Annotated in this window: 51 protein-coding genes and 1 pseudogene (2 of these 52 only partly in view); 30 read left to right on the forward strand and 22 right to left on the reverse strand. The window is 59.5% G+C overall.

Annotated elements, in window-relative coordinates; translation table 11 throughout:
* Positions 1–786: the 3' portion of an acyclic terpene utilization AtuA family protein gene (locus HKK55_RS05240; RefSeq protein ID WP_169353660.1), read on the forward strand. 546 nt of this gene lie to the left of the window's left edge; only the last 786 of its 1,332 coding nucleotides appear in the window; its start codon lies beyond the left edge, outside the window; its stop codon occupies positions 784–786.
* Positions 783–1,112, forward strand: a complete 330-nt coding sequence (locus HKK55_RS05245; RefSeq protein ID WP_169353661.1) for a hypothetical protein — start codon at positions 783–785, stop codon at positions 1,110–1,112. Before HKK55_RS05240 ends, HKK55_RS05245 begins: the two co-directional genes overlap by 4 nt.
* A gap of 85 nt (positions 1,113–1,197) precedes the next feature.
* Here the strand turns inward: HKK55_RS05245 and HKK55_RS05250 are convergent, their stop codons facing one another.
* The 5 genes from HKK55_RS05250 to HKK55_RS05270 all read right to left on the reverse strand — a co-directional run bounded on the left by HKK55_RS05250 (position 1,198) and on the right by HKK55_RS05270 (position 3,969).
* Positions 1,198–1,569: a glutathione S-transferase N-terminal domain-containing protein gene (locus HKK55_RS05250; RefSeq protein ID WP_169353662.1), complete on the reverse strand. Its 372-nt coding sequence runs from the start codon at positions 1,567–1,569 to the stop codon at positions 1,198–1,200.
* Positions 1,570–1,671: 102 nt separating this feature from the next.
* Positions 1,672–2,217: a GTP cyclohydrolase I FolE gene (gene folE / locus HKK55_RS05255; RefSeq protein WP_024076633.1), complete on the reverse strand. Its 546-nt coding sequence runs from the start codon at positions 2,215–2,217 to the stop codon at positions 1,672–1,674.
* Positions 2,218–2,284: 67 nt separating this feature from the next.
* On the reverse strand, positions 2,285–2,842 hold the full coding sequence (locus tag HKK55_RS05260) for a Smr/MutS family protein (protein ID WP_155585727.1): 558 nt from the start codon (positions 2,840–2,842) through the stop codon (positions 2,285–2,287).
* 76 nt (positions 2,843–2,918) lie between these two features.
* Positions 2,919–3,239: a hypothetical protein gene (locus HKK55_RS05265; RefSeq protein ID WP_169353663.1), complete on the reverse strand. Its 321-nt coding sequence runs from the start codon at positions 3,237–3,239 to the stop codon at positions 2,919–2,921.
* 139 nt (positions 3,240–3,378) lie between these two features.
* Positions 3,379–3,969, reverse strand: a complete 591-nt coding sequence (locus HKK55_RS05270) for a cysteine hydrolase family protein (protein WP_155585729.1) — start codon at positions 3,967–3,969, stop codon at positions 3,379–3,381.
* Positions 3,970–4,208: 239 nt separating this feature from the next.
* On the opposite strand from HKK55_RS05270, the gene prmB reads away from it, so the two are divergent.
* Positions 4,209–5,117: a 50S ribosomal protein L3 N(5)-glutamine methyltransferase gene (prmB, locus tag HKK55_RS05275; protein ID WP_169353664.1), complete on the forward strand. Its 909-nt coding sequence runs from the start codon at positions 4,209–4,211 to the stop codon at positions 5,115–5,117.
* A 124-nt stretch (positions 5,118–5,241) separates the two neighbouring features.
* Here the strand turns inward: prmB and HKK55_RS05280 are convergent, their stop codons facing one another.
* Both HKK55_RS05280 and HKK55_RS05285 read right to left on the reverse strand, forming a co-directional pair.
* Entirely contained in the window at positions 5,242–6,048 is an 807-nt protein-coding gene (locus HKK55_RS05280; RefSeq protein ID WP_169353665.1) for a hypothetical protein, read from the reverse strand.
* Between the two features lie 100 nt (positions 6,049–6,148).
* Positions 6,149–7,111 carry an alpha/beta hydrolase gene (locus tag HKK55_RS05285; RefSeq protein ID WP_169353666.1) on the reverse strand — a complete coding sequence of 321 codons (963 nt, stop codon included), beginning with the start codon at positions 7,109–7,111 and terminating at the stop codon, positions 6,149–6,151.
* A gap of 154 nt (positions 7,112–7,265) precedes the next feature.
* Between HKK55_RS05285 and aroC the strand changes: the two genes are divergently transcribed.
* The 4 genes from aroC (at position 7,266) to HKK55_RS05305 (ending at position 10,747) form a co-directional block, all read left to right on the forward strand.
* On the forward strand, positions 7,266–8,357 hold the full coding sequence (aroC, locus tag HKK55_RS05290; RefSeq protein WP_169353667.1) for a chorismate synthase: 1,092 nt from the start codon (positions 7,266–7,268) through the stop codon (positions 8,355–8,357).
* Positions 8,358–8,520: 163 nt separating this feature from the next.
* On the forward strand, positions 8,521–9,666 hold the full coding sequence (locus HKK55_RS05295; RefSeq protein ID WP_178128869.1) for an MFS transporter: 1,146 nt from the start codon (positions 8,521–8,523) through the stop codon (positions 9,664–9,666).
* Between the two features lie 4 nt (positions 9,667–9,670).
* The gene (locus HKK55_RS05300; protein WP_169353669.1) at positions 9,671–10,216 is read left to right on the forward strand and encodes an acireductone dioxygenase; all 546 of its coding nucleotides are present in this window, start codon (positions 9,671–9,673) and stop codon (positions 10,214–10,216) included.
* A 240-nt stretch (positions 10,217–10,456) separates the two neighbouring features.
* A complete protein-coding gene (locus tag HKK55_RS05305) occupies positions 10,457–10,747 on the forward strand; it encodes a response regulator transcription factor (protein WP_169353670.1) in 291 nt (96 codons plus the stop codon).
* Positions 10,748–10,809: 62 nt separating this feature from the next.
* Here HKK55_RS05305 and HKK55_RS05310 read toward each other — a convergent pair whose 3' ends face one another.
* Positions 10,810–11,088, reverse strand: a complete 279-nt coding sequence (locus tag HKK55_RS05310) for a DUF3509 domain-containing protein (protein WP_169353671.1) — start codon at positions 11,086–11,088, stop codon at positions 10,810–10,812.
* 409 nt (positions 11,089–11,497) lie between these two features.
* Here HKK55_RS05310 and HKK55_RS05315 point away from each other — a divergent pair, with 409 nt between their 5' ends.
* From HKK55_RS05315 to HKK55_RS05330, 4 genes are all read left to right on the forward strand, one after another.
* Positions 11,498–13,324 carry a long-chain-acyl-CoA synthetase gene (locus tag HKK55_RS05315; protein ID WP_169353672.1) on the forward strand — a complete coding sequence of 609 codons (1,827 nt, stop codon included), beginning with the start codon at positions 11,498–11,500 and terminating at the stop codon, positions 13,322–13,324.
* Positions 13,325–13,421: 97 nt separating this feature from the next.
* Positions 13,422–13,937, forward strand: coding sequence for an ankyrin repeat domain-containing protein (locus tag HKK55_RS05320; RefSeq protein ID WP_169353673.1), 516 nt, complete (start codon positions 13,422–13,424; stop codon positions 13,935–13,937).
* Between the two features lie 40 nt (positions 13,938–13,977).
* Positions 13,978–14,508, forward strand: coding sequence for a hypothetical protein (locus tag HKK55_RS05325; RefSeq protein WP_169353674.1), 531 nt, complete (start codon positions 13,978–13,980; stop codon positions 14,506–14,508).
* 67 nt (positions 14,509–14,575) lie between these two features.
* A complete protein-coding gene (locus HKK55_RS05330) occupies positions 14,576–14,767 on the forward strand; it encodes a PLDc N-terminal domain-containing protein (RefSeq protein ID WP_010176042.1) in 192 nt (63 codons plus the stop codon).
* Between the two features lie 40 nt (positions 14,768–14,807).
* On the opposite strand, the gene HKK55_RS05335 is transcribed toward HKK55_RS05330, so the two are convergent.
* Positions 14,808–15,278: a methylated-DNA--[protein]-cysteine S-methyltransferase gene (locus HKK55_RS05335; RefSeq protein ID WP_169353675.1), complete on the reverse strand. Its 471-nt coding sequence runs from the start codon at positions 15,276–15,278 to the stop codon at positions 14,808–14,810.
* A 329-nt stretch (positions 15,279–15,607) separates the two neighbouring features.
* Between HKK55_RS05335 and HKK55_RS05340 the strand changes: the two genes are divergently transcribed.
* Entirely contained in the window at positions 15,608–17,695 is a 2,088-nt protein-coding gene (locus HKK55_RS05340; protein ID WP_169353676.1) for an LTA synthase family protein, read from the forward strand.
* A gap of 68 nt (positions 17,696–17,763) precedes the next feature.
* Here the strand turns inward: HKK55_RS05340 and HKK55_RS05345 are convergent, their stop codons facing one another.
* Entirely contained in the window at positions 17,764–17,916 is a 153-nt protein-coding gene (locus HKK55_RS05345; RefSeq protein WP_169353677.1) for a DUF3309 family protein, read from the reverse strand.
* Positions 17,917–18,238: 322 nt separating this feature from the next.
* Between HKK55_RS05345 and HKK55_RS05350 the strand changes: the two genes are divergently transcribed.
* The gene (locus tag HKK55_RS05350) at positions 18,239–19,054 is read left to right on the forward strand and encodes an SDR family oxidoreductase (protein ID WP_169353678.1); all 816 of its coding nucleotides are present in this window, start codon (positions 18,239–18,241) and stop codon (positions 19,052–19,054) included.
* Positions 19,055–19,371: 317 nt separating this feature from the next.
* A complete protein-coding gene (csrA, locus tag HKK55_RS05355; protein WP_169353679.1) occupies positions 19,372–19,581 on the forward strand; it encodes a carbon storage regulator CsrA in 210 nt (69 codons plus the stop codon).
* On the opposite strand, the gene HKK55_RS05360 is transcribed toward csrA, so the two are convergent.
* The 5 genes from HKK55_RS05360 to mnmC form a co-directional block, all read right to left on the reverse strand.
* Positions 19,578–19,805, reverse strand: coding sequence for a YheU family protein (locus HKK55_RS05360; protein ID WP_064453367.1), 228 nt, complete (start codon positions 19,803–19,805; stop codon positions 19,578–19,580). The genes csrA and HKK55_RS05360 overlap by 4 nt on opposite strands.
* A 59-nt stretch (positions 19,806–19,864) precedes the next feature.
* Positions 19,865–21,049, reverse strand: coding sequence for an osmoprotectant NAGGN system M42 family peptidase (locus tag HKK55_RS05365; RefSeq protein WP_169353680.1), 1,185 nt, complete (start codon positions 21,047–21,049; stop codon positions 19,865–19,867).
* A 67-nt stretch (positions 21,050–21,116) separates the two neighbouring features.
* Positions 21,117–22,862 (reverse strand): N-acetylglutaminylglutamine synthetase, encoded by a 1,746-nt coding sequence (gene ngg, locus HKK55_RS05370; protein WP_169353681.1) that lies wholly within the window; start codon positions 22,860–22,862, stop codon positions 21,117–21,119.
* Between the two features lie 3 nt (positions 22,863–22,865).
* A complete protein-coding gene (locus HKK55_RS05375; protein WP_169353682.1) occupies positions 22,866–24,638 on the reverse strand; it encodes an N-acetylglutaminylglutamine amidotransferase in 1,773 nt (590 codons plus the stop codon).
* Between the two features lie 192 nt (positions 24,639–24,830).
* Positions 24,831–26,828, reverse strand: a complete 1,998-nt coding sequence (mnmC, locus tag HKK55_RS05380) for a bifunctional tRNA (5-methylaminomethyl-2-thiouridine)(34)-methyltransferase MnmD/FAD-dependent 5-carboxymethylaminomethyl-2-thiouridine(34) oxidoreductase MnmC (protein ID WP_169353683.1) — start codon at positions 26,826–26,828, stop codon at positions 24,831–24,833.
* Positions 26,829–27,081: 253 nt separating this feature from the next.
* Here mnmC and HKK55_RS05385 point away from each other — a divergent pair, with 253 nt between their 5' ends.
* From HKK55_RS05385 to HKK55_RS05400, 4 genes are all read left to right on the forward strand, one after another.
* On the forward strand, positions 27,082–31,926 hold the full coding sequence (locus tag HKK55_RS05385) for an NEL-type E3 ubiquitin ligase domain-containing protein (protein ID WP_169353684.1): 4,845 nt from the start codon (positions 27,082–27,084) through the stop codon (positions 31,924–31,926).
* Between the two features lie 113 nt (positions 31,927–32,039).
* Positions 32,040–33,560 carry a polyphosphate:AMP phosphotransferase gene (gene pap, locus HKK55_RS05390; protein WP_169353685.1) on the forward strand — a complete coding sequence of 507 codons (1,521 nt, stop codon included), beginning with the start codon at positions 32,040–32,042 and terminating at the stop codon, positions 33,558–33,560.
* Positions 33,561–33,700: 140 nt separating this feature from the next.
* Positions 33,701–34,885 (forward strand): thiolase family protein, encoded by a 1,185-nt coding sequence (locus tag HKK55_RS05395; protein ID WP_169353686.1) that lies wholly within the window; start codon positions 33,701–33,703, stop codon positions 34,883–34,885.
* A gap of 150 nt (positions 34,886–35,035) precedes the next feature.
* Positions 35,036–35,989, forward strand: a complete 954-nt coding sequence (locus HKK55_RS05400; RefSeq protein WP_169353687.1) for a DMT family transporter — start codon at positions 35,036–35,038, stop codon at positions 35,987–35,989.
* 111 nt (positions 35,990–36,100) lie between these two features.
* Here the strand turns inward: HKK55_RS05400 and HKK55_RS05405 are convergent, their stop codons facing one another.
* Complete coding sequence (locus HKK55_RS05405; protein WP_169353688.1) at positions 36,101–37,477, reverse strand: class II fumarate hydratase; 1,377 nt, start codon at positions 37,475–37,477, stop codon at positions 36,101–36,103.
* Between the two features lie 194 nt (positions 37,478–37,671).
* On the opposite strand from HKK55_RS05405, the gene HKK55_RS05410 reads away from it, so the two are divergent.
* The 7 genes from HKK55_RS05410 to HKK55_RS05440 all read left to right on the forward strand — a co-directional run bounded on the left by HKK55_RS05410 (position 37,672) and on the right by HKK55_RS05440 (position 45,494).
* Positions 37,672–38,190 (forward strand): DUF2059 domain-containing protein, encoded by a 519-nt coding sequence (locus tag HKK55_RS05410; RefSeq protein ID WP_169353689.1) that lies wholly within the window; start codon positions 37,672–37,674, stop codon positions 38,188–38,190.
* Positions 38,191–38,196: 6 nt separating this feature from the next.
* Positions 38,197–38,493, forward strand: coding sequence for a BolA family transcriptional regulator (locus tag HKK55_RS05415; protein WP_169353690.1), 297 nt, complete (start codon positions 38,197–38,199; stop codon positions 38,491–38,493).
* Between the two features lie 117 nt (positions 38,494–38,610).
* On the forward strand, positions 38,611–39,552 hold the full coding sequence (locus HKK55_RS05420) for a rhodanese-related sulfurtransferase (protein WP_169353691.1): 942 nt from the start codon (positions 38,611–38,613) through the stop codon (positions 39,550–39,552).
* A gap of 36 nt (positions 39,553–39,588) precedes the next feature.
* On the forward strand, positions 39,589–40,191 hold the full coding sequence (locus HKK55_RS05425) for a DsbA family protein (RefSeq protein ID WP_178128870.1): 603 nt from the start codon (positions 39,589–39,591) through the stop codon (positions 40,189–40,191).
* 16 nt (positions 40,192–40,207) lie between these two features.
* On the forward strand, positions 40,208–42,004 hold the full coding sequence (locus tag HKK55_RS05430) for an ABC transporter ATP-binding protein (protein ID WP_169357788.1): 1,797 nt from the start codon (positions 40,208–40,210) through the stop codon (positions 42,002–42,004).
* 190 nt (positions 42,005–42,194) lie between these two features.
* A complete protein-coding gene (locus HKK55_RS05435) occupies positions 42,195–44,657 on the forward strand; it encodes an EAL domain-containing protein (protein ID WP_169353693.1) in 2,463 nt (820 codons plus the stop codon).
* A 45-nt stretch (positions 44,658–44,702) separates the two neighbouring features.
* Positions 44,703–45,494 carry a TenA family transcriptional regulator gene (locus HKK55_RS05440; protein ID WP_169353694.1) on the forward strand — a complete coding sequence of 264 codons (792 nt, stop codon included), beginning with the start codon at positions 44,703–44,705 and terminating at the stop codon, positions 45,492–45,494.
* Positions 45,495–45,515: 21 nt separating this feature from the next.
* On the opposite strand, the gene HKK55_RS05445 is transcribed toward HKK55_RS05440, so the two are convergent.
* The 6 genes and pseudogenes from HKK55_RS05445 to HKK55_RS05465 form a co-directional block, all read right to left on the reverse strand.
* Positions 45,516–46,442, reverse strand: coding sequence for a GGDEF domain-containing protein (locus HKK55_RS05445; RefSeq protein ID WP_169353695.1), 927 nt, complete (start codon positions 46,440–46,442; stop codon positions 45,516–45,518).
* 371 nt (positions 46,443–46,813) lie between these two features.
* Positions 46,814–47,554, reverse strand: coding sequence for a YciK family oxidoreductase (locus tag HKK55_RS05450; protein WP_169353696.1), 741 nt, complete (start codon positions 47,552–47,554; stop codon positions 46,814–46,816).
* A gap of 11 nt (positions 47,555–47,565) precedes the next feature.
* Positions 47,566–47,664 (reverse strand): annotated as a pseudogene (locus HKK55_RS29220) (outer membrane lipoprotein carrier protein LolA); the annotation flags it as partial.
* Positions 47,665–47,689: 25 nt separating this feature from the next.
* The gene (gene mupP, locus HKK55_RS05455) at positions 47,690–48,361 is read right to left on the reverse strand and encodes an N-acetylmuramic acid 6-phosphate phosphatase MupP (RefSeq protein ID WP_169353697.1); all 672 of its coding nucleotides are present in this window, start codon (positions 48,359–48,361) and stop codon (positions 47,690–47,692) included.
* A 4-nt stretch (positions 48,362–48,365) separates the two neighbouring features.
* Entirely contained in the window at positions 48,366–49,064 is a 699-nt protein-coding gene (gene ubiG / locus HKK55_RS05460) for a bifunctional 2-polyprenyl-6-hydroxyphenol methylase/3-demethylubiquinol 3-O-methyltransferase UbiG (protein ID WP_169353698.1), read from the reverse strand.
* 62 nt (positions 49,065–49,126) lie between these two features.
* Entirely contained in the window at positions 49,127–50,458 is a 1,332-nt protein-coding gene (locus tag HKK55_RS05465) for a TRZ/ATZ family hydrolase (RefSeq protein WP_169353699.1), read from the reverse strand.
* A 109-nt stretch (positions 50,459–50,567) separates the two neighbouring features.
* Between HKK55_RS05465 and mtnA the strand changes: the two genes are divergently transcribed.
* From mtnA to hisC, 5 genes are all read left to right on the forward strand, one after another.
* Positions 50,568–51,644, forward strand: a complete 1,077-nt coding sequence (gene mtnA / locus HKK55_RS05470; RefSeq protein ID WP_169353700.1) for an S-methyl-5-thioribose-1-phosphate isomerase — start codon at positions 50,568–50,570, stop codon at positions 51,642–51,644.
* A 303-nt stretch (positions 51,645–51,947) separates the two neighbouring features.
* Positions 51,948–54,611 (forward strand): DNA gyrase subunit A, encoded by a 2,664-nt coding sequence (gene gyrA, locus HKK55_RS05475; RefSeq protein ID WP_169353701.1) that lies wholly within the window; start codon positions 51,948–51,950, stop codon positions 54,609–54,611.
* 243 nt (positions 54,612–54,854) lie between these two features.
* The gene (gene serC, locus HKK55_RS05480) at positions 54,855–55,940 is read left to right on the forward strand and encodes a 3-phosphoserine/phosphohydroxythreonine transaminase (RefSeq protein WP_169353702.1); all 1,086 of its coding nucleotides are present in this window, start codon (positions 54,855–54,857) and stop codon (positions 55,938–55,940) included.
* Complete coding sequence (gene pheA / locus HKK55_RS05485; RefSeq protein ID WP_029298704.1) at positions 55,940–57,034, forward strand: prephenate dehydratase; 1,095 nt, start codon at positions 55,940–55,942, stop codon at positions 57,032–57,034. Before serC ends, pheA begins: the two co-directional genes overlap by 1 nt.
* 9 nt (positions 57,035–57,043) lie before the next feature.
* A protein-coding gene (hisC, locus tag HKK55_RS05490; RefSeq protein ID WP_169353703.1) for a histidinol-phosphate transaminase crosses the window boundary here: on the forward strand, positions 57,044–57,199 show its 5' end (the start). It continues 957 nt past the right edge of the window; only the first 156 of its 1,113 coding nucleotides appear in the window; its start codon is at positions 57,044–57,046; the stop codon falls past the right edge of the window.

Below are 57,199 nucleotides of genomic sequence, written 5' to 3' on the forward strand. Positions count from 1 at the left end.
CAGATGTTCGAATTTAATTGGGCTACCGATGATTGGCCGCGCCTGGGACGGGGCACGCTGGTGGGGCATTTGCTGGAATGTGCGGGGCAGGTCAGTGGCGGTTATTTCGCCGATCCAGGCTTCAAGGATGTCGAGGATCTGGCGCGGCTGGGTTTTCCGTTGGCCGAGATAGATGCCGACGGCGAAGCTCTGATCACCAAGGTCAAGGGTTCTGGTGGGCGAGTCAGCCGTGCCACCTGTATCGAACAACTGATTTATGAAGTCCACGACCCGGCTGCGTATTTGACGCCGGACGTGTGTGCGGACTTTTCCCAAGTGGCCTTCGTTGAGGAAGCGGTAGACCGGGTACGTGCCCACGGCGCGTCGGGTCGACCACGGCCTGAGCAGTTGAAGGTCAGCGTCGGTTATCTGGACGGTTGGATCGGCGAGGGACAAATGTCCTATGGCGGTCCGGGGGCGGTGGCGCGGGCGCAACTGGCTCGGGACGTGGTGCTCAAACGCCTGGAACTGACGGGCGTGCCCATGCAGGAGGTACGCGCGGAACTGATCGGCATCGACTCACTGCACGGTCACCGCAGCACTGTTGAACCCTGGGAAGTACGCCTGCGGGTGAGCGCCCGCTGTGAGGCGCGCAGCGACGCGGTGCGGGTCGGCAATGAAGTGGAAACCCTCTACACCAACGGCCCTTCGGGCGGTGGCGGTGCCAGCAAGGGCTTGCGTCAGGTCGTGGCGGTGGCGTCGTTGCTGCTGGCGCGCAATGCGGTCAACCCGAGGATCGAGTCATGAGCGTCGTCAAACTGCACACCTTGGCCCATTCACGCACGGGCGATAAGGGTGATACCTCGAATATCTCGATCATTGCGTATCGGGCCGAGGACTATCCGTTGTTGTGCGAGCAACTGACGGCTGAGACAGTTGCGGCGTTCTTTGCGCCATTGCTGGAGGCAAGCGCGGCACCGGTGCGGCGTTATGAATTGCCCAATGTGCAGGCGTTGAACTTCGTGTTGCCGGGGATCTTACGGGGCGGGGTGACGCGGTCGCTGGCGCTGGATGCCCATGGCAAGTGCCTGGGCTCTGCATTGCTGGACCTGGAATTGGCAATGCCGAGCTAATGTGGGAGCTGGCTTGCCTGCGATGCAGACACCACGGTGCATCCGGCAGCCCCCACACGGGTTCTTCAGTGTTCAATGAACGGTGTCAGGCCGCCGCAAACCGCTTGTCCAAGTAATCGATGATCACCTTGGAGTCATACATCCAGGTGGTCTGGCCGTTTTCTTCAATACGCAGGCATGGCACCTTGATCTTGCCGCCTTGCTCCAGCAGGGTCTGGCGATCCTGCTCATTGTTTTTGGCGTCTTTCAATGCCACTGGCACGTTCAGGCGGCGCAGGGTGCGACGGGTCTTCACGCAGAATGGGCAGGCGTGGAACTGATACAGGGTCAGGGCCTTGGCCGCTTCGTTCACCTGTGCCTGTTGCTCGGCGGGGCGCTGCAGTTTGCGCGGGCGGGTGATGAAGTCGCCTGCGATGATGAGCTGGCCGAGGCCCACTCGAAGTGCTTTGACGAACATGGCTGAAACCTCTTGCCCATGGCTGAAGGGTCGGCAGCTTACCTGATTTCCACGGACGAAAAAAAACCGGCGATGAACGCCGGTTTTTTCCTACGCAGCCTGTTACTTGATCAGGCTGAGAAACTCGCTGCGGGTCGCCGCATTCTCACGGAACTCACCGAGCATCACCGACGTGATCATCGACGAGTTCTGCTTTTCCACACCGCGCATCATCATGCACATGTGCTTGGCTTCGATGACCACGGCAACACCCAGGGCACCGGTGACCTGCTGGACCGCATCGGCGATCTGGCGGCTAAGGTTTTCCTGGATCTGCAGGCGGCGGGCGTACATGTCGACAATCCGCGCGACTTTCGACAGGCCCAGCACTTTGCCGCTCGGGATATACGCGACGTGGGCCTTGCCGATGAAAGGCAGCAAGTGGTGTTCGCACAGCGAGTACAACTCGATGTCCTTGACCAGCACCATTTCGCTGTTGTCGGAGCTGAACAGGGCACCGTTGGTGACTTCTTCGAGCGTCTGTTCATAACCGCGGCAAAGGTATTGCATGGCCTTGGCGGCACGTTTTGGCGTGTCGAGCAGGCCCTCGCGGGAGACGTCCTCGCCGAGCTGGCCGAGGATCTCTGTGTAATTCTGTTCCAGGGACATGAAACTACCTGTGGGATTTTCGCAAAGGACAAGGGTACGGTGGCCGACAGATCGCTGCAAGCGTGTGTTACTCGTCGCGGCCTTCCATCATCGTCCGCTTGAGCATCACGTAGACCGCCCCAGCACCGCCGTGACGCGGCTGGCAGGAGGTAAAACCCAGCACCTGGGCGTGTTGGCGCAGCCAGGTATTGACGTGGCTTTTGATCATCGGTCGCTTGCCGTCCAGGCGCACGGCCTTGCCGTGGGTGACGCGCACGCAGCGGATTTCGAATTTGGTAGCTTCGGCGAGGAAGGCCCAGAGGGTTTCCCGGGCTTTTTCCACGTTCATGCCGTGGAGGTCGAGGCTGCCCTCGAACGGGATCTGGCCGACCTTGAGCTTGCGCATCTGGCTTTCCTGCACGCCATCGCGGGCCCACATCAGCTCATCTTCGGGGCCGACGTCGATGACGAACTGGTCGGACAGGCCATCCACCGTGGTGGCGTCGGTACGCACCGTAGCCGCCTGGCGCAGCTTGGCGATCTGCGCGCGGTCGGCCTTGGGTTTGCCGGTGTCAGCGCGATCGTGCTTGATCGGCTTGACGCCACGAAGCTCATTTTTGAACAGGGAAAAATCATCGTCTTGCATGTCAGCCTCCGCGAAGGGCGGGCAGTTTACCTAAATCGCGGCGGCTGGATGCGCAAGAAACGCTATCTATGCGCCATCAGTCGTGCTTTTTCATCAGGTGTGAGGCGATGTTCAGTGACAGTGGCTGACGCATGCGTCGCCGGCAACGGCGCCACAACCAGACGCCAAACCACAGCACCAACAGCCCGACCACCAGCAGTACTGCCGCACCGCCAGGGCTGGCATTCAGTTCACCGAGGGCCGGTGAGTGTCCCAACAGACTGGCGGCCCCGGCGATTGCCAGCAGCACGCCCAACATGGCCAACAGCGCGGCAAAACACGCGCCCAGGCGCAGACGCCAGTTTCTCGGGCCTTTAGGGCGCAAGCGACGAGCGTCAAAACCATCGGATATCTTCATTCCGACCTTTCCTCCAGGGTATCGGCCCTTCGACCGGAAGATGGACAGGTTGTTCCGGGAGCAGAGGCAATTGCAGCAAATGAGAGGCTTTTGCGGATGAGCGGGGCCTCAATGGCTGCGCCGCTCATCGAAAGGTCGATCAGATCAGATCTTTGGTCAAGGCAAGAGTGGCGAAATTGTCAGCCATGATGGCCATTTCAGTCTGCTGCACGTGTTCGGCGCTGAGGATCCCGCCTTTGTAGGGCAGGTCGCGGGTGGCACAGGCATCTTCCACCAAGGTGCACCGGAAGCCCAGGTTCTTGGCGGCACGCACGGTGGTGCTGACGCTGGAGTGGCTCATGAAACCGCAGACGATCAGGTCCAGGGAACCGAGGTCTTGCAGGTGTTTTTCCAGCCCGGTGCCGTGGAAGGCACTGGGCAGCAATTTGCCGATGATGGTCTCGTCACCCGCAGGCTCCAGGCCCGGTATGAACTCGCCACGCTCGCCTTGGGGATCGAACAGCCCGCCGACGGTGCCCAAGTGACGCACATGGACAATCGGGCGACTGGCGGTACGCGCCGCTGCGGTCAGTTGCTTGATGTTTTCGACAGCTGCCTCCATGCCCGACAAGGCAAGGGGACCGCTCAGGTATTCCTTCTGGGCGTCGATGATCACAAGGGTCGCGTGGTTCAGGTTGGCTGCTGCGTAACCGCGACCGCTGAGTTGAAACATCGTCTTTGGAACGGACATTCTGGGGCTCCTGTGAGTGGGGCTTTTGCGACATTGTCCTCTGGCTGAGCGCTTCTGTGAATCGCTACTATCGTAAGGTACGCCGTTGCTGGCGTGCAGCGATGTCAAGAGGGCACTACGTTTAGGTGGAAAACTGCAAACCGGATGAAATCCGACGTGTGGTGAAGGTTTTTCGTACATCGTCGGTACAGCTCAAGGCTGTTAGAATCGCCAGTCGTTTTTTCCAGGAGCTTGCCCCCGTGATCACTTCCCGCCTGCGCACGTTGCGCGACCACATTCGTTGGGCTGTCAGCCGTTTCCATGGGGAAGACCTGTTTTTCGGCCATGGTGCCGACAACGCCTGGGACGAAGCCCGGCAATTGGTGCTCGGTGCGTTGCACCTGCCTTGGCAGATTGCCGACAGCTACCTGGATTGCAACCTGGAAGAGGATGAGCTGGTCAATTTGCAGCGCCTGCTCAAGCGTCGTATTGAGGAGCGTATTCCAACCGCCTACCTGTTGGGCGAAGCCTGGTTCTGCGGTATGGCGTTCATTGTCGATGAGCGCGTGTTGATCCCGCGTTCACCGATTGGCGAACTGATCGAAAACCGCTTTGAACCGTGGCTCGGTGCACCGCCGGCACGAATTCTCGATTTGTGCACAGGTTCCGGTTGCATCGGCATTGCCTGCGCCTACGAATTCCAGGACGCGGAAGTGGTGCTGGCGGACTTGTCTTTTGAAGCGCTGGAAGTGGCCAACCAGAACATCGAGCGCCATGGCGTCGATGAGCGGGTCTACACCGTCCAGGGTGATGGCTTCGATGGCCTGCCGGGCCAGCGTTTTGACCTGATCGTTTCCAACCCGCCATATGTCGATGCCGAAGATTTTGCCGACATGCCGGATGAGTACCAGCACGAACCGGAATTGGGCCTGGCCTGTGGTGATGATGGTTTGAACCTGGTGCGGCGGATGTTGGCCGAGGCGGCGGATCACTTGACCGAGAAGGGCTTGCTGATTGTCGAGGTGGGCAACAGCCAGGTGCATGTTGAAGCGCTGTACCCGGAAGTCGACTTTGCCTGGCTGGACTTCCAGCGCGGTGGGCATGGTGTGTTCATGTTGACGGCCGAGCAGTGCCGGGCACACCAGGCGGTGTTTGCCTCGCGGGTTTAACCTCTCTTCATAGAGATAACCCTTGTAGCCGCTGCCGAGGTACGAGGCTGCGATGCGGGCCGCTACGTTGGAATGCCGCACCAAGCCCATCGCAGCCTCATTCTTCGGCAGCGGCTACACGCCGTTAACGGTGTGTAGCAATCCAGATCAGCAAGCCCGCCTGGAACACGGTAAACGCCACCAGGCAGGTAATGGTAAAGCGCAGGCCGCTGTCTTCGCGCTTGAACTTGATGACCTTCTCTTCTTCCTTGCGCAGTTTCACTTCCTGCTCGGCCAGGTTCTGCTCTGCCTGTTGCAGCATTTGCGCCGCTTCAAGGATTTCCACGAACTGCAGCTTTTCAGTGTTCCAGCTGTCCAGCACCTCGCTGACTTTTCCCGGCTGCACGTTGCCTTTCAAATGCTGGACATCGGCATAGGCCACATCAAATCCCTGGATCCGCAGGAAGTGATCCCGGCGCAGGCGCGTGGCTTCGTTCAACGCGTCCTTGTTCGCCAGGTCCACGCCATCGACGCGGTAGTGTGACCACTTCTTTTTCGCCCAAGCGGCACCCTGAGCGACCAGGAAGCGGCCAATGCCACGGTTCGCGGGCTCGATTTCCAGGCTATTACCCGGGCCGAAATGCACTCGATGGGTAGCGTGATCCACCCAGATATCCAGGTGATTCTGTTCCCTGCGCACCCGTTGGCCCGGCAGATGAATGACCATGCGCAACAGGCTGTGGTCCTTGTTATTGCGTTCGGCATAGCCAAATTGCACAAAACGCAATGGCCGGGCACCGGTGGCGCGATCAGTGGCCAAGGGGGCGAGGCGCAGCATCTTGAAGTGTTCAGCCTGGACGTCCGCCCACGGTAGGGCAGCCGTCTCGGTGGCCGCAGTTTCGGCGGTACTCTCGGCGGTTGTTTCGGGTGGTGTTGTTTCGGTGTTTGTCATGCGGCGCGATCCTGTCCAAGCCCTGCGGGTCGACAGGCTTTTTGCTGTCGACCCTTGGCTTATCGGCCGGTTTATTCAGGACTGGAGGACGAATGATCGCTTAACTGGCGCGAAGTCCGTCGATAAAGCGAACCAGGCGAGCACCCAGTTCGGCTGCCAGGGGCAATTGCGGGTCGTTGTAGGAGGCCAATTGCTGTTTCACCTCATTGGGGACGATGCGCATCACGTGGTTCATGCCCTCGATCACCGTCAACTGGGCGTCTGGCTTGGCGGCCTTGAGCATCTGTGCATCGCCTACGCCCACTTGCAGGTCATTGGTGCCTTGGATGATCAGCGCCGGCATCTTCAACCTGGCAAAGGCGGCTGAAGGATCGGCACGGAACAGGCTGATCAGATAAGGCTGCACGCTGGGTCGGAAGATTTCCTCAAGTGGGCCCGGCACATCGGCATCCACCTGGCCGGCCTTGAGGTGATCGAGAATCTGATTACTGCGCAGCAACAAGGCTGGCGGCAGGTGATTGGCGAGTTGCTGGCGGATGACCTGATCCACCGGGCGGGCGCTGCCGGACAGCGAAATGATCCCGGCCGGGTTTAGTTGCGGCGCGGCGAGGACAGCGACCAGCGCGCCTTCGCTGTGGCCCAGCACAATCAATGGCCCCATGCGTGGGTCGGCCTTGAGCAGCTTGCCCCAGGCCACCGCATCGGCGACGTAGGCGTCCAGTGTCAGGTTACGCTCGTCCGGGGTGGCCGCGAGGCTGGCGGCCACGCCGCGCTTGTCGTAGCGCACGCTGGCGATGTTGTGTTTGGCGAGTACCCAGGCCAGGCGCTTGAGGCTGTCATTGCGCGCGCCGTCGGCACTGTTGCCGTTGCGGTCGGTAGGCCCGGAGCCGGCAATGATCAGCACCACCGGCACCGGGCTGTCGGATTTGGGCAATAACAGCGAGCCAAACAGCTCGCCGCTGCCAGTGTCCAGGCTGATGGGTCGTTGCAGCACGACAGGGGAGGCGGCAAAGGCCACGCTGGTGAACAGGGTAAGGGTCAAGAGCAAAACTCGAAGCATCATCGCGCCATCATGGGGAAGGTGCCGGTTGGACCAATGTCTACCGGTAAGGTTTCGAGGATGAACTACTCGGTTAGCCTGCGTATACTGGCGCCCTTGGTTATTACAGTTGTTATTACGGTTGAGTTATTTCAACTGATTTCACGGAGCGTCCCGCATGTCCGGCAATACCTACGGCAAGCTGTTCACTGTCACCACTGCGGGCGAAAGCCATGGCCCGGCGTTGGTCGCCATTGTCGACGGCTGCCCGCCCGGCCTTGAGCTGTCCCTGGAAGACTTGCAGCACGAGTTGGATCGCCGTAAACCCGGCACCAGCCGCCACACCACCCAGCGCCAGGAGCCCGACGAAGTCGAAATCCTCTCCGGCGTGTTCGAAGGCCGCACCACCGGTTGTTCCATTGGCCTGCTGATCCGCAATACCGACCAGAAGTCCAAGGACTACTCGGCGATCAAGGACCTGTTCCGCCCGGCCCACGCCGACTACACCTATCACCACAAATACGGTGAGCGTGACTACCGTGGCGGCGGCCGCAGTTCTGCCCGGGAAACTGCCATGCGCGTGGCAGCCGGGGCGATTGCCAAGAAATACCTGGCCACCCAAGGCATCGTCATTCGTGGCTACATGAGCCAGTTGGGCCCGATCGAAATCCCGTTCAAGACCTGGGACAGCGTCGAAGAGAACGCCTTCTTCAGTCCTGACCCGGACAAGGTTCCAGAACTGGAAGCCTACATGGACCAGTTGCGCCGTGATCAGGACTCCGTGGGTGCCAAAATCACCGTGGTCGCTGAAGGTGTGATGCCTGGCCTGGGCGAGCCGATCTTTGACCGACTGGATGCCGAACTGGCCCACGCCCTGATGAGCATCAACGCGGTCAAAGGTGTGGAAATCGGCGCCGGTTTTGCCTGTATCGCCCAGCGTGGCACCGAGCACCGTGATGAAATGACGCCGCAAGGTTTCCTCAGCAACAATGCGGGTGGCATTCTCGGCGGCATCTCCTCCGGCCAGCCAATCGTTGCGCACCTGGCCCTCAAGCCAACGTCGAGTATCACCACGCCAGGGCGTTCCATTGATGTGCATGGCAACCCGGTGGACGTGATCACCAAGGGCCGTCATGACCCATGCGTCGGCATCCGTGCCACGCCGATTGCCGAGGCGATGATGGCTATCGTGCTGATGGATCACCTGCTGCGCCACCGTGGGCAAAATGCTGATGTGAAAGTGAGTACCCCGGTGTTGGGTCAGTTGTGATCGAACGCGGTCTTTGTAGCCGCTGCCGAGCCTGCGAGGCTGCGAACGAGCGCGAAGCGATCGTAATCCGGCAAGCGAGGTTTCCTTATAGGGCTGCGTCGTCAGGTTTTGCGGCTGCTGCGCAACCGATCGCAGCCTCGCAGGCTCGGCAGCGGCTACGGGTCTGACCGTGACAGCGCTCCCGTACTGGCGACTCTCCAGCTTCTACCTGTTCTATTTCGCCCTGCTGGGGGCGACGGCGCCGTTCCTGGCGCTGTACTTCAATCACCTGGGGTTTTCCAGCGCGCGCATTGGCGAGCTGGTGGCCATCCCCATGCTGATGCGCTGCGTTGCTCCCAATATCTGGGGCTGGCTGGGGGATTACACCGGCCGGCGCCTGGCTATCGTGCGGGTTGGTGCGGTGTGTACGCTGGTAAGTTTTTCGTTGATTTTTTTCAGCAAGACCTACGCTTGGCTGGCCCTGGTGATGGCGTTGCATGCGTTCTTCTGGCACGCGGTGCTGCCGCAGTTTGAAGTCATTACCCTGGCACACCTGAAGGGCCAGACCTCACGCTACAGCCAGATCCGTCTGTGGGGTTCAATTGGTTTCATCCTTACCGTGGTCGCCATGGGCCGCCTGTTTGAATGGTTGAGCCTGGATATCTACCCGGTGGCCGTGGTGGTGATCATGGCGGGGATCATTGTCGCCAGCCTCTGGGTCCCCAATGCCCAGCCGGAAAACCAGGGCAATCGCCTGGTGGGTGACGGCTTCTTGCTGCAATTGCGCAGGCCGGGTGTCCTGGCGTTTTATGCTTGTGTGGCGCTGATGCAAATGAGCCACGGCCCGTATTACACCTTCCTGACATTGCACTTGGAGCATCTGGGCTACAGCCGCGTTGTGATCGGCATGCTCTGGGCCCTGGGGGTCGTGGCGGAAGTCTTGATGTTCCTGGCCATGAGCCGAATCCTGGCGCGTTTTTCGGTACAGCGAGTGTTGATGGTCAGTTTTCTACTGGCGGCATTGCGCTGGTTGCTGCTGGGTTCGTTCGCTGAGTTCTTCTGGGTGCTGTTGTTCGCGCAAGTGCTGCATGCCGCGACCTTTGGCAGTTTTCACGCCGCCGCCATTCACTTCGTGCAACGCAGTTTCGGTGCTCGCCAGCAAGGCCAGGGGCAGGCGCTCTATGCCGCGCTCGCGGGAACCGGCGGCGCGCTGGGTGCCCTTTACTCAGGCTACAGCTGGAACCTGCTGGGGCCGACCCTGACGTTCAGCATCGCCAGCCTCGCGGCCCTGGCCGCAGCCGTTATCATTGGTATTCGATCCGAGGAATAGTTTCATGAGCAGTCTTTGTGTGTACCACCTCTCGACCCCGGATACGCCGAACAAGGTCCTGACCCACGCTGACGATATTGCGTCGACTCTGGCCGAGCAGGGCATCCATTTCGAGCGTTGGCAGGCCACCACCCGAATCGACGCGGGGGCCACCCAAGCCGAGGTGGTTGCGGCCTATCAGGAGCAGATCGACACGCGGATGACCGAAGGTGGCTACCTCGCCCTCGATGTCCTCAGCGTCAACCATGACCATCCGCAAAAAACCGACATTCGTGCCAGGTACTTCGAGGAGCACCATCAGGCTGGGGACCAAGTGCACCTTTTCGTCGCTGGTCGTGGCTTGCTTGCATTACACATCGACGACTACGTCTATGCCGTACTTTGCGAGAAAAATGATCTGATTTTGATACCTGCCGGTACCCCGCACTGGTTTGACATAGGTGAAAACCCTCGGGTGGTGGCGATCCGCATGTTCAAACACTCGCAGGGTTGGGTGCCCGATTTTACCGGCGACGACATTGCCAGCCGTTTTCCGCAGTTCGAGGACTGAGTCACCATCTTTGAATTATTGTAGGAGTTCGCTCCTACAATTTGAAAGTTCAACCGCTTCTAGTTGTAGGATGTTGTGGGAAGAAACTTATTGATCTGTAAGTTTCAACTGTTTGTCCTGGGCCTTACTTGTTAATTCGAATTGTTGTGTAACTCTCTCGCCTCAATGTTTAATCGTCTGTCAATAGGATAAGTCCGAAGGCTGGCGATATAAGACCTAATAGAAGAGGGAGGGATATGAATGAGCGGCCCAAAGGAGCGGGACCAACCGGCAGCCGAGCCGAATCCGCCTGCGCTGAACAACCATGCCATCACCCCTAAACAACCTATAAACACTATGGGCCTGAGTGAAAAGGAGCGGGAGGTTCTACGCTGGGCGGTTCAAGGCAAAACGGTGTGGGAAATCAGTCAGATCCGTGCAGTCTCGCCGGCAACCGTGAAGTTTCACCTGCACAATATCTATAGCAAGCTGCAAGTCGGCAATCGTGTCCAGGCGGTAGCGGAGGCAGTAAAGCGGGGCTTGTGCGAATAAGCAGTTCCATAAAAAACGGGCCGTGACGCTGGATGACGTCACGGCCCGCTAAAGGTACTTGTTTATACCGAATGGTAGGTCGGCAGGGCAAAGCGGTTCTGGCTTTGCAGCATCGAAATCTGTGGCAGATCGCTGGCTTGTTCCGCCAGGTCGCGGCGGATGGCGCTAATGACCCAAGTCAACTGGTCGGCGGTGTGCAACTGCTGATACGAGATCGACCGTTTGATCTGCTTACCTTCGCTGTTGCTCAAGGTCAGCAGGATCCCGCCGTCCGGACGGGCCTGGGTTTTGACGTCGTAGTTGGAGAACACAGAAGAAAACTTATCTTGGATCAGGCTCATGTCTATCAGCTCCGTTAGCTCATGATTGGCAAGCGTGGAGTGATAGGTGCAGTGATTGTGCCAGTATCTAGGTTTTAAAAATCTGTTTTAAATCAACAGTTTAATAAGATTGGAAATTTTCGGTTTCGTGCAATTTGCATGAATGGCCATCGTGCATCCTGCATTTTGCGTGGATTGCCCTTGGCTTCTCCCTGGCTAGGAAGAGGTAGGGCTTCTCTACTGACCGTCGTTCCCCTGCATAAATTCCCTTTTTCAGATCAGGGGCCCGGGATACAAAACTTTTCAAATCCTGCGTGTACAGCCAAAGAATGGCTGGCGTATTTTCCTGCAAGGCACTTGGCGTTCGTCCTACGGCGTAATGAGTGTGCTCCTGGATCATATAAATAATAAGAAAAGGGACGTTCCTGCGATGAGCCATCAGCAAAGCGACATGATTACCTGGAGCATGATGTTACGTAAGGTGCCGACCATTGTCCGCGCGCTTCCGCGTCTGTTGCGGGGTATCCGGGCCGCCAACATCACCGACCCCGAGCAACCTTGCGGACTGGGCTGGACCTTCGAGCAGGCCACCTTGCGCAACCCCGAAGGTGCTGCGTTGCTGTATGGGGATGAAGTGCTCAGTTACACCCAGGCCAACCAGCAAGCCAACCGTATCGCCCACCATCTGCGGGAACAGGGCATCGGCAAGGGTGATGTGGTGGCGTTGTTTATCGAGAACCGTCCCGAACTGCTGTTGAGCGTACTGGCGGTGGCCAAGGTCGGCGGCATTTGCGCCATGCTCAACACCTCGCAAACCCAGACGGTGTTGGTCCACAGCCTGAACCTGGTCAATCCGGTGGCGATTGTGGTGGGCGCGGAGCTTGTCGGGGCGTACTCGGCTGTTCGCGATCAAGTACTGATTGAGCCTGGCCGGACCTGGTTTATCGCCGACCAGCAGCAAGCCAGTGTGCCTGACGGCTACATCGACCTGATGGCGGCCAGTGCTCACTGTGGGGTGGACAACCCGTCCAGCAGCCAGGGAATCTACTTCAACGATCCCTGTTTCTATATCTACACCTCCGGCACCACGGGCTTGCCTAAGGCCGGCATTTTCAAGCACGGTCGGTGGATGAGGTCCTCGGCCAGCTTTGGCACCATCGCCCTGGATATGGGGCCGCAGGATGTCGTTTATTGCACCTTGCCGCTGTATCACGCCACCGGTCTGTGTGTGTGCTGGGGCTCGGCGATTGCAGGGGCAGCGGGGTTTGCCATTCGCCGCAAGTTCAGCGCCAGCCAGTTTTGGGACGATGTGCGCAAATTTAACGCCACCACCCTGGGATACGTCGGTGAGTTGTGCCGCTATCTGATCGACCAGCCACCTGGCGAGCGTGACTGCAATCATCAGGTGACGAAGATGATCGGTAACGGCCTGCGCCCTGGGGGCTGGGCCCAGTTCAAGGAGCGTTTCGGTGTTGATCACATCTGCGAACTGTATGCCGCCAGTGATGGCAATATCGGCTTCACCAATGTGCTGAATTTCGATAACACCATCGGCTTTTCCCTGATGCACTGGGCGCTGGTGGACTACGCCCATGACACGTGTGAGCCGATTCGCGGCAGCAACGGTTTCATGAAGGAGGTGGTGAAGGGCGGCCAGGGGTTGTTACTGGCCAGGATCGACGACAAGGCACCGTTCGATGGCTACACCGACCCTGAGAAGAACCGCAAGGTGGTCCTCAGCGACGTGTTCGAGAAGGGCGATCGCTACTTCAATACCGGCGATCTGTTGCGCAGTATCGGTTTCGGTCATGCGCAATTTGTCGACCGCTTGGGAGATACCTACCGTTGGAAAGGCGAAAACGTCTCCACCACCGAAGTGGAAAACATCTTCCTGCAGCACCCGCAGATTTGCGAAGTGGTGGCCTATGGCGTGGAAGTCCACAACACCAACGGCCGTGCCGGCATGGCGGCCATCACCCCGGCTGAATCCCTGGCCTCCCTGGACATGCGCGAGTTACTGCAGTTCGCCCATGGTCAACTGCCGTCCTATGCCGTGCCGCTGTTTCTGCGGATCAAGGTAAAAATGGAGACCACCGGCACCTTTAAGTATCAGAAGGTCAAGCTCAAGGAGGAGGCGTTCGATCCCGGCAAGGCCGGTGATGACCCGATTTATGCCTGGTTGCCAGGGTCTGACAGCTACGTACCGGTGACGGAGCAGGTATTGGCGGATATCCAGGCAGGCAAATTCCGCTATTGATTGTGACTATTGAAGTCTTTGGCAAAAAAGAAATGACAGAGGGGAACTCCCTCGCGAGACTGGGCGCCTTATGAAATACCAGACAAGGAGCCCCCATATGTCAGACCAACCCAAACAGATGACCGAACAGGAAGCCGCCGAATTTGCCGAGCAGGTCTTCGACGTGGCGCGCAGGGGTGATGCAGCGCTGCTGGCGGCGCTGCTGGCCAAGGGCTTGCCGCCGAACCTGCGTAATCACAATGGCGATACCTTGTTGATGCTGTCGGCTTACCACGGACATGTCGATGCGGTGAAAGTGTTGTTGGAGTTCAAGGCTGATCCGCAGATTGCCAATGACAAGAACCAATTGCCGATTGCAGGTGCGGCGTTCAAAGACAATCTGCCGGTGGTCAAGGCGCTGATCGAAGGCGGTGCTCTGGTTGAGGGTGCATCTACCGATGGCCGTACGGCGTTGATGATGGCGGCGATGTTCAACCGCATCGAGATGGTGGACTACCTGATCAGCCAAGGGGCGAACCCCAAGGCGACGGATGCCCAAGGTGTGACCGCGCTGGCGGCGGCCCAGACCATGGGAGCGGTGGATACGGCGGCACAGTTGCAAAAACTGGTGTAGGCTTTGCGCCCCAAAATCAGCCCCGTCACAGGATTCGCCCATGAAAAACGCACTCGTCGAACTCATCACTAAAATCAGTTCCGGTTGCCTGGGCGAAACCGAGATCGTGCAAATCGCTGATGAAGCAATTCAAGCCTACGCAGACCCCGAGGCTTTTCTGGCCGCCAACCCGGACATCAACTACGACGACACCTTCCCGATCCCATTGGGCGAGTGGATAGTTGTCGGCAGCCTACCGGACACCGTGCTGTTCCAGGCCGACACCTACTCGGACCTGTTCGCCCAGATCGTCGCCTCTTTCGGCCCGGGCGTAGCCTTCAACCTCAAACCCAAGCAGCTGTTGAAAACCGAAGACCTGACCGCCCTGAACCGCATCCAGATCCAGATGAGCGCCCTGAACCCGGACAGCGGTGGCTATGTGCTGATGAACTTCAGCCAGTTGCTCGATGACGAGATCCAGATGGTGTTGGTCTACGGCAATGACGTGCCGCGGGTGCAGGAGCTGTGTGCCGAGGTGGGTATCAAGGGCGAACCTTCCCTGGAAGCGCTGCGGGTGGCGGTCCACGCTTGAAATAAAACGGAACCCTCACCAAGGCTGACTATCCTAAGGAGGCAAGCCCTCACTTAGGAGCGACACCATGGGTTCCACTTTTAATGGTCTGATCGGGTTGATCATCCTTGCGTTGGATATCTGGGCGATCATCAACGTGTTCAAAAGCGGCGCGGGAACGGGCGCCAAGGTGCTGTGGATCCTGTTGATCCTGCTGCTGCCGGTGTTGGGCTTGATCATCTGGGCGATTGCCGGGCCGCGCGGTAACGTGCGGATCTGATTCAACCCCATAAAGGCTCCCATGCTCGCCATGGGGGCCTTTAGATCAACCAACTGCCTTCCAGCTCCAGCAACTTCAACTTGTTTTCGATCCCGCCACCAAACCCTATCAGCGTCCCGTCGCTGCCCACCACTCGGTGGCAGGGGATGATAATGGAAATCGGGTTGGCGCCATTGGCCTTGCCCACGGCGCGAATCGCCTTGGGGTTGTCCAGATGGCGGGCCTGTTCGCCATAGGTCCAGGTTCGTCCATAAGGAATCAGCAGCAGCGCTTGCCAGACTTGTTGTTGGAAGGGCGTGCCCTGCGGTGCCAGGCGCAGGTCGAATACCTCGCGCTTGCGTGCGAAATACTCATCCAGTTGCCGGCACACATCATCCAGTTCGTGCGTCGCCAGTTGCCAGTGTTCCTGGGCATGCTGGTGGTGCACATCCATATACAGCAGGCGCAAGCCTTGTTCGTCACCCGCCAGTAGCAACGGACCCAGCGGACTTGGGTGATAGCGATAAAACATGAAGGTCAATCCACAAAGGCAGAAGGCAAAGTTCGCACATTTGCGCGTGAGCGTCTCAGGTGTTTTTTGTGTATCGAGATATTCGCTGTACGGAATTTTCACATTTCATCCAAGACAATTCGCCGGCTTTGTTTTCTCGCCAAGGCTCTATATTCAGGGCTGATAAACGTAGGTATACGGAGCGCGATCAGTAATTAATAGCGTTGATGCCGTTGATCGGGCACCATTTGCTCCACCGCGTTAACCCCTCGATCCCAATCTGTATGGGTAAGGGCATTACGCCGCTGCATTAATTCGCAACTTAAACTTCCAATGGGTCCTAAAACGACATGGCAAACCCGGACGCCCTGAATCAGCAGCGAGCTTCTAATCGCTTGCTGCAACCGACCGTCAAATCCCATCTGGCGTACACGCTGCTCTGCGCTCTGGTCATGATGGTGATGTTTTCCCTGCTGCGCCTGGCGCTGCTGGTGTACAACCGCGAAATGATCCTCGACACACCGGCCTCGACCTTCCTTGAAGCGTTCGCCAACGGCCTGCGTCTGGACTTGCGCCTGGTGGTGTACCTGAGCATCCCGTTGCTGCTGGCGTTGTTCAGTGTAAGGGCCATGGCCGCGCGCGGCTTTTTCCGTTTCTGGCTGACCGTCGCTTCCAGCATCGCCCTGTTCCTGGGCCTGATGGAGATGGACTTCTACCGCGAATTCCACCAGCGCCTCAACGGCCTGGTCTTCCAGTACGTCAAGGAAGACCCGAAAACCGTGATGAGCATGCTCTGGTACGGTTTCCCGGTGGTGCGCTACCTGCTGGCCTGGGCCGTGGGCACGGTGATCCTGAGTATCGCCTTCAAGGGCGCCGACCGTGCGACTCGGCCTCGCGGGCCGTTCAGCGGCGGCACCATCGGCACCCGCCAGGTTGCGCCGTGGTATACGCGCATTGCAGTGTTCGTGGTGTGCCTGTTGATCGCCGTGGTTGCTGCCCGTGGCACCCTGCGCCAGGGCCCGCCGCTGCGTTGGGGTGATGTCTACACCACCGATTCCAACTTCGCCAACCAGTTGGGCCTCAATGGCAGCCTGTCGCTGATCTCGGCAGCCAAGGCGCGGTTCTCCGAAGAGCGTTCCAATATCTGGAAGGCCACGCTGGATCAGCCTAAGGCCACCCAGACCGTGCGCGACATGTTGGTGATGGCTGATGAAAAACTGGTAGACGCCGACACCGCCGCCGTACGCCGTGACTTCACGCCGCCGGCCGAGAAAACCCTGCCGATCAAGAACGTCGTCGTGATCCTGATGGAAAGCTTCGCCGGTCACTCGGTGGGCGCCCTGGGTCGTCCGGGCAACATCACGCCGTACTTCGACAAACTGTCCAAGGAAGGCCTGCTGTTCGACCGCTTCTTCTCCAACGGCACCCATACCCACCAGGGTATGTTCGCTACCATGGCCTGCTTCCCGAACCTGCCAGGTTTCGAATACCTGATGCAGACCCCGGAAGGCAGCCACAAACTGTCTGGCTTGCCGCAGTTGCTCAGTGCCCGTGATTTTGACGACGTGTACGTCTACAACGGTGATTTTGCCTGGGACAACCAGTCGGGCTTCTTCAGCAACCAGGGCATGACCAACTTCATTGGTCGCAATGACTTCGTCAACCCGGTGTTCTCCGATCCGACCTGGGGCGTGTCCGATCAGGACATGTTCACCCGTGGCCTGGAAGAGTTGAAGGCACGTGAGGGCGGCAAGCCGTTCTACGCACTGCTGCAGACCCTGTCCAACCACACACCGTATGCCTTGCCCACCCCATTGCCGGTTGAGAAAGTCACTGACCGTGGCAGCCTCAACGAGCATTTGACGGCGATGCGTTACTCTGACTGGGCCCTGGGCCAGTTCTTTGAAAAGGCCCGCAAGGAGCCGTACTTCAAGGAAACCCTGTTCGTCATCGTCGGTGACCATGGCTTTGGCAACGAGCAGCAGATCACCGAAATGGACCTTGGCCGCTTCAACGTACCGATGCTGATGATTGCACCGGGTGTGCAGGAAAAGTTCGGCGAGCGTGATCACACCGTGGGTACCCAGATCGACATCGTGCCGACCATCATGGGCCGCCTCGGTGGTGAAACCCGCCACCAGTGCTGGGGCCGCGACCTGCTGAACCTGCCGGAAGGCGACAAGGGCTTCGGCGTGATCAAACCGTCGGGTAGCGACCAGACCGTCGCTTTGCTCACCGCTGACCGCGTGTTGGTCCTGCCCAAGGAAATGCCGCCGAAACTGTGGCAGTACGAACTGGGCGCGAACCCTACCGGGACTGTGATCCCTGAATCACCGGACGAGGCTGCCCTCAAGCAGAAACTCGAATCGTTCCTGCAGACGGCTACCAAGAGTCTGCTGGATAACACCGCCGGTGTGGTGGATGGCAAGCCGGACTAAACGTCGGTGAATAAAAAAGAGGCCTTCATGGCCTCTTTTTTTTAGTTGTTTTTCAGGCTGCACGGAATTTATATCTTGCCGAGCAACAGCAGGATCAACAGTACTATCAGTACAGTGCCGAGAATACCCGACGGACCATAACCCCAGTTCCTGGAGTGTGGGAATACTGGCAGTCCACCGACCAGCAGGAGGATCAGAATGATGATAAGAATGAGGCTCATGGTGTGTTTTCCTTATTGTCTTCTGAAAAGACCCGTTATTTAAAGATAGGCCCGTTATCCGGACGTCTTAATAAATCCGACTGGTAGGCTCGGCAGAAGATTCCCTGTTTTTTAAAGCTTTTTGCTCAGTGGGTTATTTCTTTTAACACCGTTGCAATTAATAAATCTTAGTTTGAAAAATATTGAACTTGCCGCATTCCCCGCTATCCGACCGGGCTTGCGGTTTGCTCGGGGCATTCAGCAATCTGATGGTGCATGGGGGCAGGAAAAACCTTCGCTACACTGCGGTTCACTTCTTCCGTGAACCACAAGGCTACTTCCTATGCAAAATCGCATGATGATCACTGGCGCCGGGTCCGGCCTGGGTCGCGAAATCGCGCTGCGCTGGGCCCGGGAGGGCTGGCAGTTGGCATTGTCGGACGTCAGTGAGCCTGGCCTTCTGGAAACCCTGAAGCTGGTACGCGAAGCCGGTGGTGATGGTTTTATCCAGCGTTGCGATGTACGGGACTACAGCCAACTCACGGCTTTTGCCCAGGCTTGCGAAGTCAAACTGGGCGGCATCGACGTGATCGTCAACAACGCAGGGGTGGCGTCCGGAGGCTTCTTCAGCGAGTTATCCCTGGAAGACTGGGACTGGCAGATCGCAATCAACCTGATGGGCGTAGTCAAGGGCTGCAAGGCTTTCCTGCCGCTGCTGGAAAAGAGCAGGGGCCGGATCATCAACATCGGTTCCATGGCCGCATTGATGCAAGGCCCGGCCATGAGCAATTACAACGTGGCCAAGGCGGGTGTGGTGGCGTTGTCGGAAAGCTTGCTGGTGGAGCTCAAGCAGCAGGAAATCGGCGTGCATGTGGTATGTCCGTCGTTCTTCCAGACCAACCTGTTGGACTCGTTCCGCGGCCCGACCCCGGCGATGAAGGCCCAGGTGGGCAAGCTGCTTGAGAGTTCGCCTATCAGTGCGGCAGAGATTGCCGATTACATCTACCAGCGCGTTGCCGAGGGTGAATTCATGATCCTGCCCCATGAGCAAGGGCGGATGGCCTGGGCGTTGAAGCAGAAGAACCCACAGTTACTGTATGACGAGATGACCGTGATGGCGGACAAGATGCGGGCGAAGGCCCAGTTGGCAAAAGGCTGAGGTTTACCTCCCCCAGTGGCGAGCGGGCTTGCCCGCGTTGGGCTGCGCAGCAGCCCCAAAAAAACTGAACTGCGGAGTGGCTGAGCGACTGAGGCAATCCTTACTGGGGCTGCTACGCAGCCCAACGCGGGCAAGCCCGCTCGCCACAGGTAGACGCGGTGTTTAAGGTTTGGGGCGCGATATGCGTAAATCGCTATTTGTCTGTCAGGGAAATTAACCTAGCCCTGTAGGGTATGCCTGTTTGTCCCGCGCGGCATTGATGGGCCGTAGGTGAGGGGGCATGGTCAACGTCCGGTAACTTTCAAAGGACGAACGCCATGCTGGTATTGAGCCGTACGGTAGGTGAAATAATCTCCATTGGGGATCACATCAACTTGCGCATCCTGGAGGTCAACGGCACTCAGGTAAAACTCGGCGTGGAAGCGCCAGCCGGGGTCAATGTGCATCGCTCGGAGGTGTATCAGAAGATTCTCAGCCGCCAGGCGCAGCAGGCGGCGACTCACCCGGTGCCAGTGCCCAATCCTTAGTCGAACAAATGCTTGGGCACATCGTGCTTGAGCATCAACTGGCACTGCTCGCTCTCGGGATCGAAGACGATCAGTGCCTGACCCTTGGTCAATGCCTGGCGCACGCGCAGTACCCGGGTTTCCAGGGGCGTTTCATCGCCGTTGTCAGTGCCGTCACGGGTGACGAAGTCTTCGATGAGGCGGGTCAGGGTGTCGACTTCAAGTGCGTCGTAGGGAATCAGCATACAAGCCTCAATTAAGTAATCCCGGCGATGCTACTGCGCCGGGATCATTGTTGCCAGTCTCAGGTTTTCTGCCCCACCAGGCTGTCCACCGATGGCACCCGGGTGTCGCTCTCCATCTGCGTCTCATGTTCCAACTGATGACTGAAACGGTCCAGGGAGCCCTGGGCCGGTTGCGCATCGCTGGCGAATACCGGCGGGCTGAGGATATAGGCGCTCAGCAAGCGACTGAGGGCCGCGAGGCTGTCGATATGGGTGCGCTCGTAACCGTGGGTGGCGTCACAACCGAAAGCCAGCAACGCAGTGCGGATATCGTGGCCCGCAGTAACCGCCGAGTGGGCATCGCTGAAGTAATAGCGAAACAGGTCGCGGCGCACCGGCAGTTCGTTGTCCGAGGCCAGGCGCAGCAGGTGCCGGGACAGGTGGTAGTCGTAGGGCCCGCCGGAATCCTGCATGGCCACGCTCACCGCGTGCTCGCTGGAGTGCTGGCCGGGTGCGACGGGCGCGATGTCGATACCGACGAATTCACTGACATCCCAAGGCAGCGCGGCGGCGGCACCACTGCCGGTTTCTTCGGTGATGGTGAACAGCGGATGGCAGTCGATCAGCAAGGGTTCGCCGCTGTCGACGATGGCCTTGAGCGCGGCCAACAGCGCCGCGACGCCGGCCTTGTCATCCAGGTGGCGGGCACTGATATGGCCGCTCTCGGTGAATTCCGGCAGGGGGTCGAAGGCGACGAAATCGCCCACGCTGATCCCCAATGAATCGCAATCGGCGCGGGTCGCGCAGTAGGCATCCAGGCGCAGTTCAATATGGTCCCAACTGATGGGCATCTCATCCACGGCTGTATTGAACGCATGCCCCGAGGCCATCAACGGCAGCACGCTGCCGCGGATCACGCCGTTGTCGGTAAACAGGCTGACGCGGCTGCCTTCGGCAAAACGGCTGGACCAGCAACCCACTGGGGCCAGGGTCAGGCGGCCGTTGTCCTTGATCGCCCGTACGGCAGCGCCAATGGTGTCCAGGTGCGCGGAGACGGCGCGATCGGGGCTGTTTTTCTGGCCCTTGAGGGTGGCGCGAATAGTCCCGCGGCGGGTCATCTCAAAGGGAATACCCAGCTCTTCCAGGCGCTCGGCGACGTAGCGCACGATGGTGTCGGTAAACCCGGTGGGGCTGGGGATGGCGAGCATTTCCAGCAGCACTTTTTGCAGGTAGGCAAGGTCCGGTTCTGGAATGGTTCGGGTCATGGAAACTCCTGATGAGTTGAGGGCATCGATGGTTTCGATGAGTGGGCCGGTGCAGGCAACACCGTTCTCAAGCCGCCGGCTGGCTGTGGGGAAACAACAAATCCACAAATTTCTCTGCTGTCGGCTGCGGTTCATGGTTGGCCAACCCGGCCCGTTCATTGGCTTCGATAAAGACGTACTCCGGTTGGTCGGCAGCCGGCACCATCAGGTCCAGGCCCACCATGGGAATGTCCAGGGCACGGGCGGCGCGCACGGCGGCGTCCACCAGGGTCGGATGGAGGATGGCGGTAACGTCGATAAGGCTTCCGCCGGTGTGCAGGTTGGCGGTGCGGCGCACGGCCAGGTGTTCGCCTTGCGCCAGGATGCTGCTGTATTCGTAGCCGGCGGCGTGCAAGGTGCGCTGGGTTTCATGATCCATGGGGATTTTGCTTTCGCCATCGGTGGCGGCCTGACGGCGTCGGCTCTGGGCTTCGATCAGCGCGCCAATGGAGTGCTGGCCGTCGCCGATCACCTCGGCCGGTCGGCGAATAGCAGCGGCGACCACCTCGAAACCGATCACAACAATGCGTAGGTCCTGGCCTTCGTGGAAGCTTTCCAGCAACACCCGGCTATCGAATTGCCGTGCAGCCTCAATGGCTTTTTGCACGTCTTCGATGTTCTGCAGATCCACTGCGACGCCCTGGCCTTGCTCGCCATCCAGCGGCTTGACCACGATGCGCTGGTGTTCGTCGAGAAACTCCAGGTTGTCATCGGCGCTGCCCGCCCGTTGCTGGGCTGGCAGGTTAAGCCCGGCAGCCTTGAGCACCTTGTGGGTCAGGCTTTTGTCCTGGCACAGAGTCATGCTGATGGCACTGGTCAGGTCGCTCAATGACTCACGGCAACGTACTCGGCGTCCGCCGTGGCTCAACGTAAACAAACCGGTGTCGGCGTCATCTACCTGCACATCAATCCCGCGCCGATGGGCTTCCTCGACAATGATCCGCGCATAAGGATTAAACCCGGCTTGCGGGCCTGGCCCGAGGAACAGTGGCTGGTTGATGCCGTTCTTGCGTTTGATGGCGAAGGTGGTCAGCGCGCGAAAACCGAGCTTGGCGTAGAGGCTTTTCGCCTGACGATTGTCGTGCAGTACCGACAGGTCCAGGTAGCTCAGGCCCCGGCTCATGAAATGCTCGATCAGGTGGCGCACCAGTACTTCACCGACACCCGGCCGACTGCATTGCGGGTCAACCGCCAGGCACCAGAGGCTGCAACCATTTTCCGGATCGTGAAAAGCCTTCTGGTGATTGAGCCCCATCACGCTGCCGATCACCGCGCCGCTGTCTTCATCCTCCGCGAGCCAGTACACCGGGCCGCCTTGATGGCGAGGGGTCAGCAACGCAGCGTCCACGGGCAGCATCCCGCGCGCCTGATAGAGGTGATTGACGGCCTGCCAGTCCGGGTCGTTTTGTACCCGGCGAATGCGAAAGCCCCGGAATACTCGCGTTGCCGGACGGTAGTCGCTGAACCACAGGCGCAGGGTGTCGGAGGGGTCGAGAAACAGTTGCTGCGGATCAATCCCCAGGATCTGCTGCGGCGCGGCCACATACAGGGCGATGTCTCGCTCCCCTGGCTGCTCGTTGAGCAGCTCTTGGGCCAGGCTCGCCGGGTCGCAAAAGGTATGGCCGATCAACAACCGGCCCCAGCCGCAATGCACGGCAATCGGCTTGGGGCTCAATGCACTGCCGTCTTCGGCGAAGCGGGCTTGCAGGCGCTCGTAGGAGGGCGCCTGGCCCCGCAGCAAGCGTTGGCTGTAAGCCGTGGCATGAGGTTTCATCAATCAGATTCCTTGTTCGCTGAGCCACAGGTTCAGCGCCGCCAGTTGCCACAGCTTGGAGCCGCGCAACGGGGTCAGTTGGCCCTGCGGGTCGGTGAGCAGGCGGTCGAGCATGGCAGGGTTGAACAGGCCGCGATCCTGGCTCGGGTCCAGGAGCAGGTCACGCACCCAGTTCAAGGTATTGCCCTGCAAGTGCTTGAGGCCCGGCACCGGGAAGTAGCCTTTCTTGCGGTCGATGACTTCGCTGGGAATGACCCGGCGCGCGGCTTCCTTGAGCACTTGCTTGCCACCGTCCGGCAGTTTGAATTTGCCCGGTACGCGAGCAGATAACTCCACCAGTCGGTAGTCGAGAAACGGCGTTCGCGCTTCCAGGCCCCAGGCCATGGTCATGTTATCCACACGCTTGACCGGGTCGTCCACCAGCATCACGGTGCTGTCCAGGCGTAGGGCTTTGTCCACAGCCGCATCGGCGCCTGGTTGGGCGAAATGTTCGCGGACAAAGTCACCGGCGGCGTCATTGGCGGTCAGCCACTTCGGCGAGACGGTGGCAGCGTAGTCGTCATAGCTGCGGTCAAAAAATGCGTCACGGTAGGCGCCATACGGATCGCTGGCACCATCCACCTGCGGGTACCAGTGGTAACCGGCGAACAGTTCATCGGCGCCCTGGCCGCTCTGCACCACCTTGCAATGCTTGGCCACCTCCCTGGACAACAGGTAGAAGGCGATGCAGTCATGGCTGACCATCGGCTCACTCATGGCACGGAAGGCGGCGGGCAATTGCTCGATGATTTCGCTTTCGGCGATGCGCAATTGATGGTGTTGGGTGCCGTAGTGCTTGGCGATCAGATCGGAATACTGAAACTCGTCACCGCGTTCGCCGCCGGCGTCTTCAAATCCGATGGAAAAGGTCGACAAGTCCTGTACGCCAACTTCCCGCAGCAGGCCCACCAGCAGGCTGGAGTCCACGCCGCCGGACAGCAACACGCCGACGTCCACCGCCGCACGTTGGCGAATCGCCACCGCTTCGCGGGTGCTGTCGAGTACGCGGTCGGTCCAATCTTCCAGGGTCAGGTGGGCTTCGTCCACATGGGGGCCGTAGGGCAGGCTCCACCAGGTTTGCTGTTCGGTCTTGCCGTCGGCTTCGATACGCATCCAGGTGGCTGGCGGCAATTTTTCTATGCCGGCCAACAGCGTGCGTGGCGCGGGCACCACCGCGTGGAAGTTCAGGTAATGGTTGAGCGCCACCGGGTCGAGGATCGGGTTGATATCGCCACCCTTGAGCAGCGCTGGCAGTGCCGAGGCAAAACGCAAGCGCTGGCCGGTACGTGACAGGTACAGCGGCTTCACGCCTAGACGGTCACGGGCGATGAACAGACGCTGGGCATCGCGCTCCCAGATGGCGAAGGCGAACATGCCGTTGAGTTTGGGCAGTAAAGCTTCGCCCCAGGCGTGATAACCCTTGAGCAGCACTTCAGTGTCGCCACCGGAATAGAAGGCGTAACCCAAGGCTTCAAGCTCGGTGCGCAGTTCGGGGAAGTTGTAGATGGCGCCGTTGAAGGCCAGGGACAGGCCCAGTTGGGCGTCGACCATCGGTTGGGCCGAGCCGTCCGACAGGTCCATGATTTTCAGGCGCCGATGGCCCAGGACAATCGGCCCCTGGGCATGGAAGCCCCACGCGTCTGGGCCGCGAGGGGCGAGGTGATGGGTGATTCGCTCAATCGCTGCCAGGTCGGCAGGTTGGGCATCGAAACGTAACTCTCCAGCTAATCCGCACATAAATTCCTTACCGGTTTTTCCGTTGGGGAGGGGTAAAAATGCAGCGCGCCAAAATGGCGGGTACCTAGGGAGTGACCCGAGTGTATTCAGAGAGTTTTAGAACAATCCGTTATAAGGCAAAGGGTTGCAGCCCTGAGGAGCATGTCCGGCGGGCTGTAGGGCCTATGTGTGGGAGCTATGGCGCGGGGCCGGTTATTTTTCCGCTTTGGCGACATTGCTGCGAATCAGTGCCCGCACGGCGAAGCGATTCGGATGACAGGCTTCGGCCACGCTTCGAGGCAAGGGCAACGGTTCGTTGTTCAGCCAAGCCGCAAGCAACTCGCCGGACAACGGCGCCGTGATCAGACCGCGTGAGCCATGCCCGCTGTTGACGTACAGGCCGTCCAGCCACGGGCAGGTGGCATCCGGCGTGTGGCGGGCGTCTTTGCGCAGGGCGTCATAGGCCTGGGTGAAGGCGGGGTTGTCGGCCAAGGGGCCTACGATCGGCAAGTAGTCCGGGCTGGTGCAGCGAAAGGCGGCGCGGCCCTCAAGGGTTTCGGGGGCCAGCGTATCGGCGTGCAGCCGCTGCGCCAGGTCCGGGGAGATCTCGTGTAGCAGGGCTAGGTTACCGGCATGCTCGGCGACGGTGGGGGTCAAGTCATCGCTCTTGAAGTCAAAACTGGCCCCCAGGGTGTGTTCGCCCAAGCGCGCCGGTGCGACATAACCCTCGGCACACACCACCGTGGCCAACGCTTCGCTGGCGACGGTCTGGGGCAACCGGGTAATCTGCCCGCGAATGCGTTTGAGGGGCAGCCCGGCGCTGGCGGCAAAGCGCTTGACCTCGGCGGCCCCGGCCAGCACTACCACTGGCGCGCTGGCCAGTAACCGCTCCCCGTCCCAGGCCTGCCATTGATCGTCGACTTTGCGCAGCTCAAGTACGTCATGGTGGACGAGCACATCAATACCAGGTTGGCGAGCCTGCCACTGGCAAAGCGCAGGTGGGTGGACCCAACCGCCTTGCGGGAAAAACATCCCGCCGTGCTCCAGGGCAATACCTGCCTGAACCTGGGCCTGGTCTCGATCCAGCAGATGCAACAAATCCGGGGCAAACGCCTCGGCCAGTTGTACCTGCCGTTCACTTTCCTTGGCATTGAAGGCCAGTTGCAAGACGCCGCAGCTGTCCCAATCTACCCCGCGCTGCAGATGCTCCAGCAAGCGTCGGGTATGACCGAACCCGCTGACAATCATCTGCGACAAGGCTGTGCCATGAGCGGACAGCTTCAGATAGAGCACCCCTTGCGGATTACCTGAGGCCTCTTGGGCCAGGCCGTCATGCCGCTCCAGCAGGCTGACCTGCCAACCCCGTGCCGCGAGGCTGGCAGCGCTGGCGCAACCGGCCAGGCCGCCGCCGATCACCAGGGCCCGGCGCTCGCCGCCAAGGGCGGGTGGCCGGGCGAACCAGGGCTTGGCGATCTCCGCTGCCGGCGCATCGGCAGGCCAGCCGAGGAATTCACCGCGCAGGATTTCCCACTTATGCCCGATGCCCGGCGTACGCTTCATCTTGAACCCGGCGCCATTGAGCAAGCGCCGCACCCAACCGGTGCTGGTGAAGGTACTGATGGTCGAGCCTGGCGCTGCCAGCCGGGCCAATTCGGCGAACAGTTCGGCGGTCCACATGTCGGGGTTTTTTGCCGGGGCAAAACCGTCGAGGAACCAGGCGTCGATCTGCGCGTCCAGTTGCGGCAATTGCTCCAGGGCATCGCCGATCAGCAGCGTCAGCGTAACGCGGCCATTGTCCAATACCAACCGTTGGAAACCCTGATGAATAGCGATGTATTGCGCCAGCAGTTGATCGGCGAATGGCTTGAGTTCCGGCCAGAGGGCGAGGGCCCGTTGCAGATCCGCATGGTTCAGCGGGTACTTTTCCACGCTGACAAAGTGCAAGCGCGTGCCTTGTACCGCGTGCTGTTCAAACAACTGCCAGGCGCAGAGAAAATTCAGCCCGGTGCCGAAGCCGGTTTCGCCAATTACCAGCCTACCGCCCACGGGCAAGGCGGCAAAGCGCTCTTGTAGACGGTTCTGCTCAAGGAACACGTAACGGGTTTCATCAAGGCCCGACTTGTCGGAAAAATACACGTCGTCAAACACCCTCGAGCGAGGGCGGCCTTGGTCGTCCCAGTCAAGCTGGGCATTGGGCTGTACGGGGTTCATGGGCAACTCGGCAAAGACAAGGTGGCCATTCTAGCCGATCACGGGGCGCGCGATTGATCCACGGCAGTCAGGATCGCGACAACCCTCAAAACGCCCGACGTTGCCTTGGCGAAAACGTGGCGGTAACCCGCTAGTTTTCCCATGGAAAATATCGTCGAAATGCCCTGCTGAACGATCAACAATCAGCGTCAATCCAGCGCGGTGCTCCGGGTATCGTTAACACCTGATTCACGGGCAATAAAGGATATTGCTGATGCAGGTACAGGATGATTTGACTCAAACCTTCAACCAATTGACGCAACAGCAGTTGCAAGCCGCGTTGCTGGCAATGACGGGCGATCTGGCCAAGGCCGATGTGCTGCAAAAGCGCTTGCCGGGCTGGATGATCAACGCCCCGTCAGGTTCGCTGGAAGCGCTGGAAAGGGATGCCTGGCGGGTGGAGGACGCCAGGGCAACGGTCGCCGAACGCTTGAAGCAATTACGGCCACTGGATGACTTTTGCAATGAGCACTTGAAGGCTTACTGCCAAGAGCGCTGGCAGGTAAGGGTGGACCCGGAAAAAGATCTTTTCATCCACGGTGTCTATGAGTTCCAGAGGGAAGTCGGTCCGCTGACGTATGTGCGGACCGTCACGCTGAAACAGCAGAGCTTGTTGCATATGGCGCTGCAAAATTTTTCCGAGGATGAGGAACGCGCGGATCATTATGCTCCTGGATCAATGCTGCAATCGGGATCAGCCCCCGGTGCGGTGATTGCAGTCACCCCCCATGAATTCGCCCAAGGGTGTCGCACCCTGGACCTTGGCCGATTGTATCAACAGCACATCAGTGAGGTTTTTGACCTGGGCACGGAGCCGACCGAGGATGAGCTTGTAACCAGCGGGATGGCGATTGATATCGGGCGGATGAAAATCCTGGATATGAAAGTCGATGCGCACATCGCCCTCATGCGCGGCGATATCACCTCGAGCACCTATGCCATGGTGTGTACGTTACTTGACCAGAATAGGCCTTCGGCCGAGGCCAAAGGCGTGCTGTTTCAGGGGCGCCCGGTGATGTGGCAAGGCCTGAATGCCCTCGACAGTTGCCTGTGGAGCATCGTCGTCTTCTCAAACCGGCCGATTGCCGAGCACCCGCAGGAACCCTGCGTGGTCTATATGCCGAATGAGCCAGGGCGAGCGTTTTTCGAGTATCCCTCGCTCAACGACTTCAAGGTCTACCTGGACTTGAAGTTGGAAGTGGCCAGCTATCGCACCTTCTTTACCGGCTATCTGGGAGAGGTTGATCGAGTCGGTTTTTTCAGTCGGTTTGATCAGAGCCGCACGCTGGGTGTGTTGGAGGCCAAACGCATTACGGCCAGCCTGGCGAACCATTTTTTTGGGACTTACGCCGGTAAACTGCAAATCGACGCGCGGACACTGGCGGTCCCCGTGGAAGATGTTGACGAAGAGGTCCGCAAGCGACGCTTGCTCGAGTATCTGGATGCCGGGTTGACGTTGCTCAACCTTGCCGGTTTCGTCGTCCCTGCGCTGGGGTTATTGATGACGGGGGTCGCGGTAGGGCAGATGCTCAGTGAGGTGTATGAGGGTATTGAAGACTGGCGGCGTGGTGACAAGGACGAAGCGCTCAAGCAGTTGGGCGCCGTGGCGGAAAATATCACCTCAATGGTGTTGTTCGCAGCGGGAGCCAAGGTTGTCGGTAAGGTATTGAGGCGAGCCCGGTTAAGCTTTGATGCCCACTTCCAGGAGTTGGAGGCCGTACGCTCGAACGACGGCAACATGCGGTTGTGGCGCCCGGACATTGCACAGTACAGCCATGATCAACTTCTGCTCGATGGTGTGGTTGAAGATGCCGAAGGTATCTACAGGGTGGATGGCCATACGTATGTCAAAGTCGATGGTTTCGTCCATCGGGTTTCGTTCGACTCAAGGCAGGGCCGATGGCGGGCTCACCACCCCGTGCGGCAGACGGCCTATCGCCCGGGATTGCTGCATAACGGCGAAGGGGTCTGGCGCTTTTCCTTTGAAAAACCGCAAGAGTGGGAAGACCAACACTATCTCTTTTCACGCCTCGACCCGACGAGTCGACACCCCAGGCTGGACTCCAGAAAGTTGCGACTGATTACGGAGATCATGGATAAACCCCACCGCTGGGGTTACCACCTGGCCGAGGAGTGCCTGCCTTTTCCCGCGCGCTTTCGTGATTTATACGAGCGCTTCAGGCTGGAGCAGTCTATTCGTGATCTGATCTGGCTCCTGGAACGCGGTGTTTATCTCAATGCTGAAAGTGCGGCCTTGCAGATGCATGCCTTGCCGCTGCTGCCCGGATGGCCCAAGGGTCGCTATTTCGAGGTGCAGGACGCCCAGGGCGGCGTCAAGGCGCGCTATCCCGCCAACGGGCTGGCTGACGATGTCAGTCAGCGCTTGACCATCACCGAGCAGGCACTGAGTGAGGGGCAAGTATTTGATGTGTTGTTGTCGCGGTTGGATGACGAACAAAAGATCGGCCTGCTGGGAGACGGTGTTGCCGCGAATGAGGAACACACCGTATTGGCGCGTCGATTACTCGCCCACCTCAAGGCTGATCGCAAGCCACTGTTTGAGCAGTTGTATCAGTCTTATGACGGGCCGGCGGCGCAAGAGTGGGAGCCGCTCAGGAAGGCATACCCGCAATTGCCGTGCACGGCGATCCGCGAGTTGATGGCTGAGGCGCAGACGGTGGAGCGTGAGTCGCTGCGCGATAATCAGCGTGTCCCCATGGCGCTGGCAGAGTCGGTGGGGCGCGTACTGGACGAGCAGCGCCTGGACCGCGCCCTTGCCGGTTTCGAACTGCCGGAGTTGGCCGACTTCGACACACAGTGTGTCGGGGTTCGAATGCTGCCGCGCATTGAGGGGTGGGATGAGAAGCTGTGGATGGAACTGCGCCAGGATTCGCCCCGAGGTGATCTATTGGCCCTTGGCGCGGTGGAAGGCGCCGACGTGCGCCGCCGGGTGGTGGTCAGGTCTTCGGCAGGTTTTCAGCCGTTCGATGACAACGGCGAGAGCCTCGATAACGTCCAGTCTGGCCCGGACGCAATGTTCGAGGCGATTGCGCGCACGCTCGAGGATAAGCAACGAACAGCCCTGGGACTGTCGCTGACGGAGAGCGAAAATGGTTGGAGACTGCGCCGTATGGTTGCCGCCAGGGCTCAGAGTGAGCGTGATATGGCGGCCGAGGCCTTTTCAGATAGAAGCCGCGAACCGCTGACGGTAGAAAAGCCCTGCAGGGTCTCGGATTCCCCGGTGAGGCCAGTGGTGCGTCCCACCGCATTGGTGCGCAAACTGAAGAAGCTTTATCCCCTGATCAGTGACCTACAGGCATCTGATCTGCTGATGGATCTGGGGGTCGATGATCTCGCCCGGGCCAAGGCAGTAGAACGTCTGCGGGCAGACCTGCGCCGTCTGCGCGCCATCCTCAAACACTGGAAGACCAACATCAGCGGCCTGGATAAACAACCTGGCCTCAGAGATATTCGCCAGAGTCGCCAGCAAGTGGCCGAACGCATTGAAGCCTGTTGGCGGCGGCAAAGCTTCCTCCTGAATGAACAGCAAGAGTCGGTTGCCGGCCTGACTCTGGATGGGATGCGTGTTGGCACCTTGCCGGTGCTGCCTCCCGAGATTCGTTTCGACCATGTCCAGCAGTTGTCGCTAAAAAACATGCGCCTGAAGGATGACGTCGCCTACTTCCTGAAGTGTTTCAAGGGGCTGCGACGCCTGGACATGGACCGTAACCAGTTGACCCGGTTGCCGGAATACCTTTCTCGGATGCCCGAGCTCGACAGTTTGTCAGTGGCCAGCAACCAGCTTGCGCTGACTGAGTACACCCGGCGCAAGCTGGCCGACCTGAGCACGTTGCGCCTGCTGAACCTGAGCCACAACCCGGTTGAGGGCAGCCTGGATGTGGGCAAGATGCGCGATTTGCACACCCTGTTGTTACAGGACACAAAAATCACTGACGTGCCCACAGGCCTTGAGCGGCTGGGCTACCTGGATCAAGTGGACCTGCGTGACAACTGGATAACCCTTCTGCCCGACTGGTTGTTCACGTCGACACGTAGTTTCAGTCAGGCGATCAACCTGGGAGGCAACCCATTATCCCGCTCGACAGTTACGGCGCTCAACCGCTACCGCGAGGAAGTCGGGATTGGCATGGGCTATGTGGATGACGACCCGCCACGTTTCACCGAGTTAAAAGCCCGGGCGTTGTGGTTACCGGATGAGGTGGCAGCCAGAAACGCCACTAAGCGCAGTACGTGGGCCAACCTGCGCGATGACCCGGAGTCGACACCTTTGTTCGAGGTACTGGCCCAGTTGGCCGGCACCGCTGACAGCCGTTACGTGCGTGAAGACTTGAGCCGGCGGGTTTGGGAAGTACTGCAGTCAACTCATGACAGCGTCGATCTGCGTGAACGGGTCTTTGAACTGGCGGCACACCCGATGAACTGCGCGGATGGGGCCGCCGATATTTTCAGTCAGATGGAAGTCCTGATGGAGGTCGAGAAGGCGACTCGACTGTCCGCACGTGTTCAGGGGCATCCTGCAGTGCTGCTGAAGTTGGGGCGTGGTTTGTTTCGTCTCAGCCAAGTGGAACAAATTGCCGCGGGTCATGCGGTTGATAACCCGACCCTGGAACCGTTGGAAATCAGCCTGGCGTACCGCACTGGGTTGGCCAAGATCCTCGACCTGCCGGGGCAGCCCAGGCATGTACGGTTCACATCGTCGGCCAATGTAACCAGCGATGGCCTGGAAGAGGCGCACCAACGGGTACGTGCCGCGGAGTTGTCGCCTGCACTTTTGCGCTTCATCACGCAACTGTCCTTCTGGAAGTCCTACCTCAAACAGCAATTTCCTCAGTCATTCGCTACGGCAACCGAGCCGTTTGACACCCAGCAGCAAGCCCTCTTTGAGAACAGCCAGGCCCTCACGGACGGCGAGTACCTGCGTCAAATGGAAGCGCTGCGCTCACCTCGCAAGCGGGCAGTAAACGGAGTGGTTGAGCGCTTGACCCAGCAAATAATCAGAAACCAGGACCTTGGTATCTGTCATGTGCCTGAACGGTAGGCGAGTCCCTGCCATTGGGGCCGGCGATTGATCCACGGCAAGGCCCTGGGAATTCCTTGCCCGCAGTGATGCCCAATCCGCTAGTCTTGATCCATCTTGGAAGGGAGCCGCTCATGTTTGAATCTGCCGAAATCGGTCACGCCATCGACAAAGAGACTTACGACGCCGAAGTTCCGGCGTTGCGCGAAGCCTTGTTGGAAGTGCAGTACGAGTTGCAGCAACAAGGGCGGTTCCCGGTGATTGTGCTGATCAACGGCATCGAAGGCGCCGGCAAGGGTGAAACCGTCAAGCTGCTCAATGAGTGGATGGACCCACGCCTGATCGAGGTGCGCACCTTTGACCAGCAGACCGACGAAGAGCTGGCCCGCCCGCCAGCCTGGCGCTACTGGCGCCAATTGCCGGCCAAGGGCCGCATGGGTGTCTTCTTCGGCAACTGGTACAGCCAGATGCTCCAGAGCCGGGTTCACGGTGAGATCAAGGATGCGCGACTCGACCAGGCGATCGCCGGTGCCGAGCGTTTGGAAAAGATGCTGTGCGATGAAGGTGCCTTGATCTTCAAGTTCTGGTTCCACCTGTCCAAAAAACAAATGAAGGCGCGGCTCAAGGCGTTGCAGGACGACCCGCTGCACAGCTGGCGCATCAGCCCGCTGGACTGGCAGCAGTCCGAGACCTACGACAAGTTCGTGCATTTCGGCGAGCGCGTATTGCGCCGCACCAGCCGGGACTATGCGCCCTGGCATGTGATCGAAGGCGTGGATGCCCACTACCGTGGGCTGACCGTCGGCAAGATCCTGCTGGAAGGCCTGCAAAGCGCCTTGAAAGTGCCCAAGGGCAAAGCCAGTGGCATGAACCCGGCGCCGTTGCCGTCCGCCGTGGACCAGATGAGCTTGCTCGACAGCCTGGACATGACCCTGCGCCTGGATAAGGACGATTACGAGGAACAGTTGATTACCGAGCAGGCCAGGTTCTCTGGCTTGATGCGCGACAAACGCATGCGCAAGCACGCCCTGGTGACTGTGTTTGAAGGCAACGACGCGGCGGGCAAGGGAGGGGCGATTCGCCGGGTTGCGGCCGCACTCGATCCACGCCAATACCACATCGTGCCGATTGCCGCACCCACCGAGGACGAGCGGGCCCAACCTTATTTGTGGCGCTTCTGGCGCCAGATTCCGGCACGGGGCATGTTCACTGTGTTCGACCGCTCGTGGTATGGGCGGGTGCTGGTGGAGCGGATCGAAGGGTTCTGTACGCCGGCGGACTGGATGCGTGCCTACGGCGAGATCAACGACTTCGAAGAGCAACTGCGGGATGCCGGTGTGATCGTGGTCAAGTTCTGGCTGGCCATCGACAAACAGACCCAGCTGGAACGGTTCCAGGCCCGGGAAGAGATTCCGTTCAAACGCTTCAAGATCACCGAAGACGACTGGCGCAACCGCGACAAGTGGGACGCCTACCGGGCGGCGGTGGGCGATATGGTCGATCGCACCAGCACTGAGGTTTCACCCTGGACGTTGGTTGAGGCCAATGACAAACGCTGGGCGCGGGTCAAGGTGTTGCGCACCATCAACCGGGCGCTGGAGGACGCATTCGACAAGTCCGACAAACATGACAAAAAGGGCAAGAAGAAAAAGTAATCCCTGTGGAGAGGGGGCTCATTCACCTTCGGGGATCTGTCGATACCTGAGACATACGCGGGATGAATGATTGTCGCGGTTGATGAGGGCTGGATCTATGCTCGATCCATCTCTCTACCACCACAACAAGAGGCAAGCCCATGCGTGAAGTAGTGATTGTCGACAGCGTGCGAACCGGCCTGGCCAAGTCTTTTCGCGGCAAGTTCAACCAGACCCGCCCTGATGACATGGCTGCCCATTGCGTCAATGCGCTGCTGGCCCGCAACGGTATTGATCCGGCCAGTGTCGAGGATTGCATCGTTGGCGCCGGCTCCAACGAAGGGGCTCAGGGCTATAACATTGGCCGCAACGTCGCGGTGTTGTCGCGCCTGGGCACAGGCACGGCGGGTATGACCCTCAACCGTTTCTGCTCCTCGGGTTTGCAGGCGATTGCCATCGCGGCCAACCAGATTGCTTCTGGCTGCAGCGACATCATCGTTGCGGGCGGGGTCGAGTCCATCAGCCTGACCATGAAAAGCGTCAACACCGACAACCTGATCAACCCGCTCCTCAAGGAGCAGGTGCCGGGCATCTATTTCCCCATGGGCCAGACCGCCGAAATAGTCGCTCGCCGCTACCACGTCAGCCGCGAAGACCAGGATCTGTACGCCCTGCAAAGCCAGCAGCGTACCGCCCAGGCGCAGGCGGATGGTCTGTTCGATGATGAAATCGTGCCGATGGAGGTCAAGTACAAGGTTGAGGACAAAAACACCGGTGAGGTACAGATCCTTGATGGCGTGGTGGATCGGGATGACTGCAACCGCCCGAACACCACCTTGGCCAGTCTGGCCGGTTTGAAACCGGTGTTCGCCGAGGACGGCTCGGTGACGGCGGGCAACTCGTCGCAGTTGTCTGATGGTGCCTCGATGACGCTGGTGATGAGCCTGGAAAAAGCCCTGGAACTGGGGCTCAAACCTAAGGCATTTTTTCGCGGCTTTACGGTGGCCGGCTGCGAGCCGGACGAGATGGGTATTGGCCCGGTGTTCTCTGTGCCCAAGCTGCTTAAGGCGCGGGGGTTGCAAGTGGCGGATATCGACCTGTGGGAACTCAATGAGGCGTTTGCCTCCCAGTGCCTGTATGCGCGCAATCGGTTGGAAATCGACAATGCCAAATACAACGTCAACGGCGGGTCGATTTCCATTGGTCACCCGTTCGGCATGACCGGGTCGCGGCAGGTCGGGCATCTGGTGCGGGAGTTGCAGCGGCGCAATTTGCGTTATGGGATCGTCACCATGTGCGTGGGTGGTGGGATGGGCGCGACCGGGCTGTTTGAGGCCGTGCGCTAACCGATCTTGCCTTGTAAACCCGATCAGTGTGGGAGCAGGCAAGCCAGCTCCCACATTTGATTTGTGGCGTGTCCTACAAAAACCTCGCCCAAGTCCCGCCTGATCACCCTAGAATGCTGGTTCCTCCACCTCTGGCTTTTTGGGGCGCTCATGCACATCTCATCCGGCCGCTGGGTCTACGGTTTATCCCTGGCCCTGCTGACCGCGCTGCTCTGGGGCATTTTGCCCATCAAGCTCAAGCAAGTCCTGCAGGTGATGGACCCGATCACCGTGACCTGGTTTCGCCTGACCGTGTCCGGCCTTTGCCTGTTCGCCTACCTCGCTACGGTCAAGCGCCTGCCGAGTCGAAGCGTGTTGGGGCCGCGCGGTGGCTGGCTGGTAGCGATGGCGGTGTGCGGGCTGGTGGGCAACTACGTGTTGTATCTGGTGGGGCTGAACCTACTGAGCCCGGGTACCGCGCAACTGGTGGTGCAAGTGGGGCCGATCTTTCTGATGATCGCCAGTGTGTTCATCTTCAAGGAGCGCTTCAGTGTGGGGCAGGGCATGGGCCTGCTGGTGCTGATTATCGGTTTCGGGCTGTTCTTCAACCAGCGCCTGGAAGAACTGCTGACGTCCTTGGGGAATTACACCGCCGGGGTGTTGACCATCCTGCTCGCGACCACCATCTGGACCTTCTACGCCTTGGGTCAGAAGCAGTTGCTCACGGTATGGAACTCCTTGCAGGTGATGATGGTGATCTACCTGTCGTGCGCCGTGTTGTTGACGCCCTGGGCGCATCCTCTGGAAGCGTTGCAACTGAACCCGCTGCAAGGCTGGCTGTTGCTCGCCTGCTGCCTGAACACGCTGATTGCCTACGGTGCGTTTGCCGAGGCGCTGGCCCATTGGGAGGCGTCGCGGGTCAGCGCGACCCTGGCGATGACGCCCTTGGTGACCTTTGCCGCAGTAGCCGTTGCGGCGGGGCTGTGGCCCGAGTATGTGCATGCCGAGCAAATCAATGCGTTGGGTTATGGCGGTGCGGTGTTGGTGGTGCTGGGGTCTGCGATGGTGGCATTGGTGCCTTCGTTGCTCGCCGGGCTCAGGGCCCGGCGGGTACGACTGTTGTAGCCGATGCCGAGGCACGAGGCTGCGATGCGTGTCCGCAGGACCGCCCTCGGGGGTCGCTTCGCCACCCATTGCAGCCTCGTGCCTCGGCAGCGGCTACAGCAGCTACAGCAGCTACACCATGTTCTCCGGTTTCACCCAGGCATCAAACTCAGCATCGGTCAGGTAACCCAACGCCAACGCCGCTTCCCGTAACGTCAGTCTTTCGGCATAAGCCTTCTTGGCGATTTCAGCTGACTTGTCGTAGCCGATATGCGGGTTCAGCGCCGTCACCAGCATTAAGCCACGCTCCAGGTGCTGGGCCATTTGTTCGGCGTCAGGCTCCAACCCTGCAATGCAATGCTGTTGGAAGTTGCTGCAGCCGTCGGCCAACAGGCGAATCGATTCGAGCAGGTTGTGGATAATCACCGGCTTGTACACGTTCAACTGCAAGTGGCCTTGGCTGGCGGCAAAGCCGATGGTCACGTCATTGCCCATCACTTGGCAGGCCAGCATCGACAGGGCTTCACACTGGGTCGGGTTGACCTTGCCAGGCATGATCGAACTGCCGGGCTCATTGGCTGGCAACTTGACTTCCGCCAGCCCCGCGCGAGGGCCGGAACCCAATAGGCGCAAGTCGTTGGCGATTTTCATCAGGGCCACGGCCAGGGTTTTCAGGGCGCCAGATAAGGTGGTCAGCGGTTCATGCCCGGCCAATGCGGCGAACTTGTTCGGCGCCGTGACAAACGGCAGGCCTGACAGCGCCCCCAGCTCCGATGCAATCGCCTCGCCAAAACCGTGGGGCGAGTTGAGCCCGGTGCCGACGGCGGTGCCGCCCTGAGCCAGCTCGTACACGGGGGGCAGAGCGCTGCGAATCGCCCGTTCGGCGTAGTCCAGTTGCGCGATGAACGCCGAGACTTCCTGGCCGAAGGTGATCGGCGTGGCATCCATCATGTGGGTGCGACCGGTCTTCACCAGCTTCATATGGCGCGCCGACAACTCCGCCAGGCCGCCGGACAGCTCGCGGATGGCCGGCAACAAGTGCTGGTTGACCGCCTGGGCAGCCGCAATGTTCATGGCGGTGGGGAAGCAGTCGTTGGAACTCTGGGAGCGGTTGACGTGATCGTTGGGGTGTACCGGGACTTTGCCGCCGCGGGGCTTGCCCGAGAGCTCGTTGGCGCGACCGGCGATCACTTCGTTGGCGTTCATGTTGCTCTGGGTGCCACTGCCGGTCTGCCAGACCACCAGAGGGAACTGGTCGTCGTGCTGGCCGTCGAGCACTTCGTCGGCGGCTTGTTCGATCAGCCGGGCGATGTCGGCGGGCAGGTCGCCGTTACGGTCGTTGACCCGTGCGGCGGCTTTCTTGATCAGGGCCAGTGCGTGCAGTACCGCCAGGGGCATGCGCTGGTCGCCAATGGCGAAGTTGACCAGTGAGCGTTGGGTCTGAGCACCCCAGTAAGCGTCGTCCGGGACTTGCACTTCTCCCAGGCTGTCGGTTTCGATACGGCTCATCGGGCACACTCCTTCCAAGACATGATTTCGCAGTTTAGGCCGTGATCGCTGTGAGGGGTTCCCCTGTGGTCTGTTTATCGACTTTCGTCGCGCAAATGCAGGCTCTATAAGGGGTGGGGTTGAGCGCCGAGGTTTTTTAGGCGCAGAATGGTCGCCCTTGGGGTCTTACCTCGCCTGCTAGAAAAGGAAACTCGATGACTCGTCTTCGTGCCATCTGTACCGCGGTTGCTCTGGTATGTGCCAGCGGCCAGGTTTTTGCCGATACCGCCAGCCACAACGCCAGTGCCGAAGCCTTCCTTACGCTGGCCCATGCTGACAAGCTGGGTACCCCGGTGTACATGCAAGTGCAGCAAATGTTCGCTCAGCGTTTCGAGCAGACCAAGGCGCCTGCTACCAAGCAAAGCGTGCTGGACAGCTACCAGGCCAAGGCCAACGCTGCCCTGGACCAGGCCATCGGCTGGAACAAACTCAAGCCTGACATGGTCAAGCTCTACACCACTAACTTCAGCGAATCCGAGCTCAAGGACTTGGTTGCGTTCTACCAGTCGCCCCTGGGCAAGAAAGTCCTGGAAAAAATGCCTCAGTTGACCCAGCAATCGGCCCAGATGACCCAGGCCAAGCTGGAAAGCGCAGTACCTGTGGTGAACAAGCTGTTGGAAGACATGACCAACGAACTGACACCGAAAGCCGCAGCACCGGCCAAAAAGAAGTAATCAGGAATGACCATGCAACAGCGTATTGAAGCGGCACTTGTCGCCCTGGACCCGGAACACCTGAGCGTGCTGGATGAAAGCCATATGCACAGCCGTGGGTTGCAGACTCACTTCAAGGCCGTGCTGGTCAGCCAGCAGTTCGACGGGCTCAACCGCGTCAAGCGCCACCAGAAGGTCTACGCCACCCTGGGTGACCTGATGAGCGAGTTTCATGCGTTGGCGCTGCATACCTATACGCCTGAAGAATGGGCGAAAATCGACGCAGCCCCGGCCTCGCCGACCTGCGCTGGCGGCCATAGCTGATCAGAAGGTGTCTCTGACACCTGGCATTTGCTAGAATCCGCAACGCGCCGCTCAGTCGGCGCGTTTTTTTTGCATCCGGTTCACCCTTTGCGAGGGTAGCCACCTGGAGAGATACCCATGACACACCCTATTGTCGTGGCGGCACTGTATAAGTTCGTCACCCTGGAAGATTACGTTGCCCTGCGCGAGCCACTGCTGCAGGCGATGGTCGACAATGGCATCAAAGGCACCTTGCTGATCGCCGAAGAAGGCATCAACGGCACCGTTTCCGGCAGCCGTGAAGGCATTGATGGCCTGATGGCCTGGCTCAAGAACGACCCGCGTATGGACGATATCGACCATAAAGAGTCGTACTGCGACGAGCAACCGTTCTACCGCACCAAGGTCAAGCTCAAGAAAGAGATCGTGACCCTGGGCGTCGAAGGCGTCGACCCCAACAAGAAAGTCGGCACCTATGTCGAGCCGCAAGACTGGAATGCGCTGATCAGCGACCCTGAAGTCTTGCTGATCGACACCCGCAACGACTACGAAGTGTCGATCGGCACCTTTGAAGGCGCCATCGACCCGAAGACCACCAGTTTTCGCGAGTTTCCCGATTACATCAAAGCCAACTTCGACCCGGCCAAGCACAAGAAAGTCGCGATGTTCTGCACGGGCGGCATTCGTTGCGAAAAAGCTTCGAGCTATATGCTCAGCGAAGGTTTCGACGAGGTGTATCACCTCAAGGGTGGCATCCTGAAATACCTCGAAGAGGTGCCTCAGGAAGAAACCAAATGGCAGGGCGACTGCTTTGTCTTCGATAATCGCGTCACTGTGCGCCACGACTTGAGCGAAGGCGACTACGATCAATGTCATGCCTGCCGCACACCGATCAGTATCGAAGACCGCACGTCCGAGCACTACGTGGCCGGCATCAGTTGCCCGCACTGCTGGGATAAACTTTCCGAGAAAACCCGTCGCAGCGCCATCGATCGGCAGAAGCAGATTGAGCTGGCCAAGGCCCGCAATATGCCGCACCCGATTGGCTACAACTATAAGCAATCATCTTCCGAGGCCTGAACCATGTCCGCGCGCCTGCTCTATGTAATGGACCCGATGTGTTCCTGGTGCTGGGGCTTCGCGCCAGTAGCCGAGGCACTGGTGGAGCAGGCGCAGGCCGCCGGTGTCGAATTGCACCTGGTGGTGGGCGGTTTGCGCACCGGCAGTGGTGCGGCACTGGAACCGGCGACCCGACGCTACATCCTCGAGCATTGGCAGGCGGTCACCGAAGCCACCGGTCAACCATTCAAGCTGGACGGTGCACTGCCTGAAGGTTTTGTCTACGACACCGAGCCCGCCTGCCGCGCCCTGGTCACGGCCCGCAGCCTGGCCCCGGATTGCGCCTGGAAGCTGTTGGGCCTGATCCAGCGTGCGTTTTATATGCATGGCCGGGATGTCACCCAGGCCAGCGTTCTGGTGGAGTTGGCCGAGACCGCCGGCGTGCCGCGGATCGAATTCGCTGAAGCCTTTGACCGTGCCGATCAGCATGCGGCCACCGCTGCCGACTTCACTTGGGTCCAGGACTTGGGCATTGCCGGCTTCCCCACGCTGCTGGCCGAGCGCAATGGTCAGTTGGCGCTGCTGACCAACGGCTACCAGCCGCTGTCCGAGCTGTCGCCCTTGCTCGGTCGCTGGCTGGAGCGCGCTACCTGTGCCTGATCAGCCTGACAGCACTGTGCCATCCCAGCGTATCGATCGACTGACCTGGGCGGAAGTTCGCCGTCTGGCCCTGCATCACAAGAAATCCCTGTGGATCGCCAATGGCGTCGCCGTGCTGGCGACCTTGTGCAGCGTGCCAATTCCCCTGTTGTTGCCGCTGCTGGTGGACGAAGTGCTACTGGGACATGGCGACGCGGCGCTGAAAGTGATGAACCATGCGCTGCCGTTGGGCTGGCAGAAAGCGGCTGGCTATATCGGCTTGATGTTGCTGGTGACCCTGGCCTTGCGCTGCGGTGCCTTGGTGTTCAACGTATTGCAGGCACGATTATTCGCGCGGCTGGCCAAAGACATCGTCTACCGCATCCGGGTGAGGTTGATCGAACGGCTCAAGCGGATTTCACTGAGTGAATACGAAAGCCTGGGCAGCGGCACCGTGACCACCCACTTGGTCACCGACCTGGATACCGTGGACAAGTTTGTCGGCGAGACCTTGAGTCGTTTCCTGGTGGCGATGCTGACCCTGGTGGGCACCTCCGCGATCTTGATGTGGATGCATTGGCAGTTGGCATTGTTGATCCTGCTGTTCAACCCGTTGGTGATCTATGCCACGGTGCAGTTGGGCAAGCGGGTCAAGCACCTGAAAAAGCTGGAAAACGACAGCACGTCGCGGTTTACCCAGGCCCTGACCGAAACCCTCGACGCGATCCAGGAAGTACGCGCGGGCAACCGTCAGGGGTTTTTCCTCGGGCGCCTGGGCCGGCGGGCCCAGGAAGTGCGGGATTTTGCAGTCAACTCTCAGTGGAAAAGCGATGCCTCCAGCCGCGCCAGTGGCTTGCTGTTCCAGTTCGGTATCGACATTTTCCGCGCGGCGGCGATGCTCACGGTGCTGTTTTCCGATCTGTCCATCGGCCAGATGCTCGCCGTGTTCAGCTACCTGTGGTTCATGATCGGCCCGGTGGAGCAACTGCTGAACCTGCAATATGCCTATTACGCGGCAGGCGGGGCGCTGACACGGATCAACGAGTTGTTGGCCCGTGCGGACGAGCCGCAATACGCGGGCGGCGCCGACCCTTTTGTTGATCGCGAGACGGTGGGGATCGAGGTGCGTGGCCTTGATTTCGGGTATGGCGAAGAGCTAGTACTCGACCAACTCAACCTGGTCATTGCGCCGGGTGAGAAGGTGGCGATTGTCGGCGCCAGCGGTGGCGGTAAAAGCACCCTGGTACAACTGTTGCTGGGGCTCTATACACCGCAGGCGGGCACAATCCGTTTTGGTGGCGCGACTCAGCAGGAGATTGGCCTTGCGACGATTCGCGAGAACGTTGCGGTGGTGCTGCAGCACCCGGCGTTATTCAACGATACCGTGCGCGCCAACCTGACCATGGGCCGTGAACGCAGCGATCAAGCCTGCTGGCAGGCACTGGAAATCGCCCAGCTGGATGCTACCGTCAAGGCTCTGCCTTTGGGGTTGGACAGTGTGGTAGGGCGCTCAGGGGTGCGTTTTTCCGGTGGGCAGCGTCAGCGTCTGGCCATCGCGCGGATGGTCCTGGCTGAGCCGAAAGTGGTCATACTCGATGAAGCCACCTCTGCCCTGGACGCGGCCACCGAGTACAACCTGCACCAGGCATTGGCGCGGTTTCTCAGTGGTCGTACTACACTGATCATTGCCCACCGGCTGTCGGCGGTAAAACAGGCTGACCGCGTACTGGTGTTCGATGGTGGACATATTGCCGAAGATGGCGACCATCAGCAGCTCATTGCCGACGGCGGGCTCTACGCCAAGCTGTACGGACATTTACAGCAGGTGCGCTGAGGTTGTTGAGTTTCAAACGAATTTCTGTGCTTAGTACGTGAGTTCCCCGTGGGGAAAGCGGCTTTCCTGCTTCGTTTCATGAAGTGGGCGCTAAATCGATCCGGGACATCCATGTGGATGGACCGCATTTAGCTTGGGCTGCGCTGTCAGGAGCGGTTATCCACTGGCCTGTGCTTGTGCAAGGGACCTCATGAAGCAAAAGCGGACTCTCGGAACACCTCGGTTGTTGGGCATTGTCTGGCCATTTATTGCCGTCGTGCTGTTTCAGGCATTGATGGGCGGCGTCAGTCTTTACGTGCTTTCAGCGGTGCGCGGCTATGTGGCCGGTGAGAGCCTCTGGTCCAAGGGCCAGAAGGATGCCATCTACTACCTTACGCTGTACGCGGATAGCCGCGATGAAGGCACTTATCTCAAATACCAGAATGCCATTGCCGTGCCTCAGGGCGGGCATGAACTGCGGGTGGCGCTGGACCGTCCTACGCCAGACCTGGAGGCAGCGCGCCTGGGCATTCTCAAGGGTGGCAACCATCGTGATGACGTCTCCAGTGTGATTTGGCTGTACCTCAACTTTCGCCATTTCAGTTACTTGGAAAAAGCCATCGAGTTGTGGACGGTGGGGGATGGCTACCTGGTGCAGTTGGATGACCTGGCGCAGAAGATGCACAGGGCGATTGTCAGTAATCAGGTGAACAGTGGCGACGTGAGCCGCTGGAAAGAGCGCATCTTTGCCATCAACGATGGCGTGACGCCGGCCGCCAAGGCGTTCAGTGATGCCTTGGGCGAAGGCTCACGCATGATTTTGCGGCTGCTGCTGGTGACCAACCTGGCCACGGCCTTGGGCTTGATCGCCCTGGCGTTGTTGCGTACCCACAAGTTGCTGGCCCAGCGGCATGCTTTTGCCGATGCCTTGCAGTTGGAGAAGGAGAGGGCGCAGATCACCCTTGAGTCCATTGGTGACGGGGTGATTACCACGGATGTCGACGGCGCCATTGCCTACATGAACCCGGCGGCCGAGGTCCTGACCCACTGGAAAGCTTCCCAGGCCCAGGGGTTGCCGCTGGCGGCCTTGTTCAATCTGCTGGATGAAAACGCCCAGTCTGATGGTTTTACCCTGATTGAGCACATCCTTGACGGCCAGCTCAGTGGTGGCAGTGAGCATTCAAAGTTGATCCAGCGAGTGGATGGCAGCACGGTTTCCGTGACCCTGGTGGGCGCGCCGATCCGCAGTGCAGGCAAGGTCAGCGGCGCGGTGTTGGTGCTGCACGACATGACCCAGGAGCGGCAGTACATCGCCAACCTATCCTGGCAGGCGACCCATGACGCCTTGACCGGCCTGGCCAACCGCCGTGAGTTTGAGTATCGCCTGGAACAAGTGCTGCACAACCTTGGGCGCCAGCAAACGGGGCGCCATGCGTTGATGTTCCTCGACCTGGATCAGTTCAAACTGGTCAATGACACCTGCGGTCATGCGGCAGGTGATGAGCTACTACGGCATATCTGCGCGTTGTTGCAGTCCGACCTGCGCGAAGGTGACACCCTGGCCCGCCTGGGCGGCGATGAATTCGGCATTCTGCTGGAGAATTGCCCGGCCCCGGTGGCGGAAAAAATCGCTGAAAGCCTGCGCCATACGGTACAAAGCCTGCATTTCGTGTGGAAGGGCCGGCCGTTTGTGACCACTGTCAGTATCGGTCTGGTGCACATCTCGCAAACCCCAACCACCCTTGAAACTTCGCTGCGGGCCGCCGACATGGCCTGCTACATGGCCAAGGAAAAGGGACGCAACCGGGTGCAGGTTTATCACGCGGATGACTCGGAATTGTCCCTGCGCTTTGGCGAAATGGCCTGGGTGCAGCGCCTGCACATGGCTCTGGAGGAGAACCGTTTCTGCCTGTACGCCCAGGAAATTGCGCCCCTGGGGCATACCGACCCTGACAATGGACACATCGAGATCCTGTTGCGCCTGCACGACGAGGCCGGTCGGATTATCTTGCCCGACAGTTTTATTCCGGCCGCAGAACGTTATGGCCTGATGACCTCTCTGGACCGCTGGGTGGTGGAGAATGTATTCAAGATCATTGCCCGGTGCATGCTTGAGCGCCCAGGCCGGCCCATGGCCATGTGTGCGATCAATCTGTCAGGTATTACTATTGGCGATGATGCTTTTCTCGGCTTTTTGCGTGAGAAGTTCAGTGCCTACAACATACCTGCGGAAATGATTTGTTTTGAAATTACTGAGACCAGTGCGATCTCGAATTTGGGCAGTGCAATTCGCTTTATCAATGAACTCAAAGAGTTAGGTTGCCATTTTTCCTTAGATGACTTCTGTGCCGGAATGTCCTCATTCGCATATCTTAAACATTTACCTGTAGACTTCCTGAAGATCGATGGAAGTTTCGTAAAGGATATGCTGGACGACCCGATTAACCGCGCTATGGTCGAAGTGATCAATCACATCGGTCATGTCATGGGTAAACGCACAATTGCCGAATTTGTCGAAACACCGCAGATCGAACAAGCCCTGCTTGAGATTGGTGTGGACTATGCTCAGGGATACCTGATTGAGCGCCCGCAGTTGTTTACCTTTGACAGTTTGCAGTGTCGACCTGTACGACCACAGCCCTTGTTATTCAAGGCGCCTGGCACGTTCCGCTGAAACATTTGCTGGTCTGTACAATCACACATCAAAAGGAGCCCGACAGTGATCGACACATTCAACAGAACCGGTCCGCTTATGGAAGCCTCAAGTTACCCCGCCTGGGCTCAGCAATTGATCCAGGACTGTAGCGAGAGCAAGCGCCGAGTTGTCGAACACGAACTGTACCAGCGCATGCGCGATAACAAGCTCAGTGCCAAGACTATGCGTCACTACCTGATTGGTGGTTGGCCGGTGGTGGAACAGTTTGCGTTGTACATGGCACAGAACCTCACCAAGACCAAGTTCGCCCGTCATCCTGGGGAAGATATGGCGCGGCGCTGGTTGATGCGCAATATTCGCGTGGAACTGAACCATGCCGATTATTGGGTGCACTGGGCTCGTGCCCACGGTGTCAGCCTGGAAGAGTTGCAGGCGCAGAACGTGCCGCCTGAGTTGCATGCCCTGAGTCATTGGTGCTGGCACACCAGTTCGGCCGATTCGCTGATTGTCGCTATCGCCGCCACCAACTACGCCATCGAGGGGGCTACTGGGGAGTGGTCTGCCGTGGTGTGTTCGACTGGCGTCTACGCGGCGGCCTTCCCTGAGGAAGATCGTAAGCGTGCGATGAAATGGCTGAAGATGCATGCCCAGTACGATGATGCCCACCCATGGGAAGCGCTGGAAATCATTTGCACGCTGGCCGGGATGAACCCGAGCAAGGCGCTGCAGGTCGAGTTGCGTCAAGCGGTGTGCAAGAGTTACGACTACATGTATCTGTTCCTGGAGCGTTGCATGCAGTTGGAGAAAGCGCCGGCAGTCCGTGAGCGTCCGACGCTGGTCGCCAGCGAGGCCTGATGCGAGGATGGCGGGGTGTGATTACCCCGCCATTGCCAAGCGATTGCGGCCTTCGCGCTTGGCCACATACAAGGCATTGTCCGCCCGGCGCAACACGCTCTCGGCGGACTCTCCAGCCAGCAACGTCGAGCAGCCCAGGCTCACCGTCAATTCGATACATATCCCATCTGCCCAATAATCCTGGGCCTGTGCTGCCTGGCGCAGGCGCTCTCCGACCATGGCTGCAGCGTCCCGTCCAGTGTTGGACAGCAGGATCAGAAACTCTTCCCCGCCAAACCTGAATACCATATCCACATTGCGCAGTTGGCTCTTGATCGAGGCGGCGACGGCCTTGAGCACCTTATCGCCAGCGGCGTGGCCGTGGCTGTCGTTGATGCGCTTGAAGTGATCAATATCCAGCATCAGCAATGACAGCGGATGTAGGTGCCGCCTGGCCATGTCGATTTCCCGTTGCAGGGTCTGGTCCATGGCGATGCGGTTACCGGTTTCGGTCAGTGGGTCACGCAGGGCGCTGCGGGTTGCGGCGCGGTACAGCAGGGCGTTGCGCATCGGGTAGAGCAGCGTTGCCAACAGTGACTCCAGCTTGCCCTGCTCATCGTCTAGGAAGCGCTGATTGCGCCGAAAGACCAACTCGCCCAAGTGTTCACCTTCGTGACTGAGGGTGTAGCTCACTGAGTGGTGGCCTCGCTGACCGTATTCCAGGCGCAAATCGCTGGTTTCGTGACGGTATTGCAGGGCGTCGAGGGGTACCAGACGTTGGATTTCCCGGAAAAACAAACCGAGGATGCGCTCAGGCTCCAGGCTGGTCTGCAATTGCAGGCTCAGTTGCTGGCGAAGTTGGGGGGCTGTGGCGGGGCGCCGCGCGAGAAGAGAAGGTTGACCAAAGCCCAGGCGTTGCAATTTTGCGCTATCGAAGTCAATTGCGTTGGTCTGGGTCGGTGTTTTCATAAACTGATAGGCCTCTAAGCACTTAATGCTGTCTTACAGGCTGGATGAGAGCGGCGAGTGCCAAGCGTCTTACTGTTCCTTCAGTTCCGTAGGACATAGGGATAGTCTAGACCGCTTTGCTGGGGGTTATAACCCCTGTTTCCGTGCCGCACGTCGTGTCTTTGTGCCACCTGTGTGTGAGAGATCTCAGCGAAATTCGTGCCATTTGCCTTCGCAGCGTGAAAGTGCTTTGAATTCAGTTGGTTGGGTTTTCGTTGGAAAATAGGGGTGGGGAGGGGGCGGCAATAAGTTGGCGTAGGCGCTGTCGAGTGTGAGATGGATCTTCAAGGGATCGCAGCTTCGCTTTACTCGACAGCACCTGTGAGCGCGCCTTATTGCGCGTCGAACGCCTGCCCGTTGATGCCAGTGCTGTCCGGCCCCATCAGGTACAGGTATACCGGCATGATTTCTTCAGGTGTCGGGTTATCGGCAGGATTTTCCCCCGGGTAGGCCTGGGCACGCATGCTGGTGCGGGTTCCGCCTGGGTTGATGCTGTTGGCGCGCACTGGAGCGACGGTCTCGAGTTCATCGGCCAGGGTCTGCATCAGGCCTTCGGTGGCAAACTTCGACACCCCGTAGGCGCCCCAATAGGCGCGGCCCTTGCGGCCTACGCTGCTGGAAGTGAACACCACCGAGGCGTCCTGGGACAGCTTGAGCAGTGGCAGTAGGGTGCTGGTAAGCATGAACATGGCGTTGACGTTGATATGCATCACCCGCATGAAGTTCTCGCCGGACAATTGTTCGATCGGTGTGCGTGGGCCGATGATCGAGGCGTTGTGCAGCAGGCCGTCGAGGTGGCCGAATTCCTGTTCAATCATTGCCGCCAGTTCGTCGTACTGGTGGGGCAGGGCGGTCTCCAGGTTGAATGGAATCACCACTGGTTGGGGATGGCCGGCTGCTTCGATCTCGTCATAGACCTTGGCCAGATTGGCTTCGGTCTTGCCCAGCAACAGCACGGTGGCGCCATGGGCGGCATAGGTTTTTGCCGCTGCCGCGCCAATCCCGCGACCAGCACCGGTCACCAGGATGACCCGGTCTTTAAGTAGCTCTGGGCGTGCAGAGTAATCAAACATAAACGACCTCAACAGAAATTCATTGTAGGAGCGAGCTTGCTCGCGAAAAATTTGAGTGCGCCGCGGGGAGTCAGGCTCCCCGCATTATCGTTGACGCCCTTCGTGAGCAAGCTCGCTCCTACAGTGGGAAGGTATTCAGCAACTGCACAGCGCGTTATCCAGCACCTGACGCAGCTCCAGCGGATGATTCACCACGACATCGGCACCCCAGTTACGCGGGTTGTCATCCGGGTGAATATAGCCGTAGGTGACGGCGGCGGTGCGAGTCCCGGCGTCGCGTCCCGATTCGATATCCCGTAGGTCATCGCCGACGAACAGCACGCTGGTCGGATCCAGGTCGAGCATCTTGCAGGCCAGGATCAGCGGTTCTGGATCCGGTTTGCTGTTTTTCACGTGGTCCGGGCAGATTAGCAGCGCCGAGCGCTTGGCCAGGCCCAGTTGCTCCATGATCGGTTCGGCGAAGCGCAGCGGCTTATTGGTGACCACGCCCCAGATCAGCTTGGATTTTTCGATGTCGGCCAGCAGCTCGGCCATCCCGTCGAACAACTTGCTGTGAATCGCGCAACCCCTGAGGTAGCGCTCCAGGAACTCCAGGCGCAACTCTTCAAAACCTGGAGATTCCGGGTCCATGGAGAAGGTCACGGCGACCATTGCCCGGGCGCCACCGGAAATTTCATCGCGGATGTGTTGGTCGTTCATCGGCGGCAGGCCACGGTCGGCGCGCATGGCCTGGCAGATGGCGATAAAGTCCGGCGCGGTGTCCAGCAGGGTACCGTCCATGTCGAAAAGAACCGCTCGCAACTTCACAGGCTTACTCCTCTCGCAGGGTCTGGATCATGTAGTTGACGTCAACGTCGCTGGCCAGTTTGTAATGCTTGGTCAGCGGGTTGTAGGTCAGGCCGATGATGTCTTTGACGGTCAGGCCGGCCTGGCGGCTCCAGGCACCCAGCTCGGAGGGGCGGATGAATTTCTTGAAGTCATGGGTGCCGCGAGGCAGCAGTTTCATGATGTATTCGGCGCCGATGATCGCGAACAGATAAGCCTTCGGATTGCGGTTGATGGTGGAGAAAAACACCTGGCCGCCCGGCTTGACCATGCGCAAGCACGCGCGGATCACCGACGAAGGGTCAGGCACGTGCTCCAGCATTTCCAGGCAGGTGACCACGTCGAATTGCTCGGGCATCTCTTCTGCCAGGTCTTCGGCGGTGATCTGCCGATATTCGACGCTGACGCCCGATTCCAGCTGGTGCAGTTGCGCCACGGCCAGTGGTGCTTCACCCATGTCGATGCCCATCACGGTTGCGCCGCGCTGGGCCATGGCTTCGCTGAGAATGCCGCCGCCGCAGCCTACATCAAGTACTTTCTTGCCAGCCAGATTGACCCGTTCGTCGATCCAGTTGACGCGCAGCGGGTTGATATCGTGCAGGGGCTTGAACTCGCTTTCGCGATCCCACCAGCGATGGGCCAGGGCTTCGAATTTGGCGATTTCAGCGTGGTCGACGTTGCTCATGGGTCATCCTCTAAATCTGATAAAACGGTTTGCGGGTCCCGAGAGGGGGCTCAGGCGCCGCGTTATTCGGTGTGTCCGCTGATGCGTTGGCCCCAGGCGATGGCCGTGGAGCACAACTGCTGCTCATCCAGACGGGTCAGTTGCCGGTCGTCGAGCAATTGCTTGCCGCCGACCCAAAGGTGTTTCACACAATCGCGTCCGGTGGCATATATAAGCTGCGAGACAGGATCGTAGATCGGTTGTTGCGCCAGGCCTGACAGGTCGAAAGCTACTATGTCTGCGGCCTTGCCGACTTCCAGTGAGCCGATTTCGCTTTCCAGGCCCATGGCCCGAGCACCATTGAGGGTGGCCATACGCAAGGCGCGATGGGCATCCAGCGCCGTGGCGGAACCGGCGACGGCCTTGGCCAGCAGCGCTGCGGTACGGGTTTCACCCAAAAGGTCGAGGTCATTGTTACTGGCGGCGCCGTCTGTGCCTACTGCCACATTGACGCCGGCTTGCCACAGGCGTTCCACCGGGCAGAAGCCGCTGGCCAGTTTCAGGTTCGATTCGGGGCAATGGATGACGCTGCTGTTACTTTCTACCAGTAAAGCCAGGTCGTCATCGCTGATTTGGGTCATATGAACAGCCTGGAAGCGCGGCCCGAGCAATCCCAGGCGCCCAAGGCGGGCCAGCGGTCGCTCGCCGTGCTGTTCCAGCGACTGCTGCACTTCGAAAGCAGTCTCGTGAACATGCATGTGGATGCCGGCGTCCAGTTCTTCGGCGATCACCCGGATTTTCTCCAGGTTCTCATCGCAGACGGTATACGGCGCATGCGGGCCGAAGGTGATTTTGATCCGAGGGTGATGCTTGAGGTCGCCAAACAGCTCGACACCTTGGCGAATGGCCTCGTCGGCAGTGCTGGCGCCGGGAATCGGGAAATCCAGGATCGGGATGGCGATCTGTGCACGAATGCCGCTGTTGTGCACCCGTTCGCTGGCAACTTTCGGAAAGAAGTACATGTCCGAAAAGCAGGTGATGCCCCCTTTGATTTGCTCGGCGATGGCCAGGTCGGTGCCATCTCGCACGAAGGCTTCATCGACCCACTTGGCTTCGGCGGGCCAGATGTGGTTTTCCAGCCAGGTCATCAGCGGCAGGTCGTCGGCGAGGCCGCGAAACAGGGTCATGGCCGCGTGCCCATGGGCGTTGATCAGCCCAGGGCTGAGCAGCGTGCCCGGCAATTCCCGGACTTCGCTGGCGGCCAGTTTCAGCGCTTGCGCACGAGGCCCGATGAAGGCAATCCGTCCGTCGCGAATGCCCAGGCCGTACTCCTTGAGGACCACGCCAGCAGGCTCGACCGGTACCAGCCAGGTTGGCAGGAGCAACAAGTCCAGCGGGGCGGCAGTTGGGGTCATCGCGAGCGTCGTCCAAGGCTGTTATTAAGAAGTGGCGAAGTATACCCGAGCGTCTTGGCTGGCGGATCGCTATAATCGGCGGCTTTTGTTCATGAGTGCGGGGTGAGGGATGCGCGACCGACTGTTGGCTGCGGAGAAGGTGAAGGCCATCGATTGGCGTGATGGCACTTTGTATCTGCTTGATCAGCGCAGGTTGCCATTCGAGCAAACCTGGGTCGCCTGCACCAGTGCGGCGGCCGTGGCCGAGGCCATTCGCTCGATGGTCGTGCGTGGTGCGCCGGCCATTGGTATCAGTGCTGCCTATGGTTTGGTGCTTGCCGCCCGTGAGCGAATCGCCGAAGGCGGTGACTGGCAGGCTGCGTGGGAAGAAGACTACGCGCTACTGGCCGATACCCGTCCGACCGCGTCGAACCTGTTCTGGGCCCTCAAGCGGATGCGCGACCGCCTGGACCGTGTGAAGAAACACGCTGATCCGCTGGTGGTGCTGGAAGCTGAGGCTGTTGCGATCCATGAAAGTGATCGGGAGGCCAATCTCACCATGGCCCAGCTCGGCGTCGAGTTGATCCGCAAGCACCAGGGCAATGCCCAGGCCATTCTGACCCATGGCAATGCTGGCGCGCTGGCCACTGGCGGGGTCGGCACGGCCCTCGGGGTGATTCGTGCGGCCTTCCTGGAGGGCATGGTCGAGCAGGTTTATGCCAATGAAACTCGCCCTTGGCTGCAAGGTTCGCGGCTGACGGCCTGGGAATTGGCGGGAGAGGGCATCCCGGTCACGGTGAATGCCGATTCGGCGGGCGCACATATCCTCAAGACCAAAGGCATAACCTGGGTGATCGTCGGCGCCGATTGCATTGCCGCCAATGGCGACGTGGCCAGCAAGATTGGCACCTATCAGTTGGCCGTGTGTGCCATGCATCATGGCGTGCGTTTCATGGTAGTGGCGCCGAGCTCCACCATCGACCTGATGCTGGCCAGTGGCGATGAAATCCCCCTTGAAGAACGTGACGAGCGAGAGTTGCTGGAGGTCGGTGACAGGCGACTTGCCGCCGATGTGGGCGCGTTTAGCCCCGTGTTTGATGTGACACCGGCGGACCTGATCGATGTCATCGTCACGGAAAAGGGCATCGTCGAGCGGCCGGACGCGGCGAAACTGGCGCAGTTGATGTGTCGTAAGCGGCTGCATTAAGGGTTTCTGCCCTCTAAATATGGCTTGGATCCAGCTCTAAGCCCCTCTCGTCCCCTTTAAGCCTGTCACCGGTCAACTAACTATGCTCCATGCGCATCAGGGGGATAGGTGCGTGGCGGCGATTGTGATAACATTCGGCGGTTTCCAGGGTCACCCCGAGGGGTGGCCTTTAATGCGCAGATCCGTGTCATAACTCGTTGATTTGTCGTAAGTCGTTGTCAGGCACCATGCCAGCAGCGACGAGCTTCGTTCGTCCCATATGGATGTGACGAGGTTTCACCCGAAAAAGGAATCAGGCTTCTCATGGGCGAACTGGCCAAAGAAATCCTCCCGGTCAATATCGAAGACGAGCTGAAACAGTCCTACCTCGACTACGCGATGAGCGTAATTGTCGGTCGGGCACTGCCTGATGCGCGCGATGGCTTGAAGCCCGTGCATCGGCGTGTGCTGTTCGCGATGAGCGAGCTGGGTAACGACTGGAACAAGCCGTACAAGAAATCTGCCCGTGTTGTCGGTGACGTGATCGGTAAGTATCACCCTCACGGCGACACTGCGGTGTACGACACCATCGTTCGGATGGCCCAGCCGTTTTCCCTGCGCTACCTGCTGGTAGACGGCCAGGGTAACTTCGGTTCGGTCGACGGCGATAACGCAGCAGCCATGCGATACACCGAAGTGCGCATGACCAAGCTGGCGCACGAGCTGCTGGCTGACCTGCACAAAGAAACCGTGGACTGGGTGCCGAACTACGACGGCACCGAAATGATCCCGGCGGTCATGCCGACCCGTATTCCCAACCTGCTGGTCAACGGCTCCAGCGGTATTGCCGTGGGCATGGCCACCAACATCCCGCCACACAACCTCGGTGAAGTCATCGACGGTTGCCTGGCCCTCATCGACAACCCAGAGTTGACCGTTGATGAGTTAATGCAATACATCCCCGGTCCGGACTTCCCGACCGCCGCGATCATCAACGGTCGCGCCGGTATCATCGAAGCCTACCGCACCGGTCGCGGCCGTATTTACATGCGTGCCCGCTCGATGATCGAAGACATCGACAAGGTCGGTGGTCGTCAGCAGATCGTCATCACCGAACTCCCTTACCAGTTGAACAAGGCGCGTCTGATCGAGAAGATCGCCGAGCTGGTTAAAGAGAAGAAGCTTGAAGGCATCACCGAACTGCGCGATGAGTCTGACAAGGACGGTATGCGCGTCGTGATCGAGCTGCGTCGTGGCGAAGTGCCTGAGGTGATCCTCAACAACCTCTACGCCCAGACCCAGTTGCAAAGCGTGTTTGGTATCAACGTCGTTGCTCTGATCGACGGCCGCCCACGGATCCTGAACCTCAAGGACCTGCTGGAAGCTTTCGTACGTCACCGCCGCGAAGTGGTTACCCGTCGTACTGTGTTCGAACTGCGCAAGGCCCGTGAACGCGGCCATATCCTGGAAGGCCAGGCGGTTGCGCTATCGAACATTGACCCGGTCATTGCTCTGATCAAGGCGTCTCCGACTCCGTCGGAAGCCAAGGAAGCACTGATCAAGATGCCGTGGGAATCCAGCGCCGTAGTGGCGATGGTTGAGCGCGCCGGTGCCGATTCGTGCCGTCCGGAGACCCTGGACCCGCAATACGGTTTGCGTGAAGGCAAGTACTTCCTGTCGCCAGAGCAGGCCCAGGCTATCCTGGAGCTGCGTCTGCACCGCCTGACGGGTCTGGAGCACGAGAAGCTGCTGGCCGAGTACCAGGAGATCCTCAATCAGATCGGCGAGCTGATCCGCATCCTCAACAGCGCTGTGCGCTTGATGGAAGTGATCCGCGAAGAGCTGGAAGTGATCCGCGCCGAATACGGCGACGTGCGTCGCACTGAAATTCTGGATGCCCGTCTCGACCTGACCCTGGGTGACATGATCCCGGAAGAAGAGCGCGTCGTGACCATCTCCCACGGTGGCTATGCCAAGACCCAGCCATTGGCTGCGTACCAGGCCCAGCGTCGTGGCGGTAAAGGTAAATCGGCTACCGGCGTCAAGGATGAGGACTACATCGCTCACCTGCTGGTTGCCAACAGTCACACCACGCTGCTGCTGTTCTCCAGCAAGGGCAAGGTGTACTGGCTGAAAACCTACGAAATCCCGGAAGCATCCCGTGCGGCCCGTGGTCGTCCGTTGGTCAACCTGCTGCCGCTGGGTGAGGGTGAGTACATCACCACCATGCTGCCGGTCGAGGAATACACCGAAGGTCACTACATCTTCATGGCCACCGCCAACGGCACCGTGAAGAAGACCCCGCTCGAGTCCTTCAGTCGTCAACGCAGCGTGGGCCTGATCGCCCTGGAGCTGGACGAAGGCGACGTACTGATTTCCGCTGCCATCACCGATGGCGAGCGTGAAGTCATGTTGTTCTCCGACGGCGGCAAGGTCACTCGCTTCAAGGAATCCGACGTTCGCGCCATGGGCCGTACTGCCCGCGGTGTGCGTGGCATGCGTCTGCCGGAAGGGCAGAAGCTGATTTCCATGCTGATCCCGGAAGAAGGCAGCCAGATCCTCACAGCTTCGGCCCGTGGCTACGGCAAGCGTACCGCCATCAGCGAGTTCCCTGAGTACAAACGTGGTGGTCAAGGTGTTATCGCCATGGTCAGCAACGATCGTAACGGCCGCCTGGTCGGTGCGGTCCAGGTGCTCGATGGCGAGGAAATCATGCTGATTTCCGACCAGGGCACCCTGGTGCGTACCCGTGTTGATGAAGTGTCGAGCCTGGGCCGTAACACCCAGGGCGTGACCTTGATCAAGCTGGCCAGCGACGAAACCCTGGTTGGCCTGGAGCGTGTCCAGGAGCCGTCGGAAGTCGAAGGCGAAGAGTTTGAAGGCGAGGAAGGGATTGAGCTCGAGGGCCAGGTGATCGGTGGTGCTGATGACGGCATCGACGAGCAACCACTCGACGCTGCCGCAGACGAAGAAGAGCCGCAGGAATAAGCGGACACACAGGGGGCGGATGAAGATTCGCCCCCTTGTTGTTTGTCCTTTGTGAAATACACGTCCTTTGTCTGGACGCGGTCCCTGTGGGAGCTGGCTTGCCTGCGATAGCAGCGCTGCGGTATCACTGAGCTACCGAGGCGTCTGTATCGCAGGCAAGCCAGCTCCCACACGGTCCCGCTCCGGAACAGGAACGTTGCCGAACATGATTGCAGACCCCACCAGATCAGAGCGAGATTGGATGTGAGCAAGAGAGCCTATAACTTCTGTGCCGGTCCCGCGGCGCTTCCTGAAGCAGTCCTGCAGCGCGCGCAGGATGAACTCCTCGACTGGCATGGAAAAGGCCTCTCCGTGATGGAAATGAGCCATCGCAGCGATGAGTTCGTGTCCATCGCCACCAAGGCCGAGCAGGATATGCGCGACTTGCTGGGCATTCCGTCCGACTACAAAGTGTTGTTCCTGCAGGGTGGTGCGAGCCAGCAGTTCGCCCAACTGCCGCTGAACCTGTTGCCGGAAGATGGCACTGCCGACTATATCGACACCGGTATCTGGTCGCAGAAGGCCATCGAAGAGGCGTCGCGCTACGGCAACGTCAACGTGGCGGGTACTGCCAAGCCATACGACTACTTCGCGATTCCCGGTCAGAACGAGTGGAAGCTGTCGAAGGATGCGGCCTACGTGCACTACGTGCAGAACGAGACCATTGGCGGCCTGGAATTTGACTGGGTTCCAGAGGTGGGTGATGTTCCTTTGGTGTGCGACATGTCTTCGGACATTCTCTCGCGCCCGATCGATGTGTCCCGCTACGGCATGATCTACGCCGGTGCCCAGAAGAACATCGGCCCGAGCGGCATCCTGGTCAATATCATCCGTGAAGACCTGCTGGGTCGTGCGCGTTCGCTGTGCCCGACCATGCTCAACTACAAGGTCGCGGCCGATAACGGCTCGATGTACAACACCCCGCCAGCCTTCGCCTGGTACCTGTCGGGCCTGGTGTTTGAATGGCTGAAAGAGCAGGGCGGTGTGGCCGCTATGGGCAAGCTTAACGAAGAGAAGAAACGTACCCTGTACGACTTCATCGACGCCAGCGGCCTTTACAGCAACCCGATCAACCTGACCGACCGCTCGTGGATGAACGTGCCGTTCCGTCTGGCTGACGATCGCCTGGACAAGCCGTTCCTGGCCGGCGCCGACGAGCGCGGCCTGCTGAACCTCAAGGGCCACCGTTCGGTAGGTGGCATGCGCGCCTCCATCTATAACGCTGTCGACCTCAACGCCGTAAAGGCGCTGGTGGCCTACATGGTAGAGTTCGAAAAGGAACACGGCTAATGTCTGAGCAAGAACTCAAGGCTCTGCGCGTACGCATTGATGCCCTGGACACCAAGGTCCTGGAGCTGATCAGTGAGCGTGCGCGGTGCGCCCAGGAAGTTGCGCGGGTGAAAATGGCCTCCCTGGCGGAAGGCGAAGTGCCGGTTTTCTACCGTCCGGAGCGTGAAGCCCAAGTGCTCAAGCGCGTGATGGAGCGTAACCAGGGGCCGTTGGGTAATGAAGAGATGGCGCGGTTGTTCCGTGAAATCATGTCTTCCTGCCTGGCCCTTGAGCAGCCATTGAAAGTGGCTTACCTCGGCCCTGAGGGCACCTTCACCCAGGCTGCGGCCATGAAGCACTTTGGCCATGCCGTGATCAGCAAGCCGATGGCGGCGATCGATGAAGTGTTCCGCGAAGTGGCGGCAGGTGCGGTGAACTTTGGCGTAGTGCCGGTGGAAAACTCCACCGAAGGCGCAGTCAACCACACCCTCGATAGCTTCCTTGAGCACGACATGGTGATCTGCGGCGAAGTCGAGCTGCGTATTCACCACCACCTGTTGGTGGGGGAAAATACCAAGACCGACAGCATCAGCCGCATCTACTCCCATGCCCAGTCCCTGGCTCAGTGCCGTAAATGGCTGGACGCCCATTACCCGAATGTCGAGCGCGTGGCGGTGTCCAGCAACGCCGAAGCGGCGAAGCGGGTCAAGGGGGAGTGGAACTCGGCAGCGATTGCCGGGGATATGGCGGCCGGTCTGTACGGGTTGACGCGCCTGGCCGAGAAAATCGAGGATCGCCCGGACAACTCCACGCGCTTCCTGATGATCGGTAGTCAGGAAGTGCCGCCTACCGGCGACGACAAGACCTCGATCATCGTCTCCATGAGCAACAAGCCCGGCGCGCTCCATGAGTTACTGGTGCCGTTCCATGACAACGGGATTGACCTGACGCGAATCGAGACTCGTCCTTCGCGCAGCGGTAAATGGACGTATGTGTTCTTTATCGACTTCGTCGGCCATCACCGCGACCCGCTGGTCAAGGGTGTGCTGGAGAAAATCAGTCAGGAAGCCGTGGCACTCAAGGTGCTGGGCTCTTACCCGAAAGCGGTTTTGTGAGGCTTTAACATGAGTGGCAACTTCCTCGCCCTGGCGCAGCCGGGCGTGCAACAACTGTCGCCTTACGTTCCGGGCAAGCCTGTGGACGAGCTGGCGCGTGAGTTGAATCTGGACCCGTCGAAGATCGTAAAACTGGCCAGCAACGAAAATCCGCTGGGTCCAAGC

It is taken from the genome of Pseudomonas sp. ADAK18 (genome assembly GCF_012935695.1).
Taxonomy (GTDB): Bacteria; Pseudomonadota; Gammaproteobacteria; order Pseudomonadales; family Pseudomonadaceae; genus Aquipseudomonas.

Bases quoted from the DNA above. Each gene is read 5' to 3' on its own strand.
- HKK55_RS05245 (WP_169353661.1), top strand. From the start codon at position 783: ATGAGCGTCGTCAAACTGCACACCTTGGCCCATTCACGCACGGGCGAT.
- HKK55_RS05250 (WP_169353662.1), bottom strand. From the start codon at position 1,569: ATGTTCGTCAAAGCACTTCGAGTGGGCCTCGGCCAGCTCATCATCGCA.
- folE (WP_024076633.1), bottom strand. From the start codon at position 2,217: ATGTCCCTGGAACAGAATTACACAGAGATCCTCGGCCAGCTCGGCGAG.
- HKK55_RS05260 (WP_155585727.1), bottom strand. From the start codon at position 2,842: ATGCAAGACGATGATTTTTCCCTGTTCAAAAATGAGCTTCGTGGCGTC.
- HKK55_RS05265 (WP_169353663.1), bottom strand. From the start codon at position 3,239: ATGAAGATATCCGATGGTTTTGACGCTCGTCGCTTGCGCCCTAAAGGC.
- HKK55_RS05270 (WP_155585729.1), bottom strand. From the start codon at position 3,969: ATGTCCGTTCCAAAGACGATGTTTCAACTCAGCGGTCGCGGTTACGCA.
- HKK55_RS05280 (WP_169353665.1), bottom strand. From the start codon at position 6,048: ATGACAAACACCGAAACAACACCACCCGAAACAACCGCCGAGAGTACC.
- HKK55_RS05285 (WP_169353666.1), bottom strand. From the start codon at position 7,111: ATGATGCTTCGAGTTTTGCTCTTGACCCTTACCCTGTTCACCAGCGTG.
- aroC (WP_169353667.1), top strand. From the start codon at position 7,266: ATGTCCGGCAATACCTACGGCAAGCTGTTCACTGTCACCACTGCGGGC.
- HKK55_RS05300 (WP_169353669.1), top strand. From the start codon at position 9,671: ATGAGCAGTCTTTGTGTGTACCACCTCTCGACCCCGGATACGCCGAAC.
- HKK55_RS05305 (WP_169353670.1), top strand. From the start codon at position 10,457: ATGAGCGGCCCAAAGGAGCGGGACCAACCGGCAGCCGAGCCGAATCCG.
- HKK55_RS05310 (WP_169353671.1), bottom strand. From the start codon at position 11,088: ATGAGCCTGATCCAAGATAAGTTTTCTTCTGTGTTCTCCAACTACGAC.
- HKK55_RS05315 (WP_169353672.1), top strand. From the start codon at position 11,498: ATGAGCCATCAGCAAAGCGACATGATTACCTGGAGCATGATGTTACGT.
- HKK55_RS05320 (WP_169353673.1), top strand. From the start codon at position 13,422: ATGTCAGACCAACCCAAACAGATGACCGAACAGGAAGCCGCCGAATTT.
- HKK55_RS05325 (WP_169353674.1), top strand. From the start codon at position 13,978: ATGAAAAACGCACTCGTCGAACTCATCACTAAAATCAGTTCCGGTTGC.
- HKK55_RS05330 (WP_010176042.1), top strand. From the start codon at position 14,576: ATGGGTTCCACTTTTAATGGTCTGATCGGGTTGATCATCCTTGCGTTG.
- HKK55_RS05335 (WP_169353675.1), bottom strand. From the start codon at position 15,278: ATGTTTTATCGCTATCACCCAAGTCCGCTGGGTCCGTTGCTACTGGCG.
- HKK55_RS05340 (WP_169353676.1), top strand. From the start codon at position 15,608: ATGGCAAACCCGGACGCCCTGAATCAGCAGCGAGCTTCTAATCGCTTG.
- HKK55_RS05345 (WP_169353677.1), bottom strand. From the start codon at position 17,916: ATGAGCCTCATTCTTATCATCATTCTGATCCTCCTGCTGGTCGGTGGA.
- HKK55_RS05350 (WP_169353678.1), top strand. From the start codon at position 18,239: ATGCAAAATCGCATGATGATCACTGGCGCCGGGTCCGGCCTGGGTCGC.
- csrA (WP_169353679.1), top strand. From the start codon at position 19,372: ATGCTGGTATTGAGCCGTACGGTAGGTGAAATAATCTCCATTGGGGAT.
- HKK55_RS05360 (WP_064453367.1), bottom strand. From the start codon at position 19,805: ATGCTGATTCCCTACGACGCACTTGAAGTCGACACCCTGACCCGCCTC.
- HKK55_RS05365 (WP_169353680.1), bottom strand. From the start codon at position 21,049: ATGACCCGAACCATTCCAGAACCGGACCTTGCCTACCTGCAAAAAGTG.
- ngg (WP_169353681.1), bottom strand. From the start codon at position 22,862: ATGAAACCTCATGCCACGGCTTACAGCCAACGCTTGCTGCGGGGCCAG.
- HKK55_RS05375 (WP_169353682.1), bottom strand. From the start codon at position 24,638: ATGTGCGGATTAGCTGGAGAGTTACGTTTCGATGCCCAACCTGCCGAC.
- mnmC (WP_169353683.1), bottom strand. From the start codon at position 26,828: ATGAACCCCGTACAGCCCAATGCCCAGCTTGACTGGGACGACCAAGGC.
- HKK55_RS05385 (WP_169353684.1), top strand. From the start codon at position 27,082: ATGCAGGTACAGGATGATTTGACTCAAACCTTCAACCAATTGACGCAA.
- pap (WP_169353685.1), top strand. From the start codon at position 32,040: ATGTTTGAATCTGCCGAAATCGGTCACGCCATCGACAAAGAGACTTAC.
- HKK55_RS05395 (WP_169353686.1), top strand. From the start codon at position 33,701: ATGCGTGAAGTAGTGATTGTCGACAGCGTGCGAACCGGCCTGGCCAAG.
- HKK55_RS05400 (WP_169353687.1), top strand. From the start codon at position 35,036: ATGCACATCTCATCCGGCCGCTGGGTCTACGGTTTATCCCTGGCCCTG.
- HKK55_RS05405 (WP_169353688.1), bottom strand. From the start codon at position 37,477: ATGAGCCGTATCGAAACCGACAGCCTGGGAGAAGTGCAAGTCCCGGAC.
- HKK55_RS05410 (WP_169353689.1), top strand. From the start codon at position 37,672: ATGACTCGTCTTCGTGCCATCTGTACCGCGGTTGCTCTGGTATGTGCC.
- HKK55_RS05415 (WP_169353690.1), top strand. From the start codon at position 38,197: ATGACCATGCAACAGCGTATTGAAGCGGCACTTGTCGCCCTGGACCCG.
- HKK55_RS05420 (WP_169353691.1), top strand. From the start codon at position 38,611: ATGACACACCCTATTGTCGTGGCGGCACTGTATAAGTTCGTCACCCTG.
- HKK55_RS05425 (WP_178128870.1), top strand. From the start codon at position 39,589: ATGTGTTCCTGGTGCTGGGGCTTCGCGCCAGTAGCCGAGGCACTGGTG.
- HKK55_RS05435 (WP_169353693.1), top strand. From the start codon at position 42,195: ATGAAGCAAAAGCGGACTCTCGGAACACCTCGGTTGTTGGGCATTGTC.
- HKK55_RS05445 (WP_169353695.1), bottom strand. From the start codon at position 46,442: ATGAAAACACCGACCCAGACCAACGCAATTGACTTCGATAGCGCAAAA.
- HKK55_RS05450 (WP_169353696.1), bottom strand. From the start codon at position 47,554: ATGTTTGATTACTCTGCACGCCCAGAGCTACTTAAAGACCGGGTCATC.
- ubiG (WP_169353698.1), bottom strand. From the start codon at position 49,064: ATGAGCAACGTCGACCACGCTGAAATCGCCAAATTCGAAGCCCTGGCC.
- HKK55_RS05465 (WP_169353699.1), bottom strand. From the start codon at position 50,458: ATGACCCCAACTGCCGCCCCGCTGGACTTGTTGCTCCTGCCAACCTGG.
- mtnA (WP_169353700.1), top strand. From the start codon at position 50,568: ATGCGCGACCGACTGTTGGCTGCGGAGAAGGTGAAGGCCATCGATTGG.
- gyrA (WP_169353701.1), top strand. From the start codon at position 51,948: ATGGGCGAACTGGCCAAAGAAATCCTCCCGGTCAATATCGAAGACGAG.
- pheA (WP_029298704.1), top strand. From the start codon at position 55,940: ATGTCTGAGCAAGAACTCAAGGCTCTGCGCGTACGCATTGATGCCCTG.